58 protein-coding genes and 3 tRNA genes (2 of these 61 cut by a window edge) are annotated in these 57671 nt (G+C 36.1%); 20 read left to right on the forward strand and 41 right to left on the reverse strand.

Annotated features, from left to right (window positions below; translation table 11 throughout):
* Together ABXT44_RS05515 and aroE are read left to right on the forward strand one after the other, a co-directional pair.
* A protein-coding gene (locus ABXT44_RS05515) for an Rne/Rng family ribonuclease (RefSeq protein ID WP_416686253.1) crosses the window boundary here: on the forward strand, window positions 1-928 show its 3' end. Its footprint begins 1355 nt before the window's first position; the window shows 928 of its 2283 coding nt (coding positions 1356-2283); its start codon lies off the left edge, out of view; its stop codon occupies window positions 926-928.
* A 6-nt stretch (window positions 929-934) separates the two neighbouring features.
* The gene (aroE, locus tag ABXT44_RS05520) at window positions 935-1747 is read left to right on the forward strand and encodes a shikimate dehydrogenase (protein ID WP_416686254.1); all 813 of its coding nucleotides are present in this window, start codon (window positions 935-937) and stop codon (window positions 1745-1747) included.
* On the opposite strand, the gene pdxH is transcribed toward aroE, so the two are convergent.
* The 9 genes from pdxH to ABXT44_RS05565 form a co-directional block, all read right to left on the reverse strand.
* Complete coding sequence (gene pdxH, locus ABXT44_RS05525) at window positions 1728-2363, reverse strand: pyridoxamine 5'-phosphate oxidase (protein ID WP_416686255.1); 636 nt, start codon at window positions 2361-2363, stop codon at window positions 1728-1730. The genes aroE and pdxH overlap by 20 nt on opposite strands.
* A gap of 10 nt (window positions 2364-2373) precedes the next feature.
* Window positions 2374-3588, reverse strand: coding sequence for a 5-demethoxyubiquinol-8 5-hydroxylase UbiM (gene ubiM / locus ABXT44_RS05530; protein ID WP_416686256.1), 1215 nt, complete (start codon window positions 3586-3588; stop codon window positions 2374-2376).
* Between the two features lie 28 nt (window positions 3589-3616).
* Window positions 3617-4246 (reverse strand): tetratricopeptide repeat protein, encoded by a 630-nt coding sequence (locus ABXT44_RS05535; RefSeq protein WP_416686257.1) that lies wholly within the window; start codon window positions 4244-4246, stop codon window positions 3617-3619.
* A 61-nt stretch (window positions 4247-4307) separates the two neighbouring features.
* A complete protein-coding gene (gene msrA / locus ABXT44_RS05540; protein ID WP_416686258.1) occupies window positions 4308-5567 on the reverse strand; it encodes a peptide-methionine (S)-S-oxide reductase MsrA in 1260 nt (419 codons plus the stop codon).
* Window positions 5568-5762: 195 nt separating this feature from the next.
* A complete protein-coding gene (locus ABXT44_RS05545; RefSeq protein WP_416686259.1) occupies window positions 5763-6491 on the reverse strand; it encodes a hypothetical protein in 729 nt (242 codons plus the stop codon).
* Between the two features lie 63 nt (window positions 6492-6554).
* Window positions 6555-6631: transfer RNA gene (locus tag ABXT44_RS05550), tRNA-Val, on the reverse strand.
* 11 nt (window positions 6632-6642) lie between these two features.
* The gene (gene pyrF, locus ABXT44_RS05555; protein ID WP_416686260.1) at window positions 6643-7347 is read right to left on the reverse strand and encodes an orotidine-5'-phosphate decarboxylase; all 705 of its coding nucleotides are present in this window, start codon (window positions 7345-7347) and stop codon (window positions 6643-6645) included.
* A gap of 78 nt (window positions 7348-7425) precedes the next feature.
* The gene (locus ABXT44_RS05560) at window positions 7426-8274 is read right to left on the reverse strand and encodes an SGNH/GDSL hydrolase family protein (RefSeq protein ID WP_416686261.1); all 849 of its coding nucleotides are present in this window, start codon (window positions 8272-8274) and stop codon (window positions 7426-7428) included.
* Between the two features lie 27 nt (window positions 8275-8301).
* A complete protein-coding gene (locus ABXT44_RS05565) occupies window positions 8302-8820 on the reverse strand; it encodes a glycine zipper 2TM domain-containing protein (RefSeq protein ID WP_416686262.1) in 519 nt (172 codons plus the stop codon).
* 62 nt (window positions 8821-8882) lie between these two features.
* On the opposite strand from ABXT44_RS05565, the gene ABXT44_RS05570 reads away from it, so the two are divergent.
* The 3 genes from ABXT44_RS05570 to ABXT44_RS05580 all read left to right on the forward strand — a co-directional run bounded on the left by ABXT44_RS05570 (window position 8883) and on the right by ABXT44_RS05580 (window position 9615).
* Complete coding sequence (locus ABXT44_RS05570; RefSeq protein ID WP_416686263.1) at window positions 8883-9323, forward strand: DsbA family protein; 441 nt, start codon at window positions 8883-8885, stop codon at window positions 9321-9323.
* The gene (locus ABXT44_RS05575) at window positions 9313-9504 is read left to right on the forward strand and encodes a hypothetical protein (RefSeq protein ID WP_416686264.1); all 192 of its coding nucleotides are present in this window, start codon (window positions 9313-9315) and stop codon (window positions 9502-9504) included. The genes ABXT44_RS05570 and ABXT44_RS05575 overlap by 11 nt, the downstream gene beginning before the upstream one ends.
* Window positions 9505-9538: 34 nt before the next feature.
* A tRNA-Arg gene (locus ABXT44_RS05580) sits at window positions 9539-9615 on the forward strand.
* Between the two features lie 3 nt (window positions 9616-9618).
* Here ABXT44_RS05580 and ABXT44_RS05585 read toward each other — a convergent pair.
* Together ABXT44_RS05585 and serC are read right to left on the reverse strand one after the other, a co-directional pair.
* Window positions 9619-10776, reverse strand: a complete 1158-nt coding sequence (locus ABXT44_RS05585; protein ID WP_416686265.1) for a phosphoglycerate dehydrogenase — start codon at window positions 10774-10776, stop codon at window positions 9619-9621.
* Window positions 10776-11855: a 3-phosphoserine/phosphohydroxythreonine transaminase gene (gene serC, locus ABXT44_RS05590; protein WP_416686266.1), complete on the reverse strand. Its 1080-nt coding sequence runs from the start codon at window positions 11853-11855 to the stop codon at window positions 10776-10778. The genes ABXT44_RS05585 and serC overlap by 1 nt, the downstream gene beginning before the upstream one ends.
* Before the next feature lie 292 nt (window positions 11856-12147).
* On the opposite strand from serC, the gene serB reads away from it, so the two are divergent.
* The 5 genes from serB to ABXT44_RS05615 all read left to right on the forward strand — a co-directional run bounded on the left by serB (window position 12148) and on the right by ABXT44_RS05615 (window position 16994).
* The gene (serB, locus tag ABXT44_RS05595; RefSeq protein WP_416686267.1) at window positions 12148-12978 is read left to right on the forward strand and encodes a phosphoserine phosphatase SerB; all 831 of its coding nucleotides are present in this window, start codon (window positions 12148-12150) and stop codon (window positions 12976-12978) included.
* Window positions 12979-13098: 120 nt separating this feature from the next.
* A complete protein-coding gene (locus ABXT44_RS05600) occupies window positions 13099-13521 on the forward strand; it encodes a DUF2141 domain-containing protein (RefSeq protein ID WP_416686268.1) in 423 nt (140 codons plus the stop codon).
* Window positions 13522-13554: 33 nt separating this feature from the next.
* A complete protein-coding gene (locus ABXT44_RS05605; protein WP_416686269.1) occupies window positions 13555-14193 on the forward strand; it encodes a hypothetical protein in 639 nt (212 codons plus the stop codon).
* 127 nt (window positions 14194-14320) lie between these two features.
* Complete coding sequence (aroC, locus tag ABXT44_RS05610) at window positions 14321-15421, forward strand: chorismate synthase (protein WP_416686270.1); 1101 nt, start codon at window positions 14321-14323, stop codon at window positions 15419-15421.
* 25 nt (window positions 15422-15446) lie between these two features.
* Window positions 15447-16994, forward strand: coding sequence for a SulP family inorganic anion transporter (locus ABXT44_RS05615; protein ID WP_416686271.1), 1548 nt, complete (start codon window positions 15447-15449; stop codon window positions 16992-16994).
* Between the two features lie 45 nt (window positions 16995-17039).
* Here the strand turns inward: ABXT44_RS05615 and queE are convergent, their stop codons facing one another.
* Together queE and uvrB are read right to left on the reverse strand one after the other, a co-directional pair.
* Window positions 17040-17690, reverse strand: a complete 651-nt coding sequence (gene queE, locus ABXT44_RS05620) for a 7-carboxy-7-deazaguanine synthase QueE (RefSeq protein WP_416686272.1) — start codon at window positions 17688-17690, stop codon at window positions 17040-17042.
* Window positions 17674-19659, reverse strand: a complete 1986-nt coding sequence (gene uvrB / locus ABXT44_RS05625) for an excinuclease ABC subunit UvrB (protein WP_416686273.1) — start codon at window positions 19657-19659, stop codon at window positions 17674-17676. The genes queE and uvrB overlap by 17 nt, the downstream gene beginning before the upstream one ends.
* A 61-nt stretch (window positions 19660-19720) precedes the next feature.
* Between uvrB and ABXT44_RS05630 the strand changes: the two genes are divergently transcribed.
* The 3 genes from ABXT44_RS05630 (at window position 19721) to ABXT44_RS05640 (ending at window position 23477) form a co-directional block, all read left to right on the forward strand.
* Window positions 19721-20896: a pyridoxal phosphate-dependent aminotransferase gene (locus ABXT44_RS05630; protein WP_416686274.1), complete on the forward strand. Its 1176-nt coding sequence runs from the start codon at window positions 19721-19723 to the stop codon at window positions 20894-20896.
* An 81-nt stretch (window positions 20897-20977) separates the two neighbouring features.
* Complete coding sequence (locus tag ABXT44_RS05635; protein WP_416686275.1) at window positions 20978-22405, forward strand: aldehyde dehydrogenase family protein; 1428 nt, start codon at window positions 20978-20980, stop codon at window positions 22403-22405.
* 202 nt (window positions 22406-22607) lie between these two features.
* Entirely contained in the window at window positions 22608-23477 is an 870-nt protein-coding gene (locus ABXT44_RS05640) for a DMT family transporter (protein WP_416686276.1), read from the forward strand.
* Between the two features lie 7 nt (window positions 23478-23484).
* On the opposite strand, the gene ABXT44_RS05645 is transcribed toward ABXT44_RS05640, so the two are convergent.
* Both ABXT44_RS05645 and ABXT44_RS05650 read right to left on the reverse strand, forming a co-directional pair.
* Window positions 23485-23709, reverse strand: a complete 225-nt coding sequence (locus ABXT44_RS05645; RefSeq protein ID WP_416686277.1) for a hypothetical protein — start codon at window positions 23707-23709, stop codon at window positions 23485-23487.
* A 27-nt stretch (window positions 23710-23736) separates the two neighbouring features.
* The gene (locus ABXT44_RS05650; protein ID WP_416686278.1) at window positions 23737-24039 is read right to left on the reverse strand and encodes a hypothetical protein; all 303 of its coding nucleotides are present in this window, start codon (window positions 24037-24039) and stop codon (window positions 23737-23739) included.
* A 155-nt stretch (window positions 24040-24194) separates the two neighbouring features.
* On the opposite strand from ABXT44_RS05650, the gene ABXT44_RS05655 reads away from it, so the two are divergent.
* Window positions 24195-25052: an alpha/beta hydrolase gene (locus ABXT44_RS05655; protein ID WP_416686279.1), complete on the forward strand. Its 858-nt coding sequence runs from the start codon at window positions 24195-24197 to the stop codon at window positions 25050-25052.
* Here ABXT44_RS05655 and ABXT44_RS05660 read toward each other — a convergent pair.
* Window positions 25049-25882: a phytanoyl-CoA dioxygenase family protein gene (locus tag ABXT44_RS05660; protein ID WP_416686280.1), complete on the reverse strand. Its 834-nt coding sequence runs from the start codon at window positions 25880-25882 to the stop codon at window positions 25049-25051. The genes ABXT44_RS05655 and ABXT44_RS05660 overlap by 4 nt on opposite strands.
* A gap of 130 nt (window positions 25883-26012) precedes the next feature.
* Between ABXT44_RS05660 and ABXT44_RS05665 the strand changes: the two genes are divergently transcribed.
* Both ABXT44_RS05665 and ABXT44_RS05670 read left to right on the forward strand, forming a co-directional pair.
* Window positions 26013-26237 (forward strand): DUF6356 family protein, encoded by a 225-nt coding sequence (locus ABXT44_RS05665; RefSeq protein ID WP_416677273.1) that lies wholly within the window; start codon window positions 26013-26015, stop codon window positions 26235-26237.
* Window positions 26238-26277: 40 nt separating this feature from the next.
* A complete protein-coding gene (locus ABXT44_RS05670; protein ID WP_416651087.1) occupies window positions 26278-26745 on the forward strand; it encodes a hypothetical protein in 468 nt (155 codons plus the stop codon).
* On the opposite strand, the gene ABXT44_RS05675 is transcribed toward ABXT44_RS05670, so the two are convergent.
* On the reverse strand, window positions 26746-27096 hold the full coding sequence (locus ABXT44_RS05675) for a nucleotide pyrophosphohydrolase (protein ID WP_416677277.1): 351 nt from the start codon (window positions 27094-27096) through the stop codon (window positions 26746-26748).
* A gap of 105 nt (window positions 27097-27201) precedes the next feature.
* On the opposite strand from ABXT44_RS05675, the gene ABXT44_RS05680 reads away from it, so the two are divergent.
* From ABXT44_RS05680 to ABXT44_RS05690, 3 genes are all read left to right on the forward strand, one after another.
* Window positions 27202-27588, forward strand: a complete 387-nt coding sequence (locus tag ABXT44_RS05680; protein ID WP_416686281.1) for a hypothetical protein — start codon at window positions 27202-27204, stop codon at window positions 27586-27588.
* A gap of 98 nt (window positions 27589-27686) precedes the next feature.
* Window positions 27687-28016, forward strand: a complete 330-nt coding sequence (locus tag ABXT44_RS05685) for a nuclear transport factor 2 family protein (RefSeq protein ID WP_416686282.1) — start codon at window positions 27687-27689, stop codon at window positions 28014-28016.
* 83 nt (window positions 28017-28099) lie between these two features.
* Window positions 28100-29353, forward strand: coding sequence for an NAD(P)/FAD-dependent oxidoreductase (locus ABXT44_RS05690; protein ID WP_416686283.1), 1254 nt, complete (start codon window positions 28100-28102; stop codon window positions 29351-29353).
* 19 nt (window positions 29354-29372) lie between these two features.
* On the opposite strand, the gene ABXT44_RS05695 is transcribed toward ABXT44_RS05690, so the two are convergent.
* From ABXT44_RS05695 to ABXT44_RS05770, 16 genes are all read right to left on the reverse strand, one after another.
* Window positions 29373-30686 carry an NAD(P)/FAD-dependent oxidoreductase gene (locus ABXT44_RS05695; protein WP_416686284.1) on the reverse strand — a complete coding sequence of 438 codons (1314 nt, stop codon included), beginning with the start codon at window positions 30684-30686 and terminating at the stop codon, window positions 29373-29375.
* A gap of 21 nt (window positions 30687-30707) precedes the next feature.
* Window positions 30708-31862 (reverse strand): saccharopine dehydrogenase C-terminal domain-containing protein, encoded by a 1155-nt coding sequence (locus ABXT44_RS05700; protein WP_416686285.1) that lies wholly within the window; start codon window positions 31860-31862, stop codon window positions 30708-30710.
* 59 nt (window positions 31863-31921) lie between these two features.
* Window positions 31922-33346, reverse strand: coding sequence for a bifunctional 2-methylcitrate dehydratase/aconitate hydratase (locus ABXT44_RS05705; RefSeq protein ID WP_416688450.1), 1425 nt, complete (start codon window positions 33344-33346; stop codon window positions 31922-31924).
* Between the two features lie 19 nt (window positions 33347-33365).
* On the reverse strand, window positions 33366-34493 hold the full coding sequence (gene prpC, locus ABXT44_RS05710; protein WP_416686286.1) for a bifunctional 2-methylcitrate synthase/citrate synthase: 1128 nt from the start codon (window positions 34491-34493) through the stop codon (window positions 33366-33368).
* A complete protein-coding gene (gene prpB, locus ABXT44_RS05715) occupies window positions 34493-35371 on the reverse strand; it encodes a methylisocitrate lyase (protein WP_416686287.1) in 879 nt (292 codons plus the stop codon). The genes prpC and prpB overlap by 1 nt, the downstream gene beginning before the upstream one ends.
* A 163-nt stretch (window positions 35372-35534) precedes the next feature.
* Entirely contained in the window at window positions 35535-36194 is a 660-nt protein-coding gene (locus tag ABXT44_RS05720) for a TetR family transcriptional regulator C-terminal domain-containing protein (protein WP_416686288.1), read from the reverse strand.
* A gap of 19 nt (window positions 36195-36213) precedes the next feature.
* The gene (preA, locus tag ABXT44_RS05725) at window positions 36214-37515 is read right to left on the reverse strand and encodes an NAD-dependent dihydropyrimidine dehydrogenase subunit PreA (protein ID WP_416686289.1); all 1302 of its coding nucleotides are present in this window, start codon (window positions 37513-37515) and stop codon (window positions 36214-36216) included.
* 1 nt (window position 37516) lies between these two features.
* Window positions 37517-38884 (reverse strand): NAD(P)-dependent oxidoreductase, encoded by a 1368-nt coding sequence (locus tag ABXT44_RS05730; protein WP_416686291.1) that lies wholly within the window; start codon window positions 38882-38884, stop codon window positions 37517-37519.
* A gap of 78 nt (window positions 38885-38962) precedes the next feature.
* Window positions 38963-40402, reverse strand: a complete 1440-nt coding sequence (gene hydA, locus ABXT44_RS05735) for a dihydropyrimidinase (RefSeq protein WP_416686293.1) — start codon at window positions 40400-40402, stop codon at window positions 38963-38965.
* 31 nt (window positions 40403-40433) lie between these two features.
* On the reverse strand, window positions 40434-41438 hold the full coding sequence (locus tag ABXT44_RS05740; protein WP_416686294.1) for an ABC transporter substrate-binding protein: 1005 nt from the start codon (window positions 41436-41438) through the stop codon (window positions 40434-40436).
* Window positions 41439-41479: 41 nt separating this feature from the next.
* Entirely contained in the window at window positions 41480-42613 is a 1134-nt protein-coding gene (locus tag ABXT44_RS05745; RefSeq protein WP_416686295.1) for an ABC transporter permease, read from the reverse strand.
* Window positions 42610-43506, reverse strand: coding sequence for an ABC transporter permease (locus tag ABXT44_RS05750; protein ID WP_416686296.1), 897 nt, complete (start codon window positions 43504-43506; stop codon window positions 42610-42612). The genes ABXT44_RS05745 and ABXT44_RS05750 overlap by 4 nt, the downstream gene beginning before the upstream one ends.
* A complete protein-coding gene (locus ABXT44_RS05755) occupies window positions 43496-44305 on the reverse strand; it encodes an ABC transporter ATP-binding protein (protein WP_416686297.1) in 810 nt (269 codons plus the stop codon). Before ABXT44_RS05755 ends, ABXT44_RS05750 begins: the two co-directional genes overlap by 11 nt.
* Window positions 44306-44309: 4 nt before the next feature.
* The gene (locus ABXT44_RS05760; protein ID WP_416686298.1) at window positions 44310-45182 is read right to left on the reverse strand and encodes a nitrilase-related carbon-nitrogen hydrolase; all 873 of its coding nucleotides are present in this window, start codon (window positions 45180-45182) and stop codon (window positions 44310-44312) included.
* Window positions 45183-45384: 202 nt separating this feature from the next.
* Window positions 45385-46875 (reverse strand): CoA-acylating methylmalonate-semialdehyde dehydrogenase, encoded by a 1491-nt coding sequence (locus ABXT44_RS05765; protein ID WP_271558601.1) that lies wholly within the window; start codon window positions 46873-46875, stop codon window positions 45385-45387.
* 14 nt (window positions 46876-46889) lie between these two features.
* Window positions 46890-48209: an aspartate aminotransferase family protein gene (locus tag ABXT44_RS05770; protein ID WP_416686299.1), complete on the reverse strand. Its 1320-nt coding sequence runs from the start codon at window positions 48207-48209 to the stop codon at window positions 46890-46892.
* A 580-nt stretch (window positions 48210-48789) separates the two neighbouring features.
* Here ABXT44_RS05770 and ABXT44_RS05775 point away from each other — a divergent pair.
* Window positions 48790-49791, forward strand: coding sequence for an Ldh family oxidoreductase (locus ABXT44_RS05775; RefSeq protein ID WP_416686300.1), 1002 nt, complete (start codon window positions 48790-48792; stop codon window positions 49789-49791).
* 7 nt (window positions 49792-49798) lie between these two features.
* Here the strand turns inward: ABXT44_RS05775 and ABXT44_RS05780 are convergent, their stop codons facing one another.
* The 8 genes from ABXT44_RS05780 to ilvA form a co-directional block, all read right to left on the reverse strand.
* On the reverse strand, window positions 49799-50116 hold the full coding sequence (locus ABXT44_RS05780; RefSeq protein ID WP_416686301.1) for a hypothetical protein: 318 nt from the start codon (window positions 50114-50116) through the stop codon (window positions 49799-49801).
* 30 nt (window positions 50117-50146) lie between these two features.
* Window positions 50147-51334: an acetyl-CoA C-acetyltransferase gene (locus ABXT44_RS05785; RefSeq protein ID WP_416686302.1), complete on the reverse strand. Its 1188-nt coding sequence runs from the start codon at window positions 51332-51334 to the stop codon at window positions 50147-50149.
* 57 nt (window positions 51335-51391) lie between these two features.
* Window positions 51392-51928 (reverse strand): DUF4442 domain-containing protein, encoded by a 537-nt coding sequence (locus ABXT44_RS05790; protein ID WP_416686303.1) that lies wholly within the window; start codon window positions 51926-51928, stop codon window positions 51392-51394.
* 57 nt (window positions 51929-51985) lie between these two features.
* Window positions 51986-54391 (reverse strand): tetratricopeptide repeat protein, encoded by a 2406-nt coding sequence (locus ABXT44_RS05795; RefSeq protein ID WP_416686304.1) that lies wholly within the window; start codon window positions 54389-54391, stop codon window positions 51986-51988.
* Between the two features lie 185 nt (window positions 54392-54576).
* A tRNA-Asn gene (locus ABXT44_RS05800) sits at window positions 54577-54652 on the reverse strand.
* Window positions 54653-54738: 86 nt separating this feature from the next.
* On the reverse strand, window positions 54739-55989 hold the full coding sequence (gene icd, locus ABXT44_RS05805; protein WP_416686305.1) for an NADP-dependent isocitrate dehydrogenase: 1251 nt from the start codon (window positions 55987-55989) through the stop codon (window positions 54739-54741).
* A gap of 14 nt (window positions 55990-56003) precedes the next feature.
* Window positions 56004-56507: a ribosomal protein S18-alanine N-acetyltransferase gene (gene rimI / locus ABXT44_RS05810; RefSeq protein WP_416686306.1), complete on the reverse strand. Its 504-nt coding sequence runs from the start codon at window positions 56505-56507 to the stop codon at window positions 56004-56006.
* Window positions 56446-57671, reverse strand: the 3' portion of a protein-coding gene (gene ilvA, locus ABXT44_RS05815) for a threonine ammonia-lyase, biosynthetic (protein ID WP_416686307.1). The gene runs 268 nt beyond the window's last position; only the last 1226 of its 1494 coding nucleotides appear in the window; its start codon lies beyond the right edge, outside the window; the stop codon is at window positions 56446-56448. The genes rimI and ilvA overlap by 62 nt, the downstream gene beginning before the upstream one ends.

The raw sequence follows: 57671 nt of genomic DNA on the forward strand, positions 1-57671 counted from the left end.
ACTTAATGAGAAGAGGCAAAATATAATTGAAATGGAAGATAAACACAATATTAAAATCACTCTTCTTCCAAACCAATATATGCACTTTCCTCATTTCACGATGAACAAACAAAAGGGTGATAATAACGCTCATCACAAGAGCTTTCAAGGAGTTTCTAAACCTCAAGAAAATCCAAATATAATAAATTATATTGATAAGCCTGATATTCCTGCTGTTTCTTCTAATCACCCATCAACAAAGATGCCTGAAAAGAAAGTCTCATTTATGAGTAAATTATCTGAAATATTCTCTTCAGATAAAAAAACAGCTACTGAGTCAAAAACTAGTAGGCCACAAAACAGGAATCAAAATAGAAATAGAAACCAAAATAGAAATAGAAACCAAAATAGAAATAGAAACCAAAATCAAAATACACAAGAAAATCAAAAAAGTGGAACTGGTGAATCTCAAAAAAATAGCTCTAATGAAGCTAATAATATTAAGGCTAATCAGAACAATCCAAACCAAAATAGAAATAGAAATCAAAATAGAAATAGAAACCAAAAAAATACGACAAATTCTAATCAAAAGCCAACTGAGAATCTTGTAGCGAAGCCAACTGAGAATGTTGTAGCGAAGCCGACTGAGAATGTTGTAGCGAAGCCGACTGAGAATGTTGTAGCGAAGCCGACTGAGAATGTTGTAGCGAAGCCGACTGAGAATGTTGTAGCGAAGCCGACTGAGAATGTTGTAGCGAAGCCGACTGAGAATGTTGTAGCGAAGCCGACTGAGAATGTTGTAGCGAAGCCGACTAAAAAAACAACCCGTAAACCAGTCAAAAAGGCTCCTACAAAAGCATCAATTAAAAAATCTGAAAATTCTGATGAAAAATCTTCAATTAAGCCTGATTTAAAAAAGTCAGAAAATTCTGATGAAAAAGCTTCTTAAAAGTTTATGAACAAATATGCAGTAATTGGTAATCCAGTTCATCACAGCATATCTCCAATGATTCATGCCCAATTCTCTAAGGAGTTTGGGCTTGAAATTTCATATGAAAAAATACTTTCACCAATTAATGGATTTCAAAACACAGTAAAGAAATTTATTGATTCTAATGGTCAAGGTTTTAACATTACCCTGCCATTTAAAATTCAGGCACACAATCTATCAAAAGATTTAACTCCAAATGCAAAGGCTGCTGGGGCGGTAAATACTATAAAAATAAAAGACAACACTTTGATTGGTGAAAATACTGATGGGAATGGATTAGTGAATGATTTTACAAATAATTTAAATCAATCCTTGAAAGGAAAGGAAATCCTAATTATTGGCGCAGGAGGTGCAACACAAGGAATTCTTAAGCCAATACTTGATTGTAATCCCGAAAAAATATTATTAGCAAACCGAACCAAAGAAAAATCTTTAAAGCTTGCGAGCAAGTTTCTAAAGCATGGAAAAGTTTGTGGCTTTGGGTTGGACCAAATTAAAGCCAAACCAGTTGATATAGTTATTAATGCGACCAGTGCATCTATTGATGGGAATATCCCTAATATTCCAAAAGGTGTTGTCGAGGGAGCCCTATGTTACGACTTGATGTATGGCAGAGAAACCCCCTTCATGAAGTGGGCAAATGAAAACTCTGCTAGAAAAGTTAGTGATGGACTTGGAATGCTCGTAGAGCAAGCAGCACTCTCGTTTTCTTTTTGGCTAGGGAAAAACCCACAGACCAAACCAGTAATCGAATTAGTCAGGGCGAAAGGCGACTAATATCCCACCCATTATCTTTACGCTCGTATATGAGCCGATCATGAAGCCTGCTTTCTCTTCCTTGCCAAAACTCAATACTTTGAGGAACTACTCTATAACCACCCCAAAAATCAGGTAGTGGAATCTCTCCATTAGCAAATTTTTTTTTCATTACTGCAAACTGATCAACCAAAATTGCTCTGGAAGATATTTTTGATGATTGTTGAGATGACCATGCACCAATTTGAGAGTCTTTTGGCCTCGAAGAGAAATATTTTAAAGATTCTAACTTTGTAATCTTCTCAACACTTCCAATAATTTTGACTTGCCTTTCTAAGGCAAGCCAGGGAAATAAAAGAGCAGCCTGGGGATTGTTTTGAAGTTGTTTTGATTTTTTAGACTCGTAGTTTGTGAAAAATACAAAGCCCTTATCGTCAAAAAATTTAAGAAGGACGGTTCTAATTCCTATATAGTCATCTGACGTAGCAAGACTCATTGCACTAGGCTCAATAATATTAGCTTCAATAGCCTGGTCAAACCATAATGAAAACTGTTCGATTGGATTACTTTTAAGGTCATCTTTTACGATACCACTTTTGAGATACTCCTTTCTTAGATTACTTAAATCACCTGTCATATAATTTCCTTCAAAAAGGGATTAAATTACTTTTTTTTGATTCTGTTAGATGCTTTGTGATGAGAGACTTAACTGGAGGAAAGCGATCCGCAAACTTTAAGACTAACTTTCTAACTTTTTTAGCTATGGCATCATCATTAGTAAACAAAGAAACAACCCCATTTGTACCAAAGTACATCAATCTAGATAAATGTATTTGTTTATTTTCAAATTCCTTTAAAACTGAGTCTGAACCAATATCATTACCATTTTTAGCAGCCTTAATAACTGCAAGTGAGAGAATGTCTTGCCCTCTTAACCCTAAATTAAAACCATGTGCTGTAACAGGATGCATTCCAACTGCAGCATCACCAATTAAAGCAAAACGAGTAGCTCTGAATTTTTGAGCATAAACGCCAACTAATGGATAAGAATGCCTTTTACCAATTTGTTTCATTTCACCTAAAATCCCATTAAAGCCATCACTAGCCTGTGCACAAAACTTCGTCTCGTCCATATTTAACATTTCGTCTGCCTCGTCAGTTGGGACCGTAAGAACAACAGATGATATATTGCCATTTAAGGGTAACAGCGCTAAGGTATGGCCATAATTAAAGCACTCAAGAGCAGTTTGATTATGAGATTTTTCATGAGAGACTCTTGTAATTATCATTACCTTAGAGAAGTCTTTCATCGTTGATGATATACCCATCTTTCTGCGTATTTCTGAAAACCGACTATCTGCAGCAACTATAAGCTTTGAATTTATAGTTTTACCATTTGAAAGAGTAATCTCAGCATTAGAAGAACTTGTATTAAGAGAGTCAACTGCTAAGTCATTAATAATAGTTATGTTATCGGCACTTGATGCTTTTTGATATAAAGCAAGCCTGATTAAATTATTTGGAACAAGATATCCAAGAGCATCAATTGACGCTTTATTTGCTTCAAAATTTAATAATGACTCTGAATCACCATCAAAAACTTTTGCCTCTCTAAGTGGGCTGACTTTGGTCTGATCAATGAGACTCCAAACACCAAGTTTTTGTAGTATCTTTAATGAATTATGAGTTAAAGCAGTCTCCCTTCCATCTGGCTTAGGGTCTGAAATCGAAATATGCGGCGATTTTTCAACAACAAGTATCTTTTGATCCTGATTTGCTAATGAACAAGCAAAACTAAGCCCTGCTGGCCCTGCACCAATAATTACCACATCATAAACATTGTTAGAATTATTATTTTTCATAGTATTTAAGTGTGAAAAATTTAGCTTATTAGTTTTTTACTTTTGACTCTTCAATTTTTTTAAGCCAATAGGCACTTTTTTCAAGATTTTTCTCAGTACCACTTCCTTCTTGATACATCTTGGCAACTTTAACTTGAGAGTCTAAATTACCACTCCTTGCAGCTTTAAGATAGTATTCATAGGCTTGCTCAAAATTCTGTGAAACTCCTTCTCCAGCTTCATACATTTGTGCCAAATTATGCTGAGCATCTGAGTAACCATTGTCCGCAGACAAACTAATCCAGCTAAATGCTTTATTAAAGTCAATATTTACCCCGGCACCAAGATAATAAATAGCCCCTAAGGTATATTGCGCTTTTGGATGAGATTTGCTTGCCGCATTCTGGACATATTTAAAACCTTTAATGTCGTTCTGAATAACTCCTACACCAGTGATATACATTATTCCAAGAGCAGTCATTGCATTTAAGTCACCTGTTTTAGCGCCTAATTCAAATGCTTTAAGTGCCTTTTCATAATCTTTTTGTTCTACTAATTCAATTCCTCTTTCATACAAACTATCTTCAGCACATACCGGAGATAGCAATAAAAAAGAAAAAGATGTCAGCAATAAGACTTTAGTTAGAGAGATGTTGAATAATTTAGCTATATTGTTCATTTTGGATTTAAATAATATTGTTTTTAAAATATTATAATTATTTTACAGTTTTTTTTAGATTCTAAGTATCACCTCTTGGTACAAATTCTAAAACAGTTGCATTAATACAGTACCTTGGCATTCCGTCAGGACCGTCATTAAATACGTGGCCTAAATGAATATCAGAACTTAAAGATCTTATTTCTGTCCGTGTCATACCATAACTAAGATCAATAACTTCATAAACCTCGTTACGCACAGGCCTTGTAAAAGATAGCCAGCCAGACTTTGAATCAAATCGATCTGCGGTATCAAAAAGAGGTCTTCCAGAGAGCTTATCTATAAAAACACCATCAGGTGTATTCTTAAAAATTTCATACTGTTCGCAGAACCTTCTATCTGTGCCTTCATTAAATGCAACATTGAAAGCCTCAGAATCTTTACCTAATTTAAATTCACCTAATGCTTTATAAAAATCGTCAGAAGTCATTATTCCTTGATGTGCCCATACTTCCTTTCCATCCTCTATTAGAAAAATAGTAGGTGTAGCCCATGTCTCTGTAATGAGCTCAAAGCCCTTCAATGAGGATGCTGGCACTGATCTTAACGGAATAGTTCCCTTATATTTTGATGTAACTAGTTTTTCGAACTCAAGACAAAATAAGCATTTACCCTCTACTTCTGGGCCAATAACAACAATTTCTTTTCCACCTAAAGGTGATATATCTGCAACCAATGATTCTTTTGGCACTTGCTCAATAAAAGTAACACCAGTGGAGTGATCAGGGCAGTAACCATTTGGATTTCTCTGTAAGTAATCTTGATGGTAATCTTCAGCTGGCCAAAATTTTTCTAAAGCTGCCATCTCAGTCATAATTTCCCCATACCCTTTTGCTGTTAATAGCTTTTGGTATAGTTGACCGGTTCGATTTGCAATTTCTTTTTGCTCATCATTAGTCCAATAAATTGCAGAACGGTAGTTATTTCCAACATCATTACCTTGTCTATTTAATTGTGTTGGATCATGAATCTCCCAAAAATTTTTCAGTAATTGTTCTGTGGAAACTCTGGCAGTATCATAAATAACTTTAACTGTCTCTGTATGGTTAATTAAAGTATTTTTTTTGGTTAATTTTTCTTCGTCAGATAATCCAATATTTTTCAGAACAGAAAGAAAGCTTTCGCTTTGAATTCTTCTATTATCTAGAACATTCTGATAGGTTGGATTCTCATAATTTCCACCAGAGTAGCCAGAAATAACGTCAACAACACCCTCAATATTTTCGAAGTTTTTTTCAACACCCCAAAAGCATCCTGCAGCAAAAAAAATTTCTAGAATCACAAGCCCAACCTGTACTTAGATATATAAGTGAAAGATTCTACACATGGTAAATGAATATAAAGTGTTTAATACGTGAAGAATGAAGAACTTGTATGGAGGTAATAATTTTGAAAATAACGCCAAATTTGAATAAGGGAATAAAAGCTTAATTAATAAATATAGTAGCTAAATTTAAACCATTAGTTTCATTACAAATTAATTAGCAATCTTTAAATAACCCTTTATATAGCTTGAGGAAATAGAAACTCTACTAGACATTGAACCTTTAGAGTTAAAGTCTATTGAAAAGCCTTCTTCCATATTTTCTTTCAAAAAACTATCGCTTAATTCAAACTCAACTATTTCATTATAGTCACAATCAAAAGAAGAGCATCCAGAGGCCTTCAGTGAAATTAAAATAACATCCATTTGGTTTTCATTGTCACAGCGATTCCATTTATCGCAATAACTAGCTGAAGAGTAGTTTCTTCTTTCGTCCGAAGTGTATGTAATTGAGAAATTAAGTTTATGTTGAATGAAGCCATTATTATCTTTAGATCCTAGTAAAAAATAATCTAGTTTTTCTTCTTTGCCAAGCATATTTCTTGTCTTGGTATCAGATATTTTTGCTCCCACAAACTTTAAATTATCATCTGATACTTTAACCATTTCAGCATATTTAGAAATATTTTCTAGATCTACCCGATTGATTTCAGCCTCATTTATTCTGTTGTTAAGCTCTTTAATTACTGCTAAAGAGATATTTGGATTTGCAATCTTACGAGCTTCAACTAGATTTTGATCATGAGACAAACCTAGCACAAGAATCTTTTCTGCTTCAATGACAGAAGGGCTTGTTGTAGAAAGTTCAAGTGAAGAAAGATTAATTGAAGAACAGCCAATTAAACCAAAAGATAGCAATAAAATTAAAAGTATTTTTTTCATATTCATATTATAGTTTATTCAAACTAATCCTAAAAAATCTTTTCTTGTAGAAAAAATAAAAGATGGTAGTCACGGTCAGATTTGAACTGACGACTTCCACCATGTCATGGTGGCACTCTAACCAACTGAGTTACGCGACTAAAGTGTTAAATTATACTGCTTCAAAGGAAGAGCGAATAATTTTTTGAATGTTAGTTGCAGCTTCATAACGATTTTCAGAATTCTTAATTGGCCGCCCAACTACAATGTAATCAGAGCCACTCTTAAAAGCCGTCGCAACATCGACTACTCGCTTCTGATCATCATCATTAGCTACCGGACGAATACCTGGAGTAACAGCAATAAGTTTATTATCAACATATTCACGAATGTATGGCACCTCTAGGCCAGAGGAAATAATTCCATCACACCCAGCCTCAAAAGCTCTTTTAGCTCTCGAAATAACTAAGTCTTTTACATTGCAGTCAAAACCAAGATCGTCTAAGTCACCCCTATCTAGACTTGTTAAAGCAGTAACAGCAAGAATCTTTAAATTTTTTTTATTTTCAACCGCTTTTTCCATTAGAGCTTGATTGCCATGAATAGTGGCAAAAGTTGCGCCATAATCACTAAGCCTTGCAATTGTCCTGCCAACCGTTTCAGGAACGTCAAAAAATTTTAAATCAACAAAGACTTTTTTGTCTTTTGCAATCAACCAATCTAATAATTCAAAATATTGGCCTGTCATCAAAAGTTCCATACCAATTTTATAAAAGTTAACACTGTCATCAAGCTCTGTGACAATTTTTTTGGCTTCTAAGACTTCAGGAACATCTAATGCAAAGATTAAACGATCTTCAATTTTAATATCTTTCATGAGTTTTTAATAATTTAAAAAAATAAAGCCATTACAGTAAATTTATGACTGGGTTTATTATATAGATAAGGGTAATAATTAGACTGAAGAAATGTATTTTTTAGTCGCATTAAATAAAATTTTTGCAGCACGCTCACCCAAATGAATTTGATCAAACAGCAACCATTGCCCTTTTGACTTAGCTATTTCATCCCATGACTTTTTAAAAATATAGTGATGCATCATTCCGCCATAAATTCTTCTAATAATTGGAAGTGAGTTTGGATCATAATCACTTTTAACTGGGTAAGTTCTTTTAGATAAATCATCCCATAAAAGGTTTGAAACTGGAATAAGGTTAATGTTTTTGTTATTTGCTGTTAACTCTATGAAGTCATTAAATTTTCTTACATGCTTATTAATTGCAGAATTTTTATTCTCACCAATAGGTGGAAGTGTACATAAGGCAATTTTCGATTTCCCATTTAGTTTATCAAGAAGTTTGGGTAATAATTTCTGATAGCTTTCAAAAGTTGGAATTTCAGGCAATTTATTTTTCGACTTGTAACGCTCCCCTGACTTCTTATTGAAAGAGGCCATTGCATCATTAGACCCAATCATCAAGATAATTATGTCAGGACTACAATTTATAATTAACTCTATTCTCTTATTTACTTGCCATACTACATCTCCATTAATACCTTCATTAAGGACTATATCTTCTGGATACTCATTACGAAGGCTTTCAACCCAGCATTCTCCAATATTTCCATGTGTTAATGAGTCTCCAATACAAGCTATAACTCGACTAGATTTTAAAGATAGTTCTTTAGACAGATCACCAGAACTTCCTTTGGGAGGGGTTGCTGCTATAGAAGAAACATAGAAAAAAGCAACTGTAATTAAAATTACAGTTGCTATTAATAAATATAAGATAAAAAGAAACACTAAGGCTTAAAACTTAGCTAGCTCAACCTAGTTTCCAAGACCATCAACAGTTACCTCAATTTTTATGACATCATTAGCGGGCCTTCTATTACTTTTAAAACTAACATCACGACCAGCATAGTCGACTGTAACAAGATAGTGGCTCAATCTTTTCTCGATCACTTGTCTAGTTTTAGTTTCACAGACTTCTTGCCTAATTATTTTTTTACCAGTAGAGTTGGCTTGTTTTTCTGCATCATTCGCAATTGAAGCGCCCATAAGCGCTCCAAAAAGAGTCAAGGCATCCTTGCCATCACCTTTACCAAGTTTATTTCCTATTGCGCCTCCAATAGCAGCTCCAAATAATTCATTAGTTGCACTACCATCACCATTATTTTGAATGGTTTCCTGAATATAGCACTCTTGATAAGGCTCATCAACTCTATAGTTTTTATAGACTTTTTCAACTGAAATTACAGTAGCAGAATCTACAAAGCTTCCTGCAAAAGATAATTGAGATGAAAGTAAAAATAAAGAAATTAGTGAAATTTTTAAGATAGCTCGCATAAGTATGCTCCAATAATATTAAACCCCTATAATGTGAATTATATACTTTTTTAGAAATATTTTTGGAATTAGTTGGCAATTCTTTGTATTATATTCATGACCCAATTTGCTCCTGGTGCTGGGCATTTCAGCCAACATGGCGTAAAGTGTTAAAAGAATTACCGAGTCATATAAATGTTAATTATCTATTGGGTGGGCTGGCCCCTGATAATGATTTACCAATGCCCTTAGACACTCAAAAATACATTCAAGACAATTGGATAAAAATTCAAAAAGTTGTCCCTGTTACTGAATTTAATTATAATTTTTGGACTCTAAATGAGCATAAGCGCTCAACATATCTCTCCTGTAGAGCGGTTATTGCTGCAAAAAAACAGCATCCTGATTTTGAAGTTTTAATGACTGAAGGAATCCAAAAAGCTTACTACCTAAATACTCTAAACCCCTCAAATGAAGATACATTAATTAACGTTGCTCAGGATATTGGGCTAAATGAAGAATAATTTTAATGAGGATCTAAAATCAAGTGAAGTTAATGATCTTCTTCTTGATCAGATTCACACAACAAAAACCATGCCAATAAACGGCTTCCCATCACTAGTTCTAGTTAGAGAGAACAATCTTGAAAGGATAAATATTGACTATTTAAATTCTAATTACATTATTAATCAAATAATCACTTGAATAATTACTCATAAGTGGCAATAATATACCGCTTGCCTTGGTAGCTCAGCTGGATAGAGCGCTCGCCTCCTAAGCGAGGGGTCTCAAGTTCGAATCTTGACCAGGGCACCAAACTTAAAGAGCTCTTACTGTCAAAATACCCTCTACTCGCTTAATGTTTTCAATAGCCTTAGTGGAAATTTCATTTTCAAGATCAATAAGTGTGTATGCAAAATCTCCTCTAGACTTGTTAATCATATCAAGAATATTAGCCTCTTCCTCAGCTATGGCTTTTGTTATTTGACGAACCATATTCGGAATATTTCTATGGGTAATAGCTAATCGCTCTTTGCCATCTCTAGGCATCCTTGCATCAGGAAAGTTTACAGAATTCACAATATTTCCATTTTCAAGATAATCTTTAATCTGTTTAGCAATCATCACAGCGCAATTATCTTCAGCTTCAGATGTTGAGGCCCCGAGATGGGGAAGTGCAATGACTCTTTCATGATTTTTTTTGTCATTGATTGGGAAATCAGTAACATAATACTTTACTTTTCCAGAATCAAGAGCTTTCATTAATGCGTCTTCATCAACAATCCCATCTCTTGACATGTTAATTATTACTGAGCCCTCAGGTAACAAGGCAATACGTTTTGCATTTAATAAGTTTTTAGTTTCATCAATTAAGGGAACGTGAAAAGAAACAAAATCACTCTTAGAAAATAATTCTTCTATAGTAGTCGCATCTTCAACTTCAGAAGAAATTTTCCAAGCATTCTTCTTAGTGATCGATGGGTCAAAACCAATAACATCCATTCCAAGGATGCTAGCTGCATTTGCAATTTCAACACCAATAGCACCAAGACCAACAATTCCTAATGTCTTTCCTGGTAATTCCGAACCTGAATATTGTTTTTTTCCATCCTCTACGGTTGCCTTAAGGTTTTCAAGCGGTAAATTATTTACATAACTCCATGCCTGGCAAATATTACGACTAGCAAGAAGCATTGAAGAAATAACAAGCTCTTTAACTGCATTAGCATTTGCGCCTGGAGTATTAAATACTACCACTCCTTTATCACTCATTTTTTCAAGTGGGATATTATTTACTCCAGCGCCAGCGCGGCCAATAGCTTTAAGGTTTTCCCCAGTTTCTAATTCATGCATCTTTGCACTTCGAACAAGTATTGCGTCTGGGTTATTATCTTTAACTGTTACATCATAAATATCACTAGAAAATTTATCTAAACCTAGAGATGAAATGTTATTTAAAACTTGTACTTTAAGCATTACCCATAATCCTTTTCAAAATCACTCATAAAATTAACTAAGGCATCAACGCCCTCTTGAGGCATTGCGTTATAAATACTCGCCCTCATTCCTCCAACGCTTCGATGACCTTTAAGTGCAAGTAATCCTGCTTCTTTTGAGCGCTCTAAAAATAATCCATTTAGACTGTCATCTGCTAATAAAAATGGAACATTCATCCAAGAGCGATATTTAATTGAAACTGGGTTTGAATAAAAATCAGAGTTATCAATTACCTTATAAAGTGTTTTTGCTTTCATATGATTTATTTTTTGAATCACACTCAATCCTCCCTGCTCTTTAAGCCATTCAAAAACGCGTCCAGCAGCATACCATGGGAAAGTGGCAGGAGTATTAAACATAGACTCATTGTTAGCTTGAGTTGAATAGTCAAAGAGTTTTGGTTGTCCTTTAACTACGTTACCTATTAAGTCTTCTCTTATAATAATAATTGTTAAGCCAGCAGGTCCAATATTTTTTTGAGCTCCTGCATAAATAACACCATATTTAGAAACATCAATCTCTCGAGAAAGAATCGTTGAGGACATATCAGCAACTAATGGGATATCAACTTCAGGAATATAATCAAACTCTAGTCCAGCAATTGTTTCATTTGGGGTGTAATGAAGATAAGCAGAATCTTGATCAATATTCCAATTTTTAAAATCATCAATATCAGTAAAATTATTCTCTGAGCTATCTGTACAAACATTAACTTTACAATAACGCTGCGCTTCAGCAATTGCTTTTACTGACCAGTGCCCTGTATTTGCATAGCAAGCTTTAGACTTTCCTCTTAACAGATTAATTGGAACCATTGAAAACTGAGCAGAGGCGCCACCCTGAAGAAACAAAACCTTGTAATTATTTGGAATATTTAAAAGATCTCTCAAATCCTTTTCAGATTTTTGAGCGGCCTCCATAAAGTCAACTCCTCGATGCGAAATTTCCATTACTGAAGCTTTAGAGTTTCCATACTCAATAAGTTCTTGCTGAATTTTTTTAAGTACTAAAGTAGGCAGCATTGCTGGCCCAGCACTAAAATTATATGTTTGTGTCATAATAGATAAATGGCTTTAAACCTTTTTTTCAAAATTAAAAAAAAACGCTCAGCTGTGCTCAATCTTGATAAGCCCATCCAAACGTCAATGTTTTAGCAAAAATAACCTTCGTTGGTTATAAATTGTGATTGATTATACCTAAGCCAAAATGAACTTAAATTTACCTTTTATGTCAATTTGTTACATTTTTTTAATTCAGAATTTAAGATAAAGTGACTAAATATGAAATCAAAAAAAATCAGATCCTGTAAAATATTCATGCTGACAACCTTAACAAATCATTCATTTATTAATGGAAACACTCATAATCCATACTCAAGATTTAATTATTGCTGAAAAGCTTACAAGGAGCCTTAAAGGCGACTTGGAAATGCGAAAAAATCACTTCAGAATCCATACTGACTTTAATTTTACTATTGAAAAACTAAGACTTGAAAACACAGTTGACATAAATTTACATCATAAGAAGTTTAATTTTTCAGATATTAAGTTAGTGGTTAGTGATATGGACTCAACCTTAATAACAATTGAGACGATTGATGAGATTGCTAAGGAGTCAGGAATGTCCAGTGAAGTTGCTTTAATTACTGAACAAGCAATGCAGGGTAATCTGAATTTTACTGAGTCCTTTAAAAAAAGGGTATCAATACTTAAAGGAGTCAACACTTCAGCATTTGAGTCTGTTTATACTAACTCTTTAAAATTAAGCCCTGGAGCCAAAGAGCTATTCAATTTCTTTAAATCAACAAGTGTAAAGTCAGCCATTATTTCAGGTGGCCTGAGTTATTTTGCTGATCGCCTTCATAAAAGTTTAGGAGTGGATACCTTTAGAGCCAACAATGTAGAGGTGATTAATAGCTGCCTCACTGGAGAAGTCTTAGGAAAAGTTATTGATGCCAATGAAAAAGCAAATTATATTAATGAGCTATGTTCGCTTTACCAACTAAAAAGAGAGCAAGTCATTGCTATTGGTGATGGCGCTAATGATTTACAAATGATGAAAATTGCTGGCGTGTCTGTTGCCTACCATGCCAAACCTATATTGCAAAAGAATTGTGATGTAATTATCAACTATGGTGGTCTCGACTCTGTGATTGATTTTTTTGAAGAAGATGGTTATTAATCAAACTAATTAATCTTAATTAAATATAAATTTTCATATAAAACTCATGAAAAATTCACTAAAATCTTAACATTATTGTATACACTGATAATCTCTTTTTTTATTTATTTACAGTCAATCATGAATATAAATTTTAAGTTATTTTCTATATTTTTAGCCCTTTTTGCAATGCAGGCTATGGCTGATAGTCATATGCATACTGTTAGCGGAACAGTTACTGGATGTTCAACTAAGAATGCGGTCCATGTTCTTATTTATAAAGAGTCGGGATGGAAGGGTATGAATCATAGTCAAGAAAAAATTTATGAGCCAAGTAAAAGCGGCACTTGTAATGTTTCTTGGAGCATGGAAGTTCCTTCGGGTCCATACGCACTTGCTTCATTTGAAGATGAAAATGGTAATGGTAAGTTGGACTTCTTTTTCTTTATCCCTAAGGAGCCGGCAGGCTTTTATCAATTTAGTGGAATGGGCGCTCCTAAGTTTGACAAGATGAAAATTGATGTTGATAAAGACATGGACAGCATTGAAATAGCTTTACCATAGAATATTCAAACTAGTGTTTAAATACTTCTGACAGTGACTACTTCAATTATTGCTGGCTCTACAGGCCTTATAGGTGGAAATGTCGTTAAAGTTCTGTCTAATAAAAAAAAGAGCGCTATTGCTCTAACTCGAAGATCAATTCCCAACCTTCCACCCAACATTACAGAAATGATTATTGATTTTGATACTTTTGAAAAAAATGGCTCTCTGCCCTCTTGTAATAATGTATTTATTTGTCTTGGAACAACAATTAAAACTGCTGGGAGTAAAGAGAATTTTAGAAAAGTTGATATAGATTATTGCCTTAGTATTGCTAGAAAAGCCAAAGAGTCGGGCGCTGAAACATTGAGTCTTATTTCTTCAATAGGTGCAAACAGTTCTTCAAAAAACTTTTATTTAAGGACAAAGGGTGAACTTGAGGAGTCCATTCAAAGTCTTGGTTTTTCAACAGTAAATATATTTAGGCCTAGTTTTTTAGTTGGAGAGCGCTCTGAAAAAAGACTAGCTGAAAAAATCGCAATAAATCTTGCCAAGATAATGGATCTCTTTTTAATTGGAACTGCAAGCAAATACAGAAGCGTTAAAGCAGAATCTCTCGCTAAGACTATGGTTTTAAGTGTTGATAGCAAGCCTGGAGTTAATTACTTCTACTTTGATGACTTTCTTAAATAATTCTATTTAATAGTTAGCAATACCTTCTACAAGAAGTTCTTTAACTATCGACTGAATTAATCTTATTCGAAATATAAGCTGTCACTGGTATAATATCCGCCATCTAAGTAACGTACATCAATAGGCAATGTCTGGCAATTCATTTGGAAAACTATTCACACTAACAACCGCTGGTGAAAGTCATGGAGATGCTCTTGTAGGCATTGTAGATGGCTGCCCTCCAGGGATGAAGCTTAAAGAAGAGGATCTTCAAGGTGATTTAGATCTTAGAAAGCCAGGAAGTTCAAGACACACCACTCAAAGAAGAGAGTCGGATACCATCAAAATAGTATCTGGAACTTTTGAAGGTGTAACTACTGGAACCCCTATTGCCCTTTTGATTGAAAATACTGATCAAAGACCAAGGGATTATACAAAAATTGCAAACTCTTTTAGGCCCGGTCATGCAGATTTCACGTATCAACAGAAATATGGAATTAGAGATTACCGTGGTGGTGGCCGCTCTTCTGCTAGGGAAACTGCAATAAGAGTCGCAGCTGGCGGCATTGCTAAAAAATACCTAAAAGAAAAATATGGCATTGAAATTCGTGGGTACTTAGCCCAACTAGGGCCAATTTCTTTTGAAAATTTTGACTGGAAGGAGGTTCATAACAATCCTTTCTTTTGTCCTGATGCTAGCAAAGTAAATGAACTAGAAGACTATATGGATAACCTTAGAAAGTCAGGTGATTCAATTGGCGCAAGAATCAACATCGTTGCTAGCAAAATGATTACAGGACTTGGCGAGCCGATCTTTGATAGACTTGATGCTGATATTGCTCATGCAATGATGAGCATCAATGCTGTAAAAGGTATTGAAATTGGTGCTGGATTTAGTGTTGTCAATCAAAAAGGCTCGCTTCATAGAGATCCAATAACTCCTGAAGGGTTTACGTCAAACAACTCTGGAGGGATACTTGGTGGTATCAGCTCTGGTCAAGACCTTTTAGTTTCTATTGCGCTAAAACCAACTTCCAGCATAAGACTTACTGCAGATAGCATTGACAAAAAGGGTAAAGCAACAGAAATTAGCACCACTGGCAGACATGACCCTTGCGTCGGTATCAGGGCAACCCCAATAGCAGAAGCAATGCTAGCAATTACATTAATGGATCATGCACTTAGACATCGCGCTCAAAATGCTGATGTATCTTCAACTACCCCGTCAATTCCTGCTGAAAAGCCTTAGTTACAACCTAACCTAAAAGGAAATAATGTTTAAGCTCATTCATAAGCGCGTTCCCAGTAACGCAAAAAACGATATCTTGTCAGGACTGACAGTAGCATTAGCATTGGTCCCTGAAGCTGTTGCATTTGCCCTTTTGGCAGGATTAAACCCACTAGTTGGGCTTTATGCCGCCTTTACTATTGGGCTCATTACATCAATCATAGGTGGAAGGCCTGGAATGATCTCTGGCGCTACAGGAGCTATTGCAGTTGTCATTGGGACCTTAGTTGCCATTCATGGGGTGGAGTACCTATTTGCAGCTGTCGTGTTAACTGGGCTCATTCAAATTGTATTTGGTCTATTTAAGATGGGTAAATTTATAAGACTTGTTCCTCACCCAGTTTTTCTAGGCTTTGTAAATGGCCTAGCAATTGTCATTTTTCTAGCGCAGGTTAAACAATTTAAAGTTGGCGGCGAGTGGATTACTGGAACCCCTTTAATGTTAATGCTAGTAATTGTTGCAATTACAATGGCAATTATTCATTTCTTACCAAGATTAACTCGCGCAGTTCCATCAACTCTAGTTGCAATTGTAATTGGAACAGTGGCTGTATTATTTTTAGGGCTTGATACTAGGACAGTTGGGGATATTGCGCCTATTGGTGGTGTATTTCCTCCATTTCATTTACCCAATGTGCCAATTGATTTTGAGATGCTTAAAATTATTTTTCCTTACGCAATGATTATGGCTTTAGTTGGGCTTATTGAAAGCTTATTAACACTTAACTTAATTGATGATTTAACAGAAACTACAGGTCAGCCAAATCGTGAATGTATTGGACAAGGCGTTGCCAATACGGTTACAGGTCTTTTTGGCGGAATGGGTGGCTGCGCAATGGTCGGGCAAAGTCTGATTAATATTAAGTCTGGAGGAAGGGGAAGACTCTCTGGAATAGTTGCATCTGTGGTACTACTATTTTTTATACTCTATCTTTCTAAATACATAGAAATGATTCCAGTTGCGGTTCTAATTGGCGTCATGATGATGGTCGTAATTGGCACTTTTGAGTGGGGCTCATTTCGATTATTTGGCAAGGTTCCAATGCCCGATATTATTGTTGGAATATCAGTTGCAGTAATAACTGTATTAACAGATAACTTAGCACTTGCAGTCATAACTGGCGTTATTATGTCCGCGCTTTCATATGCCTGGGAGTCTGCTGGAAAAATACAGTCTGTTGAAGAAGTTGAGTCAGATGGGAAAAAGACATACAGACTCCATGGCGCAATATTTTTTGCATCAATCAATACTTTTCATGCGATTTTTAGCCCCAAAGAAGACCCTGAAAATGTTTACATAGATTTTGAGGACTCAAGAGTGATAGATCACTCTGCAATTGAAGCAATTGACAAGCTTGCTGATCGTTACCAAAAAGCAGGGAAAACCCTACATTTAGTTCATCTTAGTGAAGAGTGCAGATTACTTCTAAAAACAGCAAAACATTTAGTCGAGGTCAACGTCCTTGAAGACCCTCACTATCATGTCGCAATTGATAAAGCAAAGGCTAGAATTGAAGGAACCCTCTCTACTTAGAAGCTTACTAATTTATACTTCCAGACTAGAGATTTTAAAGGTTAACTATTTTCCTTTTTCGTCACCCCAAAGTATCTTATGAAGTTGCACCTGAAGTCGAACATTAAGTTGTTTCTCTAAGATCCAATCTGCTAATTGTGCGGGCTTTAAGCTTTCATAAACGGGTGAAAACAGGACATCTGATAAAATTTCTTGGTCTTTTAAAATACTACAACACCAATCAAAATCTAACCTTGAAGCGATAACAAACTTGAGCTGATCTTTGTTTTCTAAAAGCGCAATATTTTCATATCTATTTTGGTGTTGCTCTGTTGATGAAGGCGTTTTAAGATCCATCACAATAGATACATTTTTATTTACCCTTGAAATATCAATACTGCCACTTGTTTCCATTGACACCTTGTATCCCTTCTCTATCAAAGTATCCAGCAAACCAAGGCAATTACTTTGCGCCATTGGCTCTCCGCCCGTAACACATACATAGTGAGATTTATATTTTGAAATCTCAGCTAATATTTGCTCAATTGATAAAGGATTGTTGCCTTTGAATGCATACGCAGTATCACAATAATTACATCTTAATGGGCACCCAGTAAGTCGAACAAATACAGTTGGAATTCCAACCTCTCTTGCCTCTCCTTGAAGCGAGTAGAAGATCTCAGTAATATTTAATGTCATATTATTTAAATTGCCCATCTCTTAATCGTTTTATTTGATTTCTAGTGTCTGCTGCCTGCTCAAATTTTAAATCCTCAGCAAACTTATACATCTCTTTTTCAAGTCGCTTTAGTTCTTTGGAGAGCTGAACAGGAGATAATTTTACTTGAATAGTTTCAGATATTAAATCATCAATATCAGACGCTGAAAGGTCTGTATCTAAAATATCAACAATCGGCTTCACAACGCCCATGGGTATTATTCCATGTTTTTTGTTATAGGCCTCCTGCTTGTCTCTTCTTGCAGATGTAACATCCATTGCTCTTTGTATTGAGTTAGTAATCCTGTCAGCATATAAGATAACGCTTCCATTAATATTTCGAGCAGCCCTTCCCATCGTTTGTATTAAAGATCGCTCTGAGCGAAGGAAACCTTCTTTATCTGCATCTAAAATTGCAACTAAAGATACCTCTGGAATATCTAACCCTTCTCTTAAAAGATTTATCCCAACCAAAACATCAAAAACACCAAGACGTAAGTCTCGAATGATTTCTACCCTTTCAACAGTATCAATATCAGAATGAAGATACCTTACTTTTACATTATGATCATTTAAGTAGTCACTGAGCTGCTCTGACATCTTCTTAGTCAGTGTTGTCACTAAGACCCTTTCTTTTACAGCAACCCTTTTATGAATTTCAGATAGTAAATCATCAACCTGCGTTTCAACGGGCTTAATAACAATGCCTGGATCTAATAATCCAGTTGGCCTGACAACTTGCTCAGCAATAATAGTTGACATCTCTAATTCAAATTTTGCTGGAGTTGCTGAAACCAAAATACACTGGTTCAGCCTTTCAGAAAATTCTTCAAATCTAAGTGGTCTATTGTCTAGAGCTGATGGCAGGCGAAAACCAAAGTCTACAAGCGTTGTTTTTCTAGCCCTATCACCATTGTACATTGCCCCTATTTGGCTCACTGTAACGTGGGACTCATCTAAGATAATTAATGAATCTTCGGGCATATAATCAAACAGGGTTGGTGGCGGTTCTCCCGGCTTCCTTCCAGATAAATAGCGAGAGTAATTCTCAATGCCTGAGCAATAACCTAGCTCTCTCATCATCTCCATATCCTGCGCTACTCTTTGAGAAAGTCTTTGATCTTCAACTAATTTATTTTGAGAGAGTAGTTCTTTTTTCCTTAAGCCAAGCTCAACCTTAATATCATCAAGGATATTTAATATGGTTGATTTAGGGGTAACGTAATGTGTCTTTGGATAAATAGTAACCCTTTGAAGAGACTTTAGTTTTTCTCCTGTTAATGGATCAAACCATGAAAGGCTTTCCACCTCATCATCAAACATCTCTATTCGAATTGCTCGCTCTTCAGAGTCTGCTGGAAATATATCAATTACCTCACCCTTAACTCTAAAATGACCTCGGATTAATGTAATGTCATTTCTTGAATATTGCATCTTTGACAATGTCGCAAGAATTTCTCTTTGCTTTGCAACCTCCCCAACAGTTAAATGAAGCAGCATTTTCATATAACTTTCAGGATCTCCAAGACCATAGATAGCGGAAACACTTGCAATAATTATTACGTCTTTGCGCTCAAGAAGTGATTTGGTAGCGGAAAGTCTCATCTGCTCTATCTGTTCATTTATTGAAGCATCTTTCTCAATAAATGTGTCTGAAGCAGGAACATAGGCCTCTGGCTGGTAATAATCATAATAAGACACAAAGTACTCAACAGCATTGTTAGGAAAGAATTCTTTCATTTCACTATAAAGCTGAGCAGCTAAAGTTTTATTTGGAGCCATAATCAGACTCGGTTTTTGACTCTTCTCTATAACATTTGCAAGAGTAAATGTTTTGCCTGAGCCCGTAACACCAACGAGCGTTTGATACTTCTCTCCAGCCTCAATTCCGTCTAGTAACGTTTGAATAGCTTTTGGCTGATCACCCTTAGGTGAAAAATTCGATTTCAGTTGAAATTTTCTGGCCATTATCGGCAGTTTTTGATTAAAATAAAACCCTTAATTTTAAACCATTTAAAGAGCACAGTAAATGTCAACTATCCTATCAAATCGTGTACAAAAAGTTAAACCTTCTGCAACTATGGCTGTCAGCGATAAAGCCAAAGAATTAAAGTCACAAGGAATACAAATAATTTCAATGGGATCGGGTGAGCCAGACTTTGATACTCCTGTAAATATTCAAAAAGCGGCTATTACTGCAATTGGCTCTGGAGATACAAGATATACCCCAGCTGACGGAACTGCAGAACTAAAAAAAGCAGTCTGTGAAAAATTTAAAAGAGAGAATGGATTAGATTATTCCTTAAATGAAGTAATGGTTTCTTGTGGTGGTAAACAAGTTTTTTATAACCTCTGTCAAGCAATCCTTAACGAAGGTGATGAAGTCATCATACCAACTCCTTACTGGGTTTCATATCCTGACATGGCTATTCTTGCTGATGCTACTCCTGTATTTATTGAGGCTGGCTTAGAGCAAGACTTTAAAATAACTCCAGATCAATTAGAAGCTAGCATCACGGATAAATCTAAACTTTTTGTTCTTAATAGCCCCTCTAACCCAACAGGCTCAGTTTATAGTGAATCAGAAATTAAAGCCCTTGGTGAGGTTTTGAAAAAATACCCTCAAGTTCTTACTATAAGCGATGATATATACGAGCATATAAGGTGGGGTGATGATGATTTCGTAAATATTGCAATGGCGTGTCCAGAGCTTAAAGATAGGGTTGTAATTCTTAATGGTGTATCTAAAGCCTATGCAATGACTGGCTGGAGAATTGGTTATGCTGCTGGACCTGAAACAGTAATTAAAGCCATGAAAAAAATTCAAGGGCAGTCAACCTCTAATCCAAGCTCAATTTCTCAAGCTGCCGCTCTTGAAGCAATTACAGGCGAGCAGTCATTCATATCAATGATGGTTGAGGCTTTTGAGCGTCGCCATGAGTTTCTTGTTGATAGTTTGAATGCTATAGATGGAATTGAGTGCCCAAGATCTGGTGGAGCCTTCTATTCTTTTCCTAAAGTTCAAGGATTAATTGAAAGAATTGGTCTTAAAGATGACGTTGAGTTTTCAACTTATTGTCTTGAAAAACTTAGTTTGGCTGTTGTCCCAGGCTCTGCCTTTGGAGCGCCAGGTTACGTTAGGCTATCTTTTGCAACCAGCATGGATAACATTAAATTATCAGTTGAGAAATTAGCAAGCATCTAAACATACAATTGCTTAAATATTTTTGCTTGACATCAAAAATTTCTTAAGATAACCTCTACTAATCTTAATTGGAGATAAATTATGCTAGATAAAAGAAAATTCTATATCAATGGACAATGGGTTGAACCATCATCTAAAAATGACTTTGACGTCATCAATCCTTCTGATGAAACAGCTTGCGCGGTTATCTCTCTTGGCTCTCAAGCAGATACCGATGCAGCAATAGCTGCAGCAAGGTCTGCATTTCCTTCTTGGTCTATCTCAACAAAAGCTGATAGAATTGTTTTATTAGAAAGGCTCTATGCAATCTATGAAAGAAGAATGGATGAAATGGCTGAGGTAATTTCAATGGAAATGGGAGCACCTATCGACTTTGCTAAATCATCTCAAGCTCCTAGTGGCACTCAAGCAATTGAAGATTTTCTTAACCAACTTAGAAAGTTTGAATTTGAAAAGCAACTTGATGATTCTGACAATCAATTAATTTATGAGCCAAAAGGTGTTTGCGCACTAATTACCCCATGGAACTGGCCAATTAGTCAGGTTGCTCTTAAAGTTATTCCAGCTATAGCTGCTGGCTGTACTGTAGTTTTAAAGCCATCTGAAATTGCACCCCTAGATTCCATGATTTTTGCTGAAATGCTTGAAGAAGCTGGCTGTCCTGCTGGAGTATTTAACCTTGTTAATGGGGATGGTACTGGTGTTGGAAGTCAGTTAACTTCCCACCCTGATGTTGATATGGTTTCTTTTACTGGATCCACCAGAGCTGGCGCACTAATTTCTCATAATGCTGCTGATGACTTTAAGAGAGTTGGATTAGAGCTTGGTGGAAAAGGTGCAAACATAGTTTTTGCCGATGCAGATGAAAAAGCAGTTAAAAGAGGCGTCAGGCATTGTTTTAACAATACTGGTCAATCTTGTAATGCTCCAACAAGAATGCTCGTGGAAAGGTCAATATATAATAAGGCTGTTGAAATTGCAAAAGAAACAGCTATTGCAACTAAGACTGACATAGCATCAAAAGAAGGCAAACACCTAGGTCCACTTGTTTCTCAGCTTCAATATGATAAAGTTCAAACACTTATTCAAGCAGGAATTGATGAAAATGCAACCTTAGTTATTGGTGGAACTGGAAAACCTGAGGGCCTTGAGAAAGGCTACTTTGTAAAGCCCACTATATTTGCCGATGTCAATAACGAAATGACAGTTGCTCGAACGGAGATTTTTGGTCCTGTCCTTTCAATGATTCCATTCGATACTGAAGAAGAGGCAATTAAAATTGCAAACGATACACCTTATGGTCTAGAAAATTATATTCAAACTCAGGATCAAGAAAGAGCTAAAAGAGTTTCAAAAAAGCTTCTCTCAGGTGTCGTAGAAGTTAATGGTAAAGGTTTAGCTCTTGGCTCTCCATTTGGTGGATACAAACATTCTGGAATTGGAAGAGAAGGAGGCGAGCATGGCTTCAATGAGTTTATTGAGGTCAAAGTTGTTACTGGCTGGAGTTAATTAACTTTTATTTTTTCTAAATGGCTTCTAAAAAAATTGCCATTGGCCGTATTAGTACTGAGTACAGCTATGGACTGGATTAGCACTGTGATAACGGCTCTTTTTGCAATTGGCTTTTTTATGAAATCTAGATAAATAAAATAAAATCTTTTAGTTATTAAAAGGAGGTCATAATTGACCTCCTTTTTTTGTATAAATCAAAATGAACTCTAAGCAAATCTTATTAGCCCTTATTGTTCCTATTACTTGGGGCTTAGGGTTTACTCTAGCCAAAATTGGAATGGAGCAGTTTCCAGCTCTCCTTATCATGACAATTCGCTTTGGTATTGCAGGTTTAATTCTTGTTTGGTTTACAAAGCCACCATGGGGTTATATGCGTGAAATTTTTGTTGTTGCACTTATTGGCTCAACTATTCAATATGGTCTTACCTACAATGGCCTCAAAGGTATTGATGCCTCTACTGCAGCAATTCTAGTTCAGCTTGAAGGTCCAATTTTAGCAATTATGGGGGCATTTCTATTAAAGGAAAAACTTGGTATTACTAGGGTATTAGGAATGGGGCTTGCTTTTATTGGCGTCCTGATAATTGCAGGAGAGCCTAGACTAGATGGTCACCTTGACAGTGTTATATTATTAATTGCTGGCTCTGCTGTATGGGCGGTCGCACAGATAATGATTAGCCGACTTAAAGATCTTTCAGGAATTACCATATTAGCCTGGGTTGCAATTATGGCCACCCCACAAATGTTTGTAGCATCTTTACTAATTGAAAATGGACAGTGGCTTGCAATAACAACTGCTAGTTTCACTGACTGGTCAATAATTCTATACTTAGCATTGATTATGACTGTATTAGGTTATAGCGTTTGGTATCACTTATTGAGCAGTGTGGATGTAAGCAAAGTATCGCCCTTTTTGATGCTACTTCCAATTACCTCAATTATTGCAGGAATAGTTCTTCTTGATGAAAAATTGACTTCCTCAATGATATTGGGAGGTTTGTTAATCATGTCTGGGGTTGCCAGCACACTTATTAGTTGGAACTTTCCAAGGAAACAAATTAACTTGTAATTATAATTTATTTATAGAATGGATCAACCGATTCAAATTGTGTCGTTAACTTTCTGACCCATTTAGAGAACATAACTCCCTTATTAAGCTGCATAGAATTATTATCTGACCGAGAATTTTTCATCTCATCTCCATTTAATGGAAGCTCCATTTGCTCTTGAAGAAATTTAGATTCTTTATCTAAATCTTTTCTTAAATCTTTTAATTTATTAATCACACTACTTTCTGACATTGACTATCACTCCTAATTACAGTTAATTTACGTACCACGCTTTTTGAGCTTTCCTTTAGAATTTTTTAAGGAAGCCTTGTACTTGCTATCCCATTTCTTACTTAGCTTTGATGAAGTGAGATCTTGATAATCAACACCACTAATATCTTTAAACTCAGAAATTGCATCTTCCATAGCTGTTTCAAATACGCCTGAAAGAGTCATGCTATATCCAAACTGTTCTGCAGCAGTTGCAGCTCCTTTAAACGCCTCAAAAATAGGTCTGCGAATTCTTACGCTAACCACTCTCTTTTCATCCTCTTTTTGATTTTTTGTTACGTATTTACCCATCTAAAGATTTATTAATTTACTAACTAATATGAAGTATACACTTTTTGTATACTTTATGTATTAATTAAAGTAATCTTTATGTATACAAAATTAATTGCAAGATTTTTATATATTTCGAGATATAATTCATCCATCTAAAAAAGTAAGTTAAGTAAATGATCAATATTAATTCTTTAGATAAGCTCATCGAAGATAGTGAAAATGAGATTCTAAATATCCGTCCAGATACTGAAAAAAAGATTATTTGGGCAAATCAAAATAAAGTGAAGACAAAAATTAGTCTTATATTTATTCATGGCTTTTCAGCAACCAGAGCAGAGCTTGATCCAGTTATTGAAATGCTTGGCAAAGAGCTCAATGCAAATATTTTTTTTACAAGGCTTAGAGGGCATGGTCTAGATGGTGAAGCCTTAGCTGAGGCTACCTTTGATGATTGGATGATAGATACAAAAGAAGCTATTGATATTGGTAATGCAATTGGGGATAGCCTTATCTTAATTGGTTGTTCTACAGGCTGTTCATTAATCCATGCCAATCTTCAATATACAGAAAATGCTTTAGCAATTATTTATGTATCCCCTAATTTTGGACCAAAATCTTTTTTTGGACAACTTCTTAGAATTCCTGGAGCTGAGTGCTTTATCCCCTTCATTTTTGGAAAAGAATACTCCTTCGTCCCAAGAAATGCAGATCATGCAAGATGTTGGACGACAAGCTATCCTATAAAAGCATTATTTGCAGTAAAGGACTCAGTTGTTGCAGCCTATAAAGTTAAGCATATTAAGATTAAACAACCAGTATTATTTTATTTTTCAGATGATGATCAAGTCGTATCAGCAAAAGCAACTCGTAAAATAATTTCTAAAATGGGTAATAATGTCTCTATTCACAATCCAATACTTACAAATACTGATGACTCATCACAGCATGGCGTTCTTGGAGATATTTTGAGCTCGTCTCAGACGAATAGTGGAGTTAAAAAAATTCTTAGCTGGCTAGAAAACTATATTTAGTAGTTACGCTTAATCTTCGCGCCCTTATAAAGTATTTCAGATAAGTTTTCTTCAGCAACTCTTCGCTGACTGACTGTTAAAGGATCCATATTGTATCTTGGGCGATCTAGCTCAATACTATTCATATCTTGCCTCTTTCGTCCTCTAATATGAGTCCATATATTCCTTCCAACTACCTGCTTTATTGATGGCGGTACATACGATTGAAGTGAAAAACCAATCCTTCTTTGATTGCTATTATTAGGCTGTGATCCATGGATGATAGCTCCATTGTGAATCGACATTTCACCAGGCTTCAATATTAGATCAACGGTCTTACTTTGATCCACATTTTTAATAGCTTGGCCCCTTGTTAGAATATTGTTATCTGCATAAGTATCCTCATGTTTTTGTATTGCTGATTTATGGCTACCTGAGATCATCGTCATACAGCCTGTCTCTATGTTGCTAGGACTTAGCGCAATCCATGGTGTTGGAAAATCAAAGCTATCAAGGCCCATATAAGTTGCATCTTGATGCCAACTAACATACTGTTTAGAGGAGGGCTCTTTAATAAACATAACCGACGCCCAAAGAGCAATATCAGGGCCAATAAGATCTTCTATTGCGTCTACTATGGTTGTGTTATGGGCGAGCGCATCTAAAAAAGCAAATGAGAGATGTAAATTATTGCGACTCTCTGAATTAATTTCTTCAGGGTATTGCGCCTCTACTTCTTCAAGTTGAATTTTAATAGATAAGGCATCTTTTTCAGAAATAACTCTTATTGGAGATATAAAACCTTCATCATGATACTGCTCAATCTGTTTTTTTGTTAAAACTTTAGGCATTATTCTTATCCTATATGTGGATAGTAATTTATTCAAAAAATTTTATTTTATTACAAATATTTAAAAAATTTAACCTTGTTACTCCAATTCTTTATACTTAATAAATTAAATAAACTTCGATAATACTTATATGAATAATATTTTTACTAAACACCCCAATGAGTTTGGATATAACTACTTTCAACATCTCTGGGGGGCATGGAAATATTGTCTTACACTTTTAGGGCTTTTAATTATTGCGCTCATTCACTCTATTTTGCCATTTATTTTTCAAGAAACTGTTAGCAATAAAATTGTAAAGATGGCTGATGAACATAAAAATAAAATGATAAATTCTTCTAAAATTCATCAATAATTCACATAGGCTTGTCAAAAACTAATCTAAACTGCGCATTATGAAATACTTACTGACCATTCTTGCAGCTCTAGTTTTAAACACCTCTGCTTCAGCAGCAATGTCTCCTCGTTTTTATGAAACTGAAATTCTTGGTAACTGGATTTGTAAAGATACTTGGCCTGGGTATACCGCTTTAGAATTTATAAGATACAAGAAAGATGGTACCTGGAATAGTTTTGGTCAACTAATTGTTGACTTTCCAATCGAAGAGAATACAGTTAAAGTGAATTATAGTGCCCTTGGAACTGGAGTATGGGAAATTAATGATCAAAGCTTAGTCAGTATGATTGATTCTATTAAAGTTGTTAATAGGAACCATCCATGGCTTGATGAGTATTTTAATATGGAAGAACAATTTACTCTTAACGATAAAAGATCTGAAGAGATTATTGTCCTGTCTAATGATTATATTAATCTTCAGCCTTCAACTGGCAAGCCATACGAATGTTATAAGGTTGAAATATAACTAATCTTCTCGTTGATTGTATTTCTGAGCATTGCCCTTTGATAAATTAACTGGATATTTTTCAGCATTTTTCTCTAATTTATTCTTAATTGCTTCTTCAATATCAATTTCTAAGATACTGCAAAAACGCAGAAGATACATCGCAATATCTGCCACCTCACTATTAATTTCTTGAATCTGCTTTTGATTAGGAGAATTAGATTCTTCTGGCTTTAGCCATTGAAAAATCTCAACAAGCTCTGAAGCCTCAACACTAAGAGCCATAGATAAATTTTTGGGGGTATGAAACTGCTCCCAATCCCTTTCAATTGCAAATTTTTTAAGCTGGTTTTGTATTTTAGATATATCCATATTTTCACTCGATTGATTAGTAATTAAAATAATAAAAAAAATAAGTATACTTATTATGAGGCTTGAAATTACTCAAGCGTTCAATTAACTTTAAGGGGAATTAATATGGATATTCAAACTATTTGTCACATTTTTTTAATATTTTTTGGTGGTTTTTTTGCCTTTCAACTAACTTTTAACTCAAAAAAGTTTGCAATAGATCTTCGTCTGGACTCGCCACAAGTCCCGTATGCGCTTAAGCCAGCAGGATTTCTAATGGGTGGAACGGTTGCAATGCTTATTGTAACGTTTTTCCAAATTGGTATTTTTGAAAGAACTGATACACCAACATTATTAGTTGCAATGGGGTTTTTCTGTACCTTTGCATTTATTTGGAATATGGGTCTATTTTTAAAAGTTTGGCCAACGTTTGATGGTGCTGATCATCATATTAAGAATGCTATTAGGCCTGTAATTCCTTTAATAGTAATCATTATTTACTTCTGGGTATAAAAAATAGTTGCTTATTAAATAAAGTAGGTAACATACGATAATGATAATGATAATGATTATTATTTATAATAAGAAATAATTTAAATTTAGGAGGCAATATGTCAATATTTAAAACACAAGAAGCTGCACAAGAAGCAAAAGATATGGAGGCTTATGCAGCAACTATGCATGAAGATTTTCAATTTATCATGCACCTGGACAACTCATCTATGGATAAAGAAAAAACCATGGAAATGTTTACATTTATGATGAATAGTGATGATTTTGTAACTCATGACTCACGCTGCCTATATGAAAATGATGAGGCTATGGTTACCCATGGCGTAATGAGCTTCCCTGACGGAACTAAAGAATCAGTTCTAGCCTTTATGCAAATAAAGGATGGTCAAGTCATACGTATGGAAACTGGTGCAACACTTCTTCCATAAGCATCATTAATCTCAAATTAAAGGCGCCTTTGGGCGTCTTTTTTGTTTAATATGTTGCTCAATAGTTAAGAATTATTTTAAAAATGCATCAAAAAAATCTTTGGCAAGACAATTCTAAAGAAAAAATTACTTTCAGTAATCTTAAAAAATCAATTACAACAGATTTAGTGATTATTGGTGGCGGCTTTACTGGCTGTTCAGCGGCCCTGTCTGCAGCAAAGAATGGGCTATCAGTTACCCTTATTGATCAAAAGATTGGCTATGGCGGCTCGGGAAGGAATGTTGGCTTAGTTAATGCAGGCTTATGGATGCATCCTGAAAAGGTCGAAAGTATCCTTGGATTAGCAGCAGGAGTTAAGCTTAATAAGGCTTTAGCAACAGCACCTGATTTAGTATTTAGTCTTATTGATAGCTATGAAATTAATTGCAGCGCTAATCGCTCAGGAACGCTTCATTGCGCCCACTCTGAAAAAGGATTAAAAGATATTCAACTGAGATTTAAACAGTTATCTGAACGTGGTGCTGAGTTAGAGCTTTTTGATAGACAGCAAACTCAGCAAAGAACAGGCTCTTCAAAGTTTTTTGGCTCTCTTTTTAATAAAAAAGCTGGAATTATTAACCCTCTAGATTATTGTCTTGGCCTGGCAAGAGCTGCTAAATCTTATGGCGTAAATATCTATGAGTCAACTATAGCAACTAACATTCAATCAATCAATAATGATTGGCTAATCAAGACAGCTGAGGGCACCATTAAGGCAAAAATGCTTTTAATTGCTACAAATGCCTATCAAAAACCAATTGAAGGCCTAAATCCATCCAAATACACTTCTGTACAGTATTTTCAAGTCGCAACTAAATCTCTACCTTCAGATCTAGTAAAGTCAGTTTTACCCAATGGTGAAGGTTGCTGGGATACTGCTAGTGTAATGTCTTCTTTTCGACTCGATGCTGACAATAGACTTATTATTGGTGGGATCGGAAACCTTGGTCATAGCGCCTCCAAGATTCACACTAATTGGGCAAGGAGAAAAATTGAGAGTCTCTTTCCACATCTTAAAAATATTGATATTGAATTTTGCTGGCATGGACGCATTGCCATGACAGGTGATCATATTCCTAAAATTCTAAGGCTAGGTAGTAATGCTTACTCAGTTTTTGGCTATTCAGGCAGAGGAATTGGACCTGGGACTTATTTTGGTAAGGCAGTAAGTGAATGCCTTATTAGTGGTGATGAAACCTCTTTGCCAGTTGATCCTTTGGATTATTATCAAGAACCTTTTTCTAAAATCAAGGCAGGCTTTATTGAATTTGGCGCTACTGCAATTCATTTACTTTGATTAGCATTTAGATTATCTTTTATCTATCTCTTCCAACCCCTTTAAAGCGCTGCTTAGTAGTAAACCAAGCGCCAAAATCTAAAAATGGTTTTGGTGGAAGCCATTTAGCTTTCTCAAGAGCAAGACAATCATTAACAATAGCGGATTTTTTTCCGCATGCATACTCAGCTATTCCAATACCAAATGCAGTCCCTTTAGTAATTCCAGAACCATTGAAACAACCTGCATAGTAGAGATTATCTGAAAATCTCTCAAAGATATTAGTTTTATTAGCGCTCACACCTTCAACGCCTGAATATAAGAACTCAAATGGAACCTGGCTTAACTGTGGAAACCTATTATTAAATGCTTGTCGATGAATCTGTTGTCGGTTAATTAATTGCTTATCAGTTAATAGGTGGTTATTGTTATATTCAGCAGTGTTTCTTATTGCAATTCGGCCATCATCCGTTAATCTGATAGTAGCCCCACCACTATGAAGCGACAGTATTCCCCATGATGATTCACTTCCAAGGGTATTAATCTCATCCCTGTTTAAGGCACGAGTAATACTTCCAGAAAGTGTTACTCCAACTGCCCTTTGTTTAGGTTTTGCGCCCTCAAAGGTTTCATAATTACAAGCCATTATGACTTGTTCAGCAGTAATTATTGCATCTGGAACCATGACCTTAACAGCCTTACCCAATGTCATCCTTAATACTGGTGTATTTTCATAAAGCTCAACATTACTTGGAAGATTATCAGCCAATCCAAAAACTAACTTAGCGGGCTGCGTTAATGCACCATTTTCAACTTTAACGCCCTTCTTATACCAACTCGTTCCTAGACGATTATGAATATCCTTTTTAGAAAGAGGAGTGTGTCTAATGTCACGTTTTTTAAGATAGTTAATAAAATGATCACACTCAATTTCAGAGTTGTTATCTGCTGCAGTATGATAAATACCTGATTCTATCCAGTCACAATTGATGCTGTTATCTTTTACTAATGTACGAAGAGAATTAAGGCCTACTTGATTAATTCGATCTACTCTTTGGTATTTTTCAAGTTGTGACTCTTGATAGGGGCCTGAAAAATGGCTATGCGCAACAGCATAACCAGAATTTCTACCAGAAGCATTCTGGCCCAGCTCTCTTGCATCAAGCAAGATAATTTGATCTTTAGGGTTAATCTCTGCTAGCCTTCTTGCACAAGAAAGACCTGTAAAGCCGGCACCTATGACAAGCCATTTAGCTTCAAGGTTAGAAGTTAATTTAGGCTGAGATTGCCTAGCAGGAACTAAATCTACCCAACCTTTTGTTTCATTATCAAAAATAGGATTAGCTTGAGCCATAGAAATAATCTAACTTTACTACTAACTTAAATGATCAATTAAAATAAAGTGATCACTTATTTCAGAAGCTTGATTTAGCCACCTTTTTACTAAATTACTTTGGTGAGGAGCCGCTGTTACGCCTGAAGGTATCTCTTTATTAAGAACGGCTTCAACAGCCAAAGCAACTGAGCAAGAGACTAATTGGGCCATTGCGCTTCCTTTGTTATTTCCAAGCGTATCAAGTAAAAACTGCTTATGCCAAACAATCTCTGAGTCATTTTTAACCTTTAATTCAACAGTTAAAATCACACGATCAACTTCTTCATTTCTATAGGAGTATTTATTCCATAAATCATCACTGATAGCCTTTAGACAATCCTCTGCAATTTCAGGGTCAAGCGTATCTACCTCAGAAAAAATATCAGACCAAGCATCTTTCCAGCCTCTATACCTTAGAGTTCCTCGAACAAACTGATCTATCTTCAATCCCTCGTTCATTTGATACTGCTCAATAAATGGAATGGAATCGCGATTAGGATAAACCTCAAATTCATCCTCACCCCAAGGCATCGGAAGAGGGTAAAGCTCAACAGCCTCCCATGGCTTATATACAGTATAGACTTGGCTATCACGAATGCTAACTGAAGTTGACATTAAGGCCTTTAAAACTCCCAGTGGAGACCAACTAAATTTGTAACAAAAATCATTAGGAACGTCACTTAAGCCACCACAGTAACTCAAAAAAGAATGATTATTTTCAGCAGAAAAAACCTTTGAATTTTTATAATCTTCAACGAGTGCATGAGACATACTATGGTCTATTCCTGGATCAAGACCAACCTCATTAACAAGGCATAAATTCTTTTTTAGCGATTCTTCATGAAGCATCCTCATCTCATCTGAAATATAGGAGCTTGAGACAAAATGAGCTCCAAGTGATAGACTCAGTTCTGCAACAGGAACATGGAAATTACCAGGTAGCATTGAAACTATAACGTCTCCAGCTGTAGCATTTTTCTTAATGGCCTCAAGAGAAAATTCTACAATCTGATAATTACCCTTAACACCTAATAAAGCATCACTTGCTTTTTTGACTGTTCGATTATAAACAATAACTGAATGGTCATTTTCAATAAGCATTTTTAGCCCTGGTATTGCTGACAAACCAGCACCTAACCAATGAATTTTTGACATTACAACTCCTTCTTTATTTCTAATTAAATAGATGAAAACTAAAAAACTTTAATAGCTCCTTAATCTTTAAGAACAAACATGTCCATAAACTCGTTGACAGGTGTTTGTTCAGTTTTCTCTTTATCAAGACACAATGAGTAGATCCTGTCACTGTGCTCTTTAGAATAAATACTTTTGAGACTATTAAAAAATTTTCTCTCAAGTAATGGAATACCTTCCTGACGACGATTACGGTGTCCTATTGGATATTCAACTTCCACTTTATCAGTTTGACTCCCATCCTTAAAGAAAATCTGCAGTGCATTGGCAATAGATCTCTTGTCATCTGCTAGGTAGTCTTTTGAGTATCTTTTATCTTCCTTTAAAATCATTTTATTTCGAAGCTTATCAATTAATGAGTTTTGTTGATGGAAAGAATCTTCATAAAACTCAGCCACTAAATCACCTTTAATCATTGCAACTGCAAGCATATATTGCATACAATGATCTCGATCAGCTGGATTATCTAGGTCGCCTGTTTTATCAATAATTCTAAGTGCTGACTCATGAGTTGTAACTTCAATCCTTTCAATTTCATTTAACTTTTCTTTAATCTCTGGATAAAGCAATACTGCACACTCTACTGCAGTTTGAGCATGGAATTCAGCTGGAAAGGAAATCTTGAAAAGAATATTCTCCATCACGTAAGAGCCATAGCTCTTAGAGAAGCTAAACTCTCTACCCTTAAAACTTACATCATAAAAGCCCCATTCTGGTGCAGTTAAAACGGAAGGTATGCCCATCTCACCTTTCATCGTCATCATTGCCAAGCGAACTGCGCGAGATGTTGCATCGCCAGCAGCCCATGATTTTCTTGAGCCAGCGTTAGGTGCATGCCTATAGGTTCGAAGCGAAGAGCCATCAACCCAGGCTTGTGATAAAGCGGCAATAATTTGATCCCTGGTTCCACCTAACATGTGAGTTGCAACAGCTGTGCTTGCTACTCTTACGAGTAAAACATGGTCTAAGCCTACTTTATTAAAACTATTCTCAAGTGCAAGAATGCCTTGGATTTCATGAGCTTTTATCATGTACTCAAGCACATCTTTTATACTTAAAGGTGATTTATGATTCGCAACATTAACACGTGAAATATAATCACTAAGAGCCATAATTGCGCCTAAATTATCTGAGGGGTGACCCCACTCTTCAGCTAACCAAGTGTCATTAAAATCTAACCATCGAACTAAGGCACCAATATCCCAAGCTGCTTTTACTGGGTCAAGCTCAAATGACTTTCCAAAAACCCTAGCACCATTTTCTACTGTGGTCCCAGGCACCAATGGGCCTAAATGTCTAGTACAATTTGGATATTTCAAAGCCAAAAGACCACAGCCGATAGTATCTATTAAACAATTTCTAGCAGTATTTAAGGCCTCCTCAGACTCTACTTTAAAATCAATCACATAATCAGCGATATCTTGCAGAGCTTGATCTGCTGACATTCTATCTGCTTTCACTATACTAACTCCTTGTTTCTATGGGACTGACTTTTTGTGGACCTGGACCTATATAATCTGCATTGGGTCTAATGATTCGATTATTTTGTCTCTGTTCAAAAATGTGAGCACACCATCCAGTTACTCTTGAAAGAACAAATATTGGGGTAAATAGTTTAGTTGGTATTCCCATAAATTCATAGGTAGAAGCATGATAAAAGTCAGCATTTGCGAATAGATTTTTCTCTCTTCTCATAACCATTTCAACTCTTTCTGATACATCATATAGATGCTTATCGTTAACCTCCATGGATAATTTTTTTGACCATTGCTTGATAACCTCATTACGAGGGTCAGATTGAGTATAAACTGCGTGTCCAAAACCCATCACAAGTTGCTTTTGTACAAGCATTTTAAGTAATTCAGCCTCTGCAACATCAGGGTCATTCCATTGGGATAGCATAGCACTAGCGGCTTCATTAGCGCCTCCATGTAATGGTCCGCGTAATGTCCCAATAGCACTTGTAACAGCAGAATGAATATCTGAAAGCGTTGAGGCACAAACTCTTGCAGCAAAAGTAGAGGCATTAAATTCATGTTCAGCATACAAAATCAAAGAAATACTCATTACTTGATCATGCAGTTGGCTAGGTTTTTTACCATGCAAGAGATGTAAAAAATGACCGCCAATAGTATCATCACTTGTCTCCGTATCAATTCTTTTTCCATAGTGGGAATACTGATACCAGTAGCTAAGTATCGATGGAAATGCACTCAGCATACGATCTGCATGGTCAGTTTGGTTTATAAAGCCCTCCTCTTGCTCTAAATTACCAAGAACCGAACAACCTGTCCTTAAAACGTCCATAGGATGAGCAGTTTTTGGGATACCCTCCAAAGTACTTCTTAGTTCAGGTTGAAGTCCTCTTAATGTTTTGAGTTTTTCTATATATGCTTTTAATTCCTGTGAGTTAGGTAGTTTTCCCTTCAATAAAAGATAGGCAACCTCTTCGAAAGTTGTATTTTCTGCTAAATCTACGATATCAAAGCCACGATATGTGAGCCCAGAACCGCTAACTCCAACTGTACATATTGATGTCTCACCTGCACTCTGACCTCTAAGACCAGCTCCACCTATTTTTTTCTCACTCACTACTTACTCTCCTTATTCATTACATCATCTAATTGCTTTTCATATTGATGATAATTTAAAAAATCATATAACTCTTCTCTTGTTTGCATACTTTCTATCACATTATTTTGGTGACCATCTTGTATGATATGTTGATAGACATTAAGAGCTGCTTTACTCATTGCTCTAAAGGCACTTAGTGGATAAAGAATCATATCCACACCAGCATCAGAAAGCTCCTCTTTGGTAAATAATGGTGTTTGACCAAATTCAGTTATATTTGCTAGAATAGGGACATTAATTGAATCAGAAAACTCTCTATATTGCTCAATGGTATTGAGTGCCTCAGGAAATATCATATCAGCACCAGCTTCTACAAAAGCTGTCGCTTTATCAACAGCAGAATGCATACCCTCTATAGCCAATGAGTCTGTTCTTGCCATAATTACAAAGTTAGGATCGGTTTTGGCGTCAACTGCAGCTTTAATTCTGTCAACCATTTCATTTGTACTAACTATGGCCTTATTTGGTCTATGTCCGCAACGTTTTTGAGAAACTTGATCTTCAATATGGATAGCAGCGACACCACTATTTGTCATCTCTCGAACACAACGCGCAATGTTAAGTGCCCCACCCCAGCCAGTATCAGCATCGACTAATAATGGTAGTGAAGTTGCCTGAGTGATTCGTTTAGCATCTTCGAGTACATCTGAAAGAGTAGTAATACCAAGATCAGGAACTCCAAGAGAAGAAGCTGCAACTCCACCACCTGACAAGTAGATTGATTGATGCCCAACTTTCTCAGCCATAAGAGCGCTATAGGCGTTAACAGCGCCTACAATTTGAAGTGGCTTATTTTCATTAACTAACTTTCTAAATTTCTTTCCACTGCTGTCCAATTTGAATACTCCTTGTCTAACCTAAATCAACTACATAATAACTATCTTTAGTAAAAACTATTATGCATATATTTTCTATAAATTCTCTATTTTAGGTAAATGTCATCTGGTAATTATCTTGATGTTAAGAATTATTTTGTAAACTTTTTTAATCTCATATTGACTAAGGATTTAAACCAACGCTTCTTAAAACTAAATCAATAACTTGTTGTTTTTTTTCTTCAAATTCACTATCTGTAAGTTTCTTTCCATTATTTAAAATCATCACTTGATAATCAAAATCAGCATAATGTTGAGTGGTAGCCCAAATCATATATAACAAGGTATGAGCATCACCCACATTAACAATTTTTTTTAGTTCAACCCACTTATTTATCGAACTAACACAAGTATCAACCCATTGTTTTAACCTCGATGATAATACTTCTTCCATTTCAGGGGCGCCACTAATAATTTCATTTGCCCACACTTTTGAGCCGAATGGTCTAGTGCGTGACAAATTCATTTTTGCGCCAACATAATATTTTAAGGCTTCTCGAGGTTCATCAAATTTATTAAATGTATCAGCAGCCCTCATCCAATCAACTAGTATGCTTTCTAAGACACATCTATACAAATTTAATTTAGTATGAAAATAATAATGAATATTGGATTTTGGAAGTTTAGCCATATCTGCAATTTGTTTTGTAGTAGAGCCTTTAAGGCCATGCTTTGCAAATACTTTTTCTGCAGCAATTAAAATAATAAGTTCATTTTCTTCACGAATTCTCTCTTTACTACGAGTAATACCTCTGGCTTGTACTAGAACTTTTTTATTACCCATTCAATTCTCCATTATTTTTTCATGAAACCTTTAATGGATTATTTGGGTGAGTTGTCCAATCAGATGCTTGTGGTGAAATTGCCTTTCCAGTTCTAGGGTCAGTTCCTGATGTCATAGCGACCATTGAGATACAATCTATTACAGGGCAAACGCTTACACAAAGATTACATCCAACACATTCATCATCCTTAACTGTAAATACTCTATCACCACTATCAGTTGAATATTCAATTGCTTGATGTGAAGTATCTTCACATACAATGTGACAACGACCACACTTTATACACTTATCTTGGTCAATGACAGCTTTATCAACGTGGTTTAAGTTCAAGAACTTCCAATCAGTAACTGATGGAACTGCTTTACCAATTAGCTCATCTACTGAATTCATACCTTTTTCATCTAAAAAGTTACTCAATCCAGTTTTCATGTCTTCAACAATTTTAAAACCATAGACCATTGCGGCTGTACAAACCTGAACATTACTCGCACCTAATGCAATAAAGTCTACTGCATCTTTCCAAGTCGATACTCCCCCAATACCTGAAATTGGTAAGTTTCTAGTTTTTTCATTACGCGCTATCTCTGCCACCATATTCAAAGCAATTGGTTTTACCGCCTCACCACAATAACCCCCATGAGTTCCCATACCACCCGTAGTTGGAAACATAGTCAAACTGTCATAATCAACTCTCATAATTGAGTTTATGGTATTAATTAATGACACTGCATCACCACCACCCTCAAGGACTGCTTCAGCTGGATAAATTACATCAGTTATATTTGGCGTAAGCTTGACAATTACAGGGACTGTGGCATACTTTTTGCACCACTCAGTTGCTTGTTTTATATATTCTGGAACTTGCCCAACTGCAGCGCCCATTCCTCGCTCTGACATACCATGAGGACAACCAAAATTAAGCTCAAAACCATCTATACCTGTATCTTCAATAATAGGGATATGCTTTGCCCAAGATGCCTCACTCATTGGAAACATTACAGATGCAATCACAGCCCTATCTGGCCAGTCTCTCTTTACTTGACGCATTTCCTTAAGATTAACTTGAAATGGACGATCAGTTATTAATTCGATATTATTGAAACCAATAACTCGTCGGTCATTACTCATCATTGTTGTGTACCTTGGACCATTAACATTCACAATATGAGGATCCTCACCCAGAGTTTTCCATGAAACCCCACCCCAGCCAGCTTCAAAGGCACGATTTACGTTATAAGCCTTATCTGTCGGTGGTGCCGAGGCTAACCAAAAAGGATTAGGTGACTTAATTCCTAAAAAATTACTAGTTAAATCTGCCATACTATGCTCCTTGTGTTAGTGTTTCGTTTATTGAAATTGCAGCAAGTTTGCCATCTTGTACTGCTGACACTGTTAAATTGTCACCATCAAGAACACAGTCTCCTCCTGCCCATACTTTAGACAATGAAGTTTTACGTTGTTCATCTACAACAATCCTTCCTTTTTCTATTTCCAAACTGTTATTATCTGTCAAGCCTTCAGTCACTAATTTTTGCCCAATAGCTTTGAAAACAACATCAGCTTTTAATGTAATATTTTCCCCACTTGCCTTGAGGCTTCCATCATTTTGTGACTTCATAACATCAAACTCCATTGCAGTGACATGACTATCATCAGCTATCAGACGTTTTGGTGACATGTTATATTGAATTTGTACGTCATGCTTTTTTGCCAGAGCCTGCTCATATTCACTAGCAGCCATTATTTTTTTACTACGTCTGTAAGCAATCGTTACTTGCTCTGCACCTAACAATTTACTTTGAACAGCAATATCTATTGCTGTCATACCACCACCAATCACAACAATATTTTTTCCAACCATTAGTTCATCTTTATTATTGGTTTGACGTAAATTTGCAATATATTCAACTGCATCAATAACACCAGAAATGTCTTCATTATCAAGATTAAGTTTATTTACTGAACCAAGACCACACCCTAAAAATACTGCGTCATATTTCTCCTGAAGACCTTCAAGATTAATTTGTTTACCAAGCTGCATTCCTGTTTCGATAGTAATGCCACCAATATCTAGAATGTAATCAAGTTCTTGCTGTGCAAAATCATTAGGAGTTTTATAAGCTGCAATGCCATACTCATTTAAACCTCCTAGCTTATCTTTGGAATCATAAACTGTTATTTTGTGCCCCAAAACCGCTAAACGATGAGCGCATGATATTCCAGCTGGCCCAGCCCCAACTACTGCAATAGACTTTCCTGTATTTTCTTGCCTAGAAAATAATTGCACTCCATTGTTTAATACTGAGTCAGTTGCATAACGTTGTAGTAAACCAATTTCGACAGGTTTTTGTTCATGATCATTTCGAACACATGCCAGTTGGCACAACTCCTCAGTTGGGCAGTCACGGGCACACATACCTCCAAAAATATTTTCACTTAAAATTTTCTCTGCAGCACCTGTTAAATTATCACTCCTAATACTTTGAATAAAGCCTGGGACATCAATATCTGATGGACACGCCTTTGTGCAAGGAGCGTCATAACAAAAATAACATCGATCAGCCTCAATTAATGCCTCTATTGCAGACAATGGTGCATGGAGGTCTGAAAAATTATCATCAATCTCTTTTTTACTAAGGCGATGTGACTTAATGTTCATTACCTTATTTGTTAAATTATTGTCACTCATATTTTCCTCCGAAAAAAAATATTTGACCATTTGGTCAGGTTATATTAACAGAACCTCAATACAAAATAAATTTCCTTTTTAACGTTTCACAGCTTTTGGTATCTTTTTCTCAGCTTGGACATCTAGCCCTTGATAGAATGAAGAGTATGCAGGGCGGTCAATATATCTTCCAGCTCCCCTTTCAACTTTCAACTCTCCATTAGCATAGACAACTTTTGCAGCACTTATAGTATGTGAAGCACAGCCTTTGACTTCCATACCCTCAAAAATATTGAAATCAATATTTTGGTGGTGTGTTTTAGCAGAAATTGTCTTAGTTGCTTCTGGATCCCAGACAACAATATCTGCATCTGCACCAACTGAAATACTCCCTTTTCGAGGATAAATATTAAATATTTGTGCAGCATTAGTAGAAGTTAATTTAACAAACTCATTCATACTAAAAAGTCCAGTATTTACACCATGATGCCATAGCACTTCCATTCTATTTTCCACGCCTGCAGTTCCATTTGGCGTTATACGAAAATCATCCTTACCAGCTGCTTTTTGATCAGCACAAAAACAACAGTGATCAGTAGCGGTAGTTTGCAAATTACCAGATATAACTCCTTTCCATAATGCATCTTGATGTTCTTTTGCTCTAAAAGGAGGACTCATTACATGAGCAGCAGCACTCTCAAAATCTTTATTTAAGTAAACTGACTCATCTACAAGCAAATGTCCAGCTAAAACTTCACCAAATACTTTTTGCCCAGCATTTCGTGCTCTAGTAATTGCCTCTAAAGACTGCTTAGTAGAAACATGAACGATATACAAAGGGACTCCATATACATTAGCAATACTAATAGCTCGACTAGCAGCCTCACCCTCAACCTCAGGTGGACGAGATAATGGGTGACCCTCTGGTCCAGTTATGCCCATATCAAAAATCTTACTTTGTAATTGTGCAACCATTTCACCATTTTCAGCATGAACTGTTGGCATTGCACCTAATTCTAATGACCTATTGAAGCTATTGACAAGTATTTCATCAGTGGCCATTATTGCGCCCTTATAAGCCATAAAGTGCTTAAAGCTGTTAACACCATGTTTTTCAACTAGTGTTTTCATATCAGCATGGACAGTTTCATCCCACCAAGTAATGGCAACATGAAAGCTATAGTCAGCTACTGATTTCTCCGCCCACTGTCGCCATTGATGATAAGCCTCAAGAATACTCGTTCCAGGAGAAGGAATAACAAAATCAATAATCATTGTTGTTCCACCAGCAAGTCCAGCAGCTGTCCCAGTATAGAAATCTTCACTAGCAACAGTTCCCATAAACGGTAATTGCATATGGGTATGAGGGTCGATACCACCGGGCATAACATATTGCCCAGCAGCATCTATTACCTCAGCGCCACTCGGCGCTGAGATATTACTGCCAATTTCCTGTATTTTGCCATCTGCACATAGCACATCGGCTTGAAAAGATTGATCAGCATTAACAATTGTTCCATTTTTAATTAGTACAGACATAGTATTCTCCTACAAGAAATTAGATTTTATATTATGATCCAAATGCAGCATCCCAGACTTTATGAGTCCAAGCACCGACTGGCTCGGCATTAATTACTGGATCAGAATCACTACCAAGTAAAGTATCAACAGTACGCTGGTAATCATCAACATTTAATTTACCGCCATTTGCAGTAAGTTTATTAACCTCACCCATCATACGACGCTGATGCTTTTCAGTTTGAGCACCACTCATGTCATTTTCAAGCACGATATCGGCAGCAGCATCGGAATTATTTGAAGCCCACTCCCAACCTTTCATGCTAGCACGAAGGAAACGCGCAGCTTTATCAACAAAAGCAGGATCATTTAGGTTTTCTTCCAAGACATACAATCCATCTTCAAGTGTTGAAACACCTTGCTCATCATATGGGAAAACTACTAGCTCATCGGCTGAAAGTCCACCATCAATAACTTGCCAGTATTCATTGTAAGTCATCGTTGACACGCAATCTGCTTGCTTTTGAAGAATAGGCTCTATCCCCCAGCCTTGCTTCAATACTGTCACTCCACCAGCACTTCCATCAGTTGCCATATTAAGCTTACTCATCCAGCTCAGGAATGGATACTCGTTACCGTAGAACCAAACTCCTAGAGTCTTATCTGCGAAGTCAGAAGGCGAACTTATGCCCGAATCTTTACGGCATGTAAGCATCATTCCAGTGCTTTTAAATGGCTGTGCTATGTTGACAAGGTTAAGCCCTTTTTCTCTAGATGCTAATGCTGCTGGCATCCACTCAATTAGAATATCAGCGCCACCGCCTGCCATAACTTGTGGAGGTGCAATATCTGGACCACCTGACTTAATTGTTACATCTAAACCCTCATCATCGTAGTAACCATTTTCTAGTGCAACATAATAGCCTGCAAATTGAGCCTGAGTTACCCACTTCGTCTGAAGGGTAAATTTATCACCTGCTTGAGTATTAAAGCTCAAAGCTATAAGCATAGTAGAGCAAATTGCAGCTAATATCGTTTTACTTTTAAATATTTTCATCATTTCTCCCTTTATTTTAAAAAAATAGTACTTACCCAGAACTAGCTTTTTCGCATCGATGGATGCCAGAAAGTTAATTTTCTTTCTAAAAGAGCAAATACTCCATAAAACATCGAACCTGTAACAGCAGCAACCGCAATTGTTGCCCATACAATATCGATATTCATTCGGCCAACCTCAGCCGAAATTCTAAATCCCATTCCAACAATGGGTGTTCCAAAAAATTCTGCCACTATAGCTCCAATCATAGCAAAAGTTGAGTTAATTTTCAATGCATTAAGAATAAATGGCATTGCATTTGGTAGACGCAAACTAAAAAGTTCTCGCCAGTAACTTGAAGCATAAGTGTGTAATAAATCCCGATCAATCCTATCAGTCTCGTTAAGACCACTTAAGGTATTTACCATCATTGGAAAAAAAGTCATTATTGCAACAACAGCTGCTTTGGACTGCCAATCAAATCCAAACCACATTATCATAATTGGCGCCATACCAATAATTGGTATTGCGCTAAAGAAGTTTCCAATTGGAATTAATCCACGCCTTAAAAATGGTATTTTATCAGCTGCAATTGCAACGAGAAATCCTGTACCACTTCCCATAATAAAGCCAGGAATTGCTGATCGGACAAAAGTTTGATAGAAATCTGCAAATAAAGTAGCACCAAACCCATCAAATACTTGCCAAATAAGACTTGGTGCAGGTAACAACACCTGTGGAACGGACATACCTATAGTAATAACCTCCCATAGAAAAAATATCCACGCACCAAATAAAACTGGAATGATTATAGTTAGAGATAATTCTATTAATTTATTCTTTGTTTTCAAAGCTGATAGTTGAACTAAGTTATTCCATGTTAGAAACCACAATGCACTTACCAAGAACCAGGCATCCAAACCCATAACTACCCCTTTATCGAATGAATGTATTAAATTTAATACAGACCAAGCTCCAGAGAATAAAGCTACAAAACAAATAGATAAAAGAAATAATCCCTGTTGACGAATAACAAAAAATATCAAACTGACAATGGCAATAATGATCACAATAAAAGGATTAAGTGCATAATCATTAATTACGTTAAGCTGTAACGAAATAAAAGAGGCGATTGAAAAAATAAGACATAGCAATCCTCTTAAGGGATACGACCTTATTATTGCCAGGAAATTCATATTTGCAGCCCCATACGATTATTAACTGCGCGCTCCATTCTTCCAACTATGGTAACTAGGGTTGCAGAAATCACTGAAGCAGTTATCAGGGCAGCCCAAATAAGACTGGTTTGTCCGTAATATGAGCCAGATAATAGGCGTGCACCAAGGCCACCTTGAGCACCAGCAGGAAGCTCTGCTACAATTGCCCCAACAACGCTCAGAGCAATGGCTACTTTTAAACTGGCAAATAAATAAGGAAGAGACGCTGGAAGACGTAATTTCCAAAAAACCTCAACCTTTGATGCTGAATAACTATTCATTAGGTCTACCAAGAGAATACTTGGTGACCTTAAACCTTTAACCATCCCAACAACAACAGGAAAAAAACAAAGATAGGTTGAGATCATTGCTTTTGGAACTAAACCAATAATACCCATTGAACCTAACACAACGACAATCATCGGAGCAATTGCCAGAATTGGAATAGTTTGAGATGTAATTATCCAAGGCATTAAGGTTCGATCCAGTGCTGGCACATAAACAATACCCACTGACAAGACAATACCAAGAAAGGTGCCCATTATAAAGCCAACCATTGCAGAAGATAAAGTCACTCTAGAGTGGAAAACCAAACTCCGTGGTGAAGTTATCTTCTGATTCCAAATTGTTTTCTTTAACTCCTTTGCAATTTGATGGGGTGATGGCAAAACAGGTCGCTCCATAGACCAAGAGTCTGAGGCTAGTTGTGAAAAAGACCACTCAATATTATTTTTTTCATATCTGTCAATTAAAAAGGAGCTATTTAAATAAACTGCTCCCGCATACCATATCATAATAATAGCCGTTACCAGAATCACGACAGGACCAATACTTCCTCCTATAATCATACTGAAAAGCCTATTAGCTTCCATCACTATGCCCCTCTTTAAGCCCCTCTCTCACAAGTTGCGAAACCTTTAAGAACTCTTTTGATTCACGAATATCAAGATTTCTATCTTTTGGAAAATTGGTATCAATTACATCAATAATTTTTCCTGGACGAGCTGACATTACAACAATCTTATTTGATAAGAATACTGCCTCAGGTATTGAGTGGGTAACAAATACAACTGTTTTCTGAGTTTTTTCCCATAAACGCAATAACTCCTCATTTAAACGATCTCGAGTAATTTCATCTAGCGCTCCAAACGGCTCATCCATCAGTAACATATCAGGATCAAAACTCAAGGCTCTCGCAATCGAGACACGCTGCTGCATACCACCGGACAATTGCCATGGATATTTTTTTTCAAATCCTGACAAGCCTACTAAAGACAAATATTGATTTGAAAGACTTTTTTGCTCATCTTTTGAATAACCTGATATCTCTAATGGTAAGTGGATATTTGCTTCTATATTGCGCCAAGGCAAAAGAGCTGGAGTTTGAAAAACATATCCATAAGCACGATCTAAGCGTGCTTGATTTGGCGATTTACCTTCTACATTGATTGTGCCACTTGTTGGTTTTTCTAGATCAGCTATTACCCTCAATAAAGTAGTTTTACCACACCCACTTGGGCCAATTAGTGAAACAAAATCACCTGAATTAACTTTCATATTAATATCAGAAAGTGCATGCACTGGCTCTGACTGTGTTTCAAAGGTAAGACACAAATTACTAATATCTATGATTGAAGACTCAGCAGACTTTATAGATGAAGACTCATTCATGATGCTATTTTTCAGTTAGCCCTCCATAAAGGTCACTGCGCCTGTCTCTAAAAAATTGCCAAGTATCTCGCACTTCTCGAACCATATTTAAATCAATTTCATGAACCAGCAACTCATCATCACCATAACTTGCTTGTGCTTCAATTTGACCACGAGGATTTACAATATAACTTGATCCATAGAATTCTCCCATTTGCTCTGCCCATGGCTCCTCTCTTCCAACTCGATTTATCGCACCAATAAAAACTCCATTTGCAGCAGCCGAAGCAGGTTGCTCTAATTCCCATAAATATTTACTTAATCCTGCCACTGTAGCTGAAGGATTAACAATATATTCAGCTCCATTTAAAGCTAATGCACGCCAACCCTCAGGGAAGTGTCTGTCGTAACAAATATATACTCCCAACTTAACATATGCAGTTTCAAATACTGGATAACCAAGATTACCGGGTTTAAAGAAAAATTTTTCATAAAAACCAGGGGCAACTTGAGGAATATGAGTTTTACGATACTTCCCTAGAAAGCTTCCATCAGCGTCAATTACTGCTGCAGTATTGTAATAAATACCTGGCATTTCTTCTTCATAGATAGGAGCAACAATTACCATTTGGTATTTTTTAGCATATTCTTGCATTAGCTTAACTGTTGGTCCATCAGGAATTGATTCAGCTGCTGCATACCATTTTTTATCCTGACTTGGACAAAAGTATGGCTGAGTAAATACTTCTTGAAAACAAAGCACTTTTACCCCTTGTTTTGCAGCATCCTCTATCATAGGGATATGAGCCTCAATCATTAAATCACGTATTTTTTCTGGCGACATCGTGCCATCGCCTTTCAATCCCATTTGGATCAGACCACACTTTAATTTACTCATTCAATTCCTCCTTTTCCGATTTGGTAAATAAAAAAAATTTACACTTCTTGACTAAATAGACAGGCTACATATTTTTTTTATACTTGTCAACTATAATTAATTGGTTGACTTTAAATAGTTCTCAAAGTGGCATTAAATATAATCTAGGGGGCAAAAAAAATGACCTCCTAAAGGAGGTCACTTAAAAAAACATAAAAACCAGTTATGAAGGGAAAGAAAAGTTTACGCCTTCCCTTACACTGGATGATGGCCAGCGCTGAGTTATGGTTTTTCTACGTGTATAAAATCTTACGCTATCTGGCCCATATGCAGCCAAATCACCAAACATTGATTGCTTCCAACCACCAAAACTATGCTGAGCAGCAGGGACGGGCAATGGCACATTGATACCAACCATACCAACTTTTATTTGATCACTAAAATATCTTGCTGCTTCACCATCTCGGGTGAAAATACACGTGCCATTACCATATTCATGCTCATCTATTAAGTCAATTGCTTGTTGCATAGTTTCTACTCTCACTACCTGCAATACTGGTCCAAATATTTCTTCCTTATAAGACTTCATTGAAGATTGCACGCTATCAATAAGCGTTCCGCCAACATAAAAGCCATTTTCACAACCTTTCACCTCAACACTCCGTCCATCAACAACAATGTCGGCGCCTTGATCTTCTGCACTGGTGATATATTCTTTAACTTTTTCCATATGATCTTTAGTTATAAGTGGTCCAAAATCATTTTTACTATTATCAAAATTACCCACCTTAAGGTCATGCATCTTAGATTTCAAGCCAGCTATTAAATTATCTGCTGTGACTGAGCCGACTGCTACTGCTACGGAAATTGCCATACACCTTTCACCACTTGAGCCAAATGCAGCACCTATAAGAGCATTCACTGTATTCTCCATTTCTGCATCTTGCATAACAATAGCATGGTTTTTAGCGCCTCCAAGAGCTTGACACCTCTTATCATTTTCAGAAGCAGTTCTATAAATATATTTTGCAATAGGAGTTGATCCAACAAAACTTACAGCTTGTACTCTTTCATCTTTGAGCAAAGTATCTACTGCCTCCTTACCTCCATTAACTACATTTAAAACCCCTTTTGGTAAGCCTGCTTCATTTAATAATTGAGCAATAAATAATGCTGACGAAGGGTCTCTTTCTGAGGGCTTTAATACAAAACAATTACCACAAACTATTGCCATGGGATACATCCATAATGGAACCATAGCAGGAAAATTAAAAGGGGTGATTCCTGTAACAACTCCTAAGGGTTGAAACTCACTCCATGAATCAATATTGGTTGAAATATTTTTACTATGCTCTCCTTTTAGAAGTTGAGGTGCATAGCAAGCATATTCAACATTCTCTATACCTCGAGTGATTTCACCAAGCGCATCATGTGCGATTTTTCCATGCTCCTCTCCAATTAATTGTGCTATTTTATTAATATTTTTTTCTAATAATTCTTTAAAACGAAACATAATTCTAGCTCGTTTAAGTGGTGGCGTTGCTCGCCATGCTGGAAAAGCTTCGTGAGCCGCATTTATAGCTTTTTCAACAGTATTTTTTGAAGCAATTTCTACTTGCTTCCCAACCTCTCCTGTCGATGGATTAAATACATCTTGAGTAGGGTCACCCATTGATACAAGCTCACCATTAATAAGGTGTTCTACTAATTTCATTTCTTCTTTCTCCTTTATTGTAATTCTTTAATTGAGTCAGATATTGCTCCAACGACATCCTTTATTTCTTGTTCAGATACGATAAATGGCAAACCTAATTGAATAGTATCACCACCATATCGAACATAAAAGCCTTTATCCCAGCACTTCATTGCAATTTGATAGGGTCTTAATGCAGGTTCATTTTTAGCAGACTCAATAGTAATTCCACCAGCCAGTCCATAATTACGAATATCTGTAACATATTGCAAACCCTTAAGACTATGAAGTTCTTTTTCAAATAATGGGCTCATTTTTTTAACTCGCTCTATCAAATTATCATTCTGTAATATATCTAAACTTGCAATTGATGCAGCGCATCCCACAGGGTGAGCTGAATATGTATAACCATGGAATAATTCAACTAAATAATTTGGTGCTTTTGTATCCATAAAAGTTTCATAAATATTTTTTTTAACTACTACTCCACCCAGTGGTTGGCTGCCATTACTAACCTGTTTTGCAAAAGTCATTATATCTGGAGTAACGCCAAAAGCTTCGCCACCTGTTTTCGCGCCCATACGGCCAAAAGCGGTTATCACTTCATCAAAGATTAATAAAATATCATTAGAGTCACAGATTTTACGTAGCCTTTTTAGATATCCTATGGGAGGTGGAAATACGCCAGCAGAACCAGCCATTGGCTCTACAATTACTGCTGCAATATTAGAGGCACCATGCAATAATATTTTATTTAATAAGTCATCTGCTAAATGATCTCCAACCTGGGGCTGCCCTTTGCTAAATATATTTTCTGGGAGAAGGGTAGACAATAAATGATCTGCTTCAATTCCTTGTCCAAACATTTCTCTATTAGGACCAATACCACCAACACTAATCCCTCCAAAATTAACTCCATGATAGCCTTTAATCCTTCCAATCAAACGAGTCTTTCCGACCTTTCCCTTATGCCTCCAATAAGCTCGAGCAATTTTTAGGGAACTATCTACTGCCTCTGAGCCAGAACAAGTAAAAAAGACACGATCCAGATCTTTTGGAGTAAATTCAATAATTCTATTTGCCAACTCAAACGATTTTTCGTGTCCAAATTGAAATGCAGGAGAATAATCCAAAGTCTCAATTTGTTTACTGACTGCTTCAATAATTTCAGGGCGAGAATGGCCTGCTCCACAAGTCCAAAGACCTGAAAGGCCATCAAATATTTTCCTGCCTTTATCATCTATGTAATAACTGTCTTTAGCAGAAACCATTATTCGTGGATTTGCTTTAAACTCTCTATTCCCACTATAAGGCATCCAGTGAGCATCATAATATTTAGGATTATTTTTTAACATTTTTTATTCTCCTATCATCTAAGGTATTTGACTTAACCCTTAAAAATAATTATCTTTTTACCTTAAGCAGCATTTCTTTTTATTATTATTCTTAGAGGGTCCAATCTATAACTCTCTTATCTTTCTCTCCATTTAATAATAGTTGGCTTTCTGTTGGATTAGCCTTTGCAATAATCTGGCCATTACGAATTACAAATAAACGTGCATTGCATAAGCGTATCGCTTCAATTTATTCATTAACTTCATACTAATTTAATTAATAAAATAACTAAATACTTCTTGACTGAATAGACAGGCTATATAATTTTTATATAGTTGTCAACTATAATAAACAGACTAACTTAAAATTAACTTCAAAGCTCTATTAAACAAGTTTGAACTTTAGCTAAGTTCAAATTGAAATATCAACTTTTAACCTATTGATTTTTATAGAAAGAGAAACTATATGAATGAATTTACAACTTTTCATTAGGTTAAGAAATATTAAGTTACTAATATGTTATCATTTTTTTTGATTTACTTTTGAGCTCGTTGAACTGAAAAGGCAATTCAATTCTTACAAATTTAAGGATAAAATTCTATGACTTCTAAAACAATCAATATAGGCCTTGATGAAATTTTTAGTTTAGCTAAGGCGGCACTTATTAATCATGGAGCTAACGAAGAAAATGCAGATGCAGTTGCAAATACAGTAACTAATGCTGAGCGTGATGGTTCAATTTCTCATGGTCTATTTCGTATTCCTGGGTATATCAAGGCCCTTCAAAGTAAAAAAGTAGATGGCTCTGCAACTCCAGAAATAAGTGAAGTTACGCCAGTAATTTTAAAGTGTGATGCAAAGAATGGATTTGCTCCTTTGGCTCATCAATATGGTATTAAAAAACTTATCGAAGCTGCTCAAAAATTTGGAATTGCGGGATTATCAATTCAACGCTGCCATCACTTTGCAGCCCTTTGGCCCGAAGTTGAGGCAATCAGTGAGCATGGACTTGTTGGATTGACGTCTGTTTCATATATGCCAGGTGTTGCTCCTTCTGGAGGAGCTACAGCATTATTTGGCACTAACCCAATAGCATTTTCATGGCCGCGCCCTGGTAAAAATCCAATTGTTTTTGATATGGCAACTGCATCTATGGCAAAAGGAGAAATTCAAATTGCTGCAAGGGACGGTCACTCTGTGCCCCTTGGTACTGGCCTGTCTTCATCAGGAGAATTAACAACTGATGCTTCAGAAATTGATAAAGGTGTTTTACTTCCATTTGGCGGTCATAAAGGTTCGGTCATTGCCCTTATGGTTGAACTCTTATCTGGTCCATTAGTTGGAGAAACCTTCTCTTATGAAACCAAGGAGCGTGATAATGGGGATGGAGGTCCAGCCCAAGGAGGTCAGTTTATTCTTGCTATGTCACCAGAAATTATATCTGGCAAAGATACTTCAGCACAGACCGAGGAGTTTTTAAAAAAATATAATAATATCGATGGGACTCGCTTGCCTGGATTGAGAAGACATGAAAATAGAAAAAATATTGGCCCAAGAGCAGTCAATTTAGAGCTAATAAATACTATTAAAAAGTTAGCATAACTAAAATCTAAAGCAAACTAGAGTAGAGGTAATCAGCCAAATCAACAGTATCTTTTAGTGGATTTTTAGTGCAGTAGTTTATGGTTGCTAAATATATTAGCTGAGGGTCAGGTATCCCAGGATAGCTCGACGTTTCATAATTTCTTCCAGTATAGTAGCCACTAAACCAAAACATAATCATGTTTTTAACGTCAGCATTTTCTTCTTCTACCAGCTTATTTACAGTTTCGCACTTCATATAGCCAACTGCTGAGTATGAATAACTTGTGCCTACAATTAAAAAATTCCCAAATACAAGCATCAAGATAACTAGAAATTTTTTCATTAATACACCTAGTTAAAGAAATTAATAATACTAATGTACCCTTTCAACTGCAATTGCAACACCCATACCACCACCAATGCACATAGTAGCAAGGCCTTTATTTACTTTATCACGCTCCATACCATGAAGCAAAGTCACCAAAATTCTAGCGCCAGATGCGCCAATTGGATGACCTAAAGAAATTGACCCGCCCGTTACATTCACTTTAGACTTATCCCAACCTAGTGAGTCATTTACAGACATTGCTTGCGCTGCAAACGCCTCATTAGCCTCAATTCGATCAAGTTCAGAAGCTTTCCAGCCAGCTTTTTCAAGACACTTAGTGCTTGCCGGTATTGGACCCGTTCCCATGATAGATGGATCCACCCCAGCACTAGAGTATGAAACAATTCTTGCCATAGGCTTTAGTTTCAGCTCTTGCGCCTTAGATGCACTCATGACCATAACTGCTGCTGCGCCATCATTAATACCTGATGCATTCCCTGCTGTTACAGTCCCATCTTTTGAAAATGCTGGACGGAGATTAGCTAAAGAATCCATACTTGTAGTATGTCTTGGAAATTCATCACTATCAAAAATAGTGTCGTCACCTCTTCGCTGCGGAATAGATATTGGGGTTATCTCATCTCGAAACAAGTCAGATTTTTGAGCAGCTTCCGTTTTTTGTTGTGATTCTAGAGCAAACTCATCTTGAGATTGTCTTGAATAGTCAAACTTGGTTGCAATATTTTCTGCAGTAACGCCCATATGGCAATCATTAAATGCACACCATAAACCATCTACAACCATAGTGTCAACCATCGCCCACGGGCCCATTTTTTTACCTTCTCTTGATTTTGGAAGAACATGACTTGAAAGACTCATACTTTCTTGACCACCAGCAATAACTATTTCAGCATCACCACATGCAATTGCTTGAAATGCTAGCTGTACTGCTTTTAATCCACTACCACAAACTTTGTTAATTGTCATAGAGGGAGTTTGATAAGGGAGCCCTGCCTCAATTGTAGCTTGTCTGGCTGGATTTTGGCCACTTCCAGCTGTCAAAACTTGTCCCAAGATCACTTCATCAATTTGATCTTTATTTACACCAGTTTTTTTTAATAATGAAGCTATCACTTCAGCGCCTAATTTATGTGCTGGAATTGAAGAAAGAGAGCCGCCAAATGATCCTAGAGCAGTTCTTGTAGCTGCAACAATAACAATTTCATGATTCATATTAATTACCTTTCCTTAAAAAAACTTTTAATAATTATAAAGCTTAATAAAAATTAACTACTTTGCTTTTTTATTTATTCTTGCTTTCTGTTTTTCTTTGAAAAAGGCTTTATTAGCAATGTAAACTCTTTTTCGAACTTCACAGTAAACAATACTTTTATCTTTATTTGTTAATTTTGTAGTTACAACTATTTCAAATTCATTTTGCTCATGCGCTTTCTGTTTAATCTCTTCAAGCTCTTCTTCGGTATATATAAACTCAGCATAAAGATCTTCTTTTGCAGGTCTTCTAAAAAAAATTTCAGCAGCCTTATCCCAAACCACATAATCATCTCCAATAAGATTCATTAACTGAGTCATTGGGAATGGATCAACTGCAGAAAACATACTCCCACCAAAAATAGTATTTACATAGTTAGCATTTTTATAGCTAAAAGGAAGTCTAATTTGTATCTTTAGAAAGTCTTCAGAAATATAAATAACCTTTGCAGAGGTTCTTCTGTACATTGGAGATATATTAAAACCAAATTTCAACACTTTTGGTTTGCTAATAAATCTTGCAGCTAGTTCTGCAATTTTTTTATACGTAATCATTCTGGTAAGTTATTGAAAAAATATCTAAGCCAGTTAGAATTATAAAAACCATATTTTTTAATGTTCCAGATAAATATGATCTGGATTTAATCCATTTTGATATCTTTCATACATTTCCAAATAAGCAGACTCAAGCTGCCGTGTATACAATGGAGTGTCATATAATACTGCTGTGGGTATATTATAAATTAGCTTGTCTTTAATCATTTTTAGTTTTTCAGGATTTGTTGCCAGCTGAATTGCAAGAGACTCGTATTGTTTTTGAGTGGTCGTAATTAGTTCTGGCAAATTAACTGCTCTTAAGAGACTTGCTGCAACCCTGCTTGCAAAAGAGTTACCCTCACAGGTCAATACTGGCAATCCCATCCTTAGAGCATCACTCGCAGTAGTATGAGCGTTATAAGGCAGTGTATCTAAGAATAGGTCTGCTTCTTTAATTCTATTTAAATGATCTTCAACAGGCATACGTTTAGCAAAAATAATACGATCTTCATTGATTCCAAGCTTTATTGCTTCGTTTTTTAAGTTTTTGTTAGAAGTGGTATTACTTTCAAACAACCATAACACACTATCCTCAACAGCGCTAAGAATTCGCATCCATCCAGAAAAGGTAGAAGGAGTAATTTTATATGCATTATTAAAACAACAAAACACAAACCCTTTAACAGGCAATCCAAGCTCATCACGTATTAATGAATTCTTAGAAACCTCTCTATTTGACATATTAACTTGATAACTATTAGGCATATAAACAATTTTTTCTGAATAATACTGCTGTTTGTCTTCAGGAATAAGGGCTCGATCGGCTATTATATAGTCCATATATTCTGCACCCGTTGTGCCTGGATATCCCAAATAATTAACCTGTATTGGTGCGCAACCTTCTGCGAATATGTTAGGTCGACCGCCTTGAGTATATCCTCCTCTGTTTACAGCAATATCGATTTCCATCTTTCTTGCTAACAATGATATCTCTCGATCTGATTTTAATTTCACATCGATAAACTGGTCAAAACATACGGAGACTCTTTGTCTCCATTTATCATGTGTATCGGGTCCAAATGAAAAGGCTATAAGTTCAAAAAAAATTTTATTATGACATTCAAATAATTCCGCCATTAAATGCATCCCAGGATGGTTATGGAAGTCGCCAGAAAAATATGCAATACGGATCTTTTTATGTCTAGGATAAACCTCAATTTTAGGTAAATCATAGCTTTGAGGATAAAACTTATCACTGAAAATTTCAGCACTTTTCTTCTGCATCTCAGGATTATCAATTAGGCCTAAAAGTGGAAATGGACTTGTTGCCTGTAAACCATTATTGACTTTAATCGTTAATTCATTAAGGTGAGTTGCCCAATCATCCCATATCCCAAGTTTTCTTTTGATATGCAGATAATCACCTAGGAGAAAATCTAAATCAGGATTAAGGGAAAAAGCACTTTCGTAACTTACCATTGCTTCATCCGTTCTATTTATTTCCATCAGTACTTTTCCATGGTTGCGATAAGCTTCAACGAAGTCTGATTTAATAACGATTGCCATCTCAAAACTCTTAACTGCATCATTGAGTTGACCAAGCTCATGTTGCACAATACCAAGGTTATTAGCTGCATCAGCAAAGTCTGGTTTAATAACGATTGCCATCTCAAAACTCTTAACTGCATCATTGAGTTGACCAAGCTCATGAAGCACAATACCAAGGTTATTAGCTGCATCAGCAAAGTCTGGTTTAATAGTAATTGCATTCTTATAGGCTATAACTGCAGTATCTAGTTGACTGAGATCCTTGAGAACATTACCAAGATTATTACATGCATCAGCGAAGTCTGGTTTAATAGTAATTGCCTTTTTATAGCTTATAACCGCCTCTTCCAGATGGCCAAGCTCTTTGAGTGAGACGCCAAGGTTATTATGTGCATCAGCGAAGTCTGGTTTAATAGCAATTGCCTTTTTATAGCTTTTAACCGCCTCTTCCTGATGACCAAGCTCTTTGAGTGAGACGCCAAGGTTATTATAAGCGGCAACATGATTTGGTTTTATATCAAGTACCTTTTTATAGCTCTTAACAGCGTCATCCAGATTTCCAAGCTCTTTAAATATGACTCCAAGGTTATAGTGTGCATCAGTATAATTTGGGTTAAGAACTAGCACTTTTTCATAAAATCTAATTGCATTACCCAACTTGCCCATCTCCATATGGATAATTCCAAGATTAAAATAAGCCTTAATATCGTCTGGTTTAATAGCAATAGCCTTCTCAAAAGAATCAACCGCAGCATCTAGCTGGTTGTTTGCTTTATAACAAATACCACTGATATTAAAGAGCAGTGGCTCATTAGGATAGTCATTGATTAAGGCTTTTATTATATCAAGCGCTTTTTTTATCTGACCATTAGAGTAGAGTGTAAAAATAGATTTAATGTGGGCATCTAGAAGGTTTTTATTTTTTTTATTCACTTTGTTATCAAATCTGTTTCTACGAGTAAATATTTTATGTTGATTAAAAAATCACTTTCATAATCTTTAATACTTCTGGGTGATATTAATTATATCAAAACTTTCACTATACTAATTTAAAGAAAATAATACCAAAGACTGGTAAGCAAAAAAAAGACATCCGAAGATGCCTTAGTTATATAAATTGGCTCCCCGACCTGGGCTCGAACCAGGGACACACGGATTAACAGTCCGTTGCTCTACCAACTGAGCTATCAGGGAATAGCGTGAGATTATAACGAGCTATGAATTTTGAGTCAATCAAATCTTTGCTTTTATAGCCTCAACTTGGAGATTTATTTTTTAACCTATTTTATTGAATCCTTTAGAGCCTGTCCAAACTCAGAGCAAGAAAGTAAAATGGCTCCATCTATTAGCCTCTCTAAGTCATATGTAACTGTTCTTTTTTGAATTGTTGTAGCCATTGCATGAAGTATCAAGTCAGCAGCCTCTGTCCATCCCATATGCCTAAGCATCATCTCTGCAGATAAGATCATAGAACCAGGATTCACCTTGTTTTGACCAGCATATTTAGGAGCAGTACCATGTGTAGCTTCAAATACTGAAATATCATCAGAAAGATTCGCTCCAGGAGCAATACCAATGCCGCCCACTTGAGCTGCTAAAGCATCAGATATATAGTCACCATTAAGATTTAAAGTTGCGATAACTGAATACTCACCAGGTCTTAAAAGTATTTGCTGGAGGAACGCATCAGCAATTGAGTCTTTAATAATAATTTCTTTTCCCGTATTTGGATTAGTAAAGCTACACCAAGGACCGCCATCAATTTCTTTTGCACCAAATTCATCTTTAGCAAGCTTATAAGCACAATCTCTAAATAACCCCTCTGTAAACTTCATAATATTGCCTTTATGGACAATTGTCACAGAAGGCTTATCATTATCAATCGCATACTGAATAGCGGCTCTTACGAGCCTTGAAGTTCCCTCTATTGACACAGGCTTGATACCAATACCAGATGTTTCAGGAAAACGAATTTTAGTTGCACCCATTTCTTTTTGAAGAAACTCAATTACTTTCTTTACTTCCTTTGAACCTTGTGGAAATTCTATGCCCGCATAAATGTCCTCAGAGTTTTCTCTAAAGATTACCATATCAATCTTTTCAGGCGCCTTAACTGGAGATGGAGTCCCATCAAAGTACTGAACAGGGCGAAGACAAATATAGAGATCTAAAATCTGCCTTATCGCAACATTAAGTGACCTCATGCCACCACCAACTGGTGTCGTTAATGGTCCTTTTATATTAACTACAAATTCTTTAATTGCATTCACTGTCTCCTCTGGCAAGTACTCACCATAGATGCTATCTGCTTTTTCACCTGCAAAAATCTCCATCCACTGAATCTCTCTTTCGCCGTTATATGCTTTTTTGACAACAGCATTAACAACATCGAGCATTACAGGAGTAATATCAACACCAATTCCATCACCCTCTATATATGTAACGATTGGTTTATTAGGCACAACGAGCACGTTATCCTTTATTGAGATTGCCTCTCCAGTAGGTGGAACTGTGATATTTTTATAGGTCATTAAGATTTTTTTGTTTAGAATTTAAGACGCATTATTATACCGTCTTCTTTCTGATTTGGGTGTTTTGAGTTATTCATATAGTAATTTTTTCTTAGTGAAATCTCCTCAAATCCATGTTTCAAGTAAAAATCGATGGCAGCCTGATTACTCGCTCTTACCTCTAATATAAGCTGACTAATCATTCTATCTTTGAGCTCCTTAATAAGATAATGAAGAAGTTTATTACCATAGCCTTTTCCTTGACAAGCTTTATTGATACTAATATTTAAGATATCAGCATTATCAAGTGTGCGCATAGCCATCAAAAAACCAATAATTTTATTTTTCATACTAATTGAGTAGCATAAATTAGCTGGATTTAGAATACTCTCAATCAGCTGGTTTTTAGACCAAGGATTATGAGAATTTTGTTGCTCTATTAATACTATAGAGTCGATATCATCACGACTAAGTCTGTTAAAGGAAATACTGATAAGCTTTATTATCGGTTTCGTTTTTGTAGTAATACCCCAACTCATCAAACTTAGACTCTAGCTCTTTGATATCCTCGACCTGAAGTCCAATTAAAACCCTTCCATAGTCTGCGCCATGATTACGATAATGAAAAAGAGAGATATTCCATTCTGTCTTAACTTTTTTAAGAAAACTTAAAAGTGCACCTGGGCGTTCAGGGAATTCAAATCTGTAGATAACCTCATTTTCTACATTAGCATGACCACCAACCATATATCTAATATGGGTTATTGCCATAGAGTTATCACTCATATCAAATACTTCAAAAGAGTTACTTAATCTTGCAATAAGTGCTTGTTTTTCAGATTCACCTTTAGTTAGCTTGACGCCTACAAAAATATGCGCATCTTTCTTTGCAGAATATCGATAATTAAACTCAGTAACTGCATTGTTATCTAATAACTCACAAAACCTTAAAAAACTACCTGGCTCTTCAGGAATAGTAACTGCAACAATAGCCTCATTAACTTCACCTAAGTCAGCTCTTTCGGCAATATACCTAAGTCTGTCAAAGTTGACATTAGAACCAGATACAATTGAAACAATATTTTTATTTTTAAGGCCATGCTCTTGGATATATTTTTTAACACCTGCTGTTGCAAGAGCTCCTGCGGGCTCTGAGACTGAACGAACGTCCTCATAGATATCTTTAATAGCAGCGCACATTTCATCGTTACTAACCAAAATGACATCATCAACGCATTCTTTTGCAATCTCAAATGGAAGTTCCCCAATTTGTTTGACAGCAACGCCATCAGCAAAACGTCCAACATCGTCAAGTACAACTCTTTCATTAGCCTCTAATGCTGTAAAAAGCGTTGGCGAGTCAACTGGCTCCACTCCGATTACTTTAATGTGTGGAGCATAATGCTTAATATAGCTTGCCATTCCCGAGATAAGTCCACCACCACCAACAGGAGAGAAGACATAGTCTATTGGATCAAGCTGAGCTAAGATTTCTTTTGCAACAGTTGCCTGTCCTGCAATAACCTCAAAATCATCATAAGGACTTATAAAACATAAATCTTTCTCAGATACTAGCTTTTTAGCATGGACAAATGCATCATCATAGACATCTCCAAAAAGAATAACTTCTGCTCCTAATTCTTGAACTGCTCGAACTTTAATCTGTGGTGTGCTAGTAGGCATAACGATTGTTGCCTTTATAC

Origin of the sequence: Candidatus Pseudothioglobus sp. Uisw_041 (assembly GCF_048087625.1) — a bacterium.
Lineage (GTDB): Bacteria > Pseudomonadota > Gammaproteobacteria > PS1 > Pseudothioglobaceae > Pseudothioglobus.

What these genes read in the sequence shown, in the direction of transcription:
- ABXT44_RS05750 (WP_416686296.1), bottom strand. Translation starts at nt 43,506, where the DNA reads ATGGAAGCTAATAGGCTTTTCAGTATGATTATAGGAGGAAGTATTGGT.
- ABXT44_RS05630 (WP_416686274.1), top strand. Translation starts at nt 19,721, where the DNA reads ATGTCAACTATCCTATCAAATCGTGTACAAAAAGTTAAACCTTCTGCA.
- ABXT44_RS05760 (WP_416686298.1), bottom strand. Translation starts at nt 45,182, where the DNA reads ATGAGTAAATTAAAGTGTGGTCTGATCCAAATGGGATTGAAAGGCGAT.
- ABXT44_RS05545 (WP_416686259.1), bottom strand. Translation starts at nt 6,491, where the DNA reads ATGAAAAAAATACTTTTAATTTTATTGCTATCTTTTGGTTTAATTGGC.
- ABXT44_RS05690 (WP_416686283.1), top strand. Translation starts at nt 28,100, where the DNA reads ATGCATCAAAAAAATCTTTGGCAAGACAATTCTAAAGAAAAAATTACT.
- pdxH (WP_416686255.1), bottom strand. Translation starts at nt 2,363, where the DNA reads ATGACAGGTGATTTAAGTAATCTAAGAAAGGAGTATCTCAAAAGTGGT.
- aroE (WP_416686254.1), top strand. Translation starts at nt 935, where the DNA reads ATGAACAAATATGCAGTAATTGGTAATCCAGTTCATCACAGCATATCT.
- uvrB (WP_416686273.1), bottom strand. Translation starts at nt 19,659, where the DNA reads ATGGCCAGAAAATTTCAACTGAAATCGAATTTTTCACCTAAGGGTGAT.
- ABXT44_RS05680 (WP_416686281.1), top strand. Translation starts at nt 27,202, where the DNA reads ATGGATATTCAAACTATTTGTCACATTTTTTTAATATTTTTTGGTGGT.
- ABXT44_RS05740 (WP_416686294.1), bottom strand. Translation starts at nt 41,438, where the DNA reads ATGAAAATATTTAAAAGTAAAACGATATTAGCTGCAATTTGCTCTACT.
- ABXT44_RS05635 (WP_416686275.1), top strand. Translation starts at nt 20,978, where the DNA reads ATGCTAGATAAAAGAAAATTCTATATCAATGGACAATGGGTTGAACCA.
- ABXT44_RS05640 (WP_416686276.1), top strand. Translation starts at nt 22,608, where the DNA reads ATGAACTCTAAGCAAATCTTATTAGCCCTTATTGTTCCTATTACTTGG.
- icd (WP_416686305.1), bottom strand. Translation starts at nt 55,989, where the DNA reads ATGACCTATAAAAATATCACAGTTCCACCTACTGGAGAGGCAATCTCA.
- ABXT44_RS05700 (WP_416686285.1), bottom strand. Translation starts at nt 31,862, where the DNA reads ATGTCAAAAATTCATTGGTTAGGTGCTGGTTTGTCAGCAATACCAGGG.
- ABXT44_RS05790 (WP_416686303.1), bottom strand. Translation starts at nt 51,928, where the DNA reads ATGATTACGTATAAAAAAATTGCAGAACTAGCTGCAAGATTTATTAGC.
- ABXT44_RS05755 (WP_416686297.1), bottom strand. Translation starts at nt 44,305, where the DNA reads ATGAATGAGTCTTCATCTATAAAGTCTGCTGAGTCTTCAATCATAGAT.
- queE (WP_416686272.1), bottom strand. Translation starts at nt 17,690, where the DNA reads ATGGGCAATTTAAATAATATGACATTAAATATTACTGAGATCTTCTAC.
- ABXT44_RS05575 (WP_416686264.1), top strand. Translation starts at nt 9,313, where the DNA reads ATGAAGAATAATTTTAATGAGGATCTAAAATCAAGTGAAGTTAATGAT.
- pyrF (WP_416686260.1), bottom strand. Translation starts at nt 7,347, where the DNA reads ATGAAAGATATTAAAATTGAAGATCGTTTAATCTTTGCATTAGATGTT.
- ABXT44_RS05705 (WP_416688450.1), bottom strand. Translation starts at nt 33,346, where the DNA reads ATGTCAGCAGATCAAGCTCTGCAAGATATCGCTGATTATGTGATTGAT.
- ABXT44_RS05685 (WP_416686282.1), top strand. Translation starts at nt 27,687, where the DNA reads ATGTCAATATTTAAAACACAAGAAGCTGCACAAGAAGCAAAAGATATG.
- ABXT44_RS05645 (WP_416686277.1), bottom strand. Translation starts at nt 23,709, where the DNA reads ATGTCAGAAAGTAGTGTGATTAATAAATTAAAAGATTTAAGAAAAGAT.
- ABXT44_RS05775 (WP_416686300.1), top strand. Translation starts at nt 48,790, where the DNA reads ATGACTTCTAAAACAATCAATATAGGCCTTGATGAAATTTTTAGTTTA.
- ABXT44_RS05770 (WP_416686299.1), bottom strand. Translation starts at nt 48,209, where the DNA reads ATGTTAAAAAATAATCCTAAATATTATGATGCTCACTGGATGCCTTAT.
- ABXT44_RS05720 (WP_416686288.1), bottom strand. Translation starts at nt 36,194, where the DNA reads ATGGGTAATAAAAAAGTTCTAGTACAAGCCAGAGGTATTACTCGTAGT.
- preA (WP_416686289.1), bottom strand. Translation starts at nt 37,515, where the DNA reads ATGGCAGATTTAACTAGTAATTTTTTAGGAATTAAGTCACCTAATCCT.
- hydA (WP_416686293.1), bottom strand. Translation starts at nt 40,402, where the DNA reads ATGTCTGTACTAATTAAAAATGGAACAATTGTTAATGCTGATCAATCT.
- ABXT44_RS05765 (WP_271558601.1), bottom strand. Translation starts at nt 46,875, where the DNA reads ATGAAATTAGTAGAACACCTTATTAATGGTGAGCTTGTATCAATGGGT.
- ABXT44_RS05745 (WP_416686295.1), bottom strand. Translation starts at nt 42,613, where the DNA reads ATGAATTTCCTGGCAATAATAAGGTCGTATCCCTTAAGAGGATTGCTA.
- ABXT44_RS05730 (WP_416686291.1), bottom strand. Translation starts at nt 38,884, where the DNA reads ATGAGTGACAATAATTTAACAAATAAGGTAATGAACATTAAGTCACAT.
- ABXT44_RS05655 (WP_416686279.1), top strand. Translation starts at nt 24,195, where the DNA reads ATGATCAATATTAATTCTTTAGATAAGCTCATCGAAGATAGTGAAAAT.
- serC (WP_416686266.1), bottom strand. Translation starts at nt 11,855, where the DNA reads ATGACACAAACATATAATTTTAGTGCTGGGCCAGCAATGCTGCCTACT.
- ABXT44_RS05535 (WP_416686257.1), bottom strand. Translation starts at nt 4,246, where the DNA reads ATGAACAATATAGCTAAATTATTCAACATCTCTCTAACTAAAGTCTTA.
- serB (WP_416686267.1), top strand. Translation starts at nt 12,148, where the DNA reads ATGGAAACACTCATAATCCATACTCAAGATTTAATTATTGCTGAAAAG.
- ABXT44_RS05675 (WP_416677277.1), bottom strand. Translation starts at nt 27,096, where the DNA reads ATGGATATATCTAAAATACAAAACCAGCTTAAAAAATTTGCAATTGAA.
- ABXT44_RS05650 (WP_416686278.1), bottom strand. Translation starts at nt 24,039, where the DNA reads ATGGGTAAATACGTAACAAAAAATCAAAAAGAGGATGAAAAGAGAGTG.
- ABXT44_RS05665 (WP_416677273.1), top strand. Translation starts at nt 26,013, where the DNA reads ATGAATAATATTTTTACTAAACACCCCAATGAGTTTGGATATAACTAC.
- ABXT44_RS05585 (WP_416686265.1), bottom strand. Translation starts at nt 10,776, where the DNA reads ATGCTTAAAGTACAAGTTTTAAATAACATTTCATCTCTAGGTTTAGAT.
- aroC (WP_416686270.1), top strand. Translation starts at nt 14,321, where the DNA reads ATGTCTGGCAATTCATTTGGAAAACTATTCACACTAACAACCGCTGGT.
- ABXT44_RS05615 (WP_416686271.1), top strand. Translation starts at nt 15,447, where the DNA reads ATGTTTAAGCTCATTCATAAGCGCGTTCCCAGTAACGCAAAAAACGAT.
- ABXT44_RS05660 (WP_416686280.1), bottom strand. Translation starts at nt 25,882, where the DNA reads ATGCCTAAAGTTTTAACAAAAAAACAGATTGAGCAGTATCATGATGAA.
- ABXT44_RS05695 (WP_416686284.1), bottom strand. Translation starts at nt 30,686, where the DNA reads ATGGCTCAAGCTAATCCTATTTTTGATAATGAAACAAAAGGTTGGGTA.
- ubiM (WP_416686256.1), bottom strand. Translation starts at nt 3,588, where the DNA reads ATGAAAAATAATAATTCTAACAATGTTTATGATGTGGTAATTATTGGT.
- ABXT44_RS05670 (WP_416651087.1), top strand. Translation starts at nt 26,278, where the DNA reads ATGAAATACTTACTGACCATTCTTGCAGCTCTAGTTTTAAACACCTCT.
- rimI (WP_416686306.1), bottom strand. Translation starts at nt 56,507, where the DNA reads ATGAGTTGGGGTATTACTACAAAAACGAAACCGATAATAAAGCTTATC.
- ABXT44_RS05780 (WP_416686301.1), bottom strand. Translation starts at nt 50,116, where the DNA reads ATGAAAAAATTTCTAGTTATCTTGATGCTTGTATTTGGGAATTTTTTA.
- ABXT44_RS05785 (WP_416686302.1), bottom strand. Translation starts at nt 51,334, where the DNA reads ATGAATCATGAAATTGTTATTGTTGCAGCTACAAGAACTGCTCTAGGA.
- ABXT44_RS05565 (WP_416686262.1), bottom strand. Translation starts at nt 8,820, where the DNA reads ATGCGAGCTATCTTAAAAATTTCACTAATTTCTTTATTTTTACTTTCA.
- ABXT44_RS05600 (WP_416686268.1), top strand. Translation starts at nt 13,099, where the DNA reads ATGAATATAAATTTTAAGTTATTTTCTATATTTTTAGCCCTTTTTGCA.